This is a genomic window from Sphingobium sp. AntQ-1 (assembly GCF_028538045.1).
Lineage (GTDB): Bacteria > Pseudomonadota > Alphaproteobacteria > Sphingomonadales > Sphingomonadaceae > Sphingobium > Sphingobium cupriresistens.
Map to the genome: position 1 here is coordinate 256,541 of NZ_CP117159.1, position 56,601 is coordinate 313,141.

At 65.4% G+C, this 56,601-nt stretch carries 52 protein-coding genes and 1 riboswitch (1 of these 53 running past the window's edge); of the genes, 32 read left to right on the forward strand and 20 right to left on the reverse strand.

The window, feature by feature from the left end; genetic code table 11:
• Positions 1 to 160: 160 nt before the first annotated feature.
• The 10 genes from sphantq_RS20035 to sphantq_RS20080 all read right to left on the reverse strand — a co-directional run bounded on the left by sphantq_RS20035 (position 161) and on the right by sphantq_RS20080 (position 11,393).
• The gene (locus sphantq_RS20035; protein ID WP_272798613.1) at positions 161 to 1,204 is read right to left on the reverse strand and encodes an IS110 family transposase; all 1,044 of its coding nucleotides are present in this window, start codon (positions 1,202 to 1,204) and stop codon (positions 161 to 163) included.
• 33 nt (positions 1,205 to 1,237) lie between these two features.
• Positions 1,238 to 2,560, reverse strand: coding sequence for an NAD(P)/FAD-dependent oxidoreductase (locus tag sphantq_RS20040; protein WP_272800510.1), 1,323 nt, complete (start codon positions 2,558 to 2,560; stop codon positions 1,238 to 1,240).
• A 7-nt stretch (positions 2,561 to 2,567) separates the two neighbouring features.
• A complete protein-coding gene (locus sphantq_RS20045) occupies positions 2,568 to 3,236 on the reverse strand; it encodes a haloacid dehalogenase type II (RefSeq protein WP_272800511.1) in 669 nt (222 codons plus the stop codon).
• Between the two features lie 237 nt (positions 3,237 to 3,473).
• A complete protein-coding gene (locus sphantq_RS20050; protein ID WP_272800512.1) occupies positions 3,474 to 4,400 on the reverse strand; it encodes a 2-hydroxyacid dehydrogenase in 927 nt (308 codons plus the stop codon).
• Complete coding sequence (locus sphantq_RS20055) at positions 4,397 to 5,437, reverse strand: PepSY-associated TM helix domain-containing protein (protein WP_066609140.1); 1,041 nt, start codon at positions 5,435 to 5,437, stop codon at positions 4,397 to 4,399. The genes sphantq_RS20050 and sphantq_RS20055 overlap by 4 nt, the downstream gene beginning before the upstream one ends.
• 128 nt (positions 5,438 to 5,565) lie before the next feature.
• Complete coding sequence (locus sphantq_RS20060) at positions 5,566 to 7,716, reverse strand: TonB-dependent siderophore receptor (RefSeq protein WP_272800513.1); 2,151 nt, start codon at positions 7,714 to 7,716, stop codon at positions 5,566 to 5,568.
• Positions 7,717 to 7,874: 158 nt separating this feature from the next.
• Entirely contained in the window at positions 7,875 to 8,180 is a 306-nt protein-coding gene (locus sphantq_RS20065; protein WP_272800514.1) for a hypothetical protein, read from the reverse strand.
• Positions 8,181 to 8,224: 44 nt separating this feature from the next.
• Positions 8,225 to 8,968 carry a DUF4198 domain-containing protein gene (locus tag sphantq_RS20070; RefSeq protein ID WP_272800515.1) on the reverse strand — a complete coding sequence of 248 codons (744 nt, stop codon included), beginning with the start codon at positions 8,966 to 8,968 and terminating at the stop codon, positions 8,225 to 8,227.
• Between the two features lie 102 nt (positions 8,969 to 9,070).
• Positions 9,071 to 9,822, reverse strand: a protein-coding gene (locus tag sphantq_RS20075) for an IS5 family transposase (RefSeq protein ID WP_272798406.1) whose coding sequence is annotated in 2 segments (ribosomal slippage) — positions 9,071 to 9,501 and positions 9,501 to 9,822 — 753 coding nt in all. Because the reading frame shifts where the segments join, the coding sequence is not laid out codon by codon here.
• Between the two features lie 152 nt (positions 9,823 to 9,974).
• Positions 9,975 to 11,393: an aldehyde dehydrogenase family protein gene (locus tag sphantq_RS20080; RefSeq protein WP_272800516.1), complete on the reverse strand. Its 1,419-nt coding sequence runs from the start codon at positions 11,391 to 11,393 to the stop codon at positions 9,975 to 9,977.
• Positions 11,394 to 11,525: 132 nt separating this feature from the next.
• On the opposite strand from sphantq_RS20080, the gene sphantq_RS20085 reads away from it, so the two are divergent.
• Together sphantq_RS20085 and sphantq_RS20090 are read left to right on the forward strand one after the other, a co-directional pair.
• Positions 11,526 to 11,972 carry a MarR family winged helix-turn-helix transcriptional regulator gene (locus sphantq_RS20085; protein WP_066609221.1) on the forward strand — a complete coding sequence of 149 codons (447 nt, stop codon included), beginning with the start codon at positions 11,526 to 11,528 and terminating at the stop codon, positions 11,970 to 11,972.
• Between the two features lie 121 nt (positions 11,973 to 12,093).
• On the forward strand, positions 12,094 to 14,223 hold the full coding sequence (locus sphantq_RS20090) for an acetate--CoA ligase family protein (RefSeq protein WP_272800564.1): 2,130 nt from the start codon (positions 12,094 to 12,096) through the stop codon (positions 14,221 to 14,223).
• Positions 14,224 to 14,309: 86 nt separating this feature from the next.
• Here the strand turns inward: sphantq_RS20090 and sphantq_RS20095 are convergent, their stop codons facing one another.
• From sphantq_RS20095 to sphantq_RS20105, 3 genes are read right to left on the reverse strand one after another with little or no spacing between them, the layout of a single operon-like run.
• Positions 14,310 to 14,810: a DUF3237 domain-containing protein gene (locus sphantq_RS20095; RefSeq protein WP_272800517.1), complete on the reverse strand. Its 501-nt coding sequence runs from the start codon at positions 14,808 to 14,810 to the stop codon at positions 14,310 to 14,312.
• Between the two features lie 16 nt (positions 14,811 to 14,826).
• Complete coding sequence (locus sphantq_RS20100) at positions 14,827 to 15,576, reverse strand: SDR family oxidoreductase (protein ID WP_272800518.1); 750 nt, start codon at positions 15,574 to 15,576, stop codon at positions 14,827 to 14,829.
• 14 nt (positions 15,577 to 15,590) lie between these two features.
• Complete coding sequence (locus sphantq_RS20105) at positions 15,591 to 15,980, reverse strand: nuclear transport factor 2 family protein (protein WP_066609147.1); 390 nt, start codon at positions 15,978 to 15,980, stop codon at positions 15,591 to 15,593.
• Between the two features lie 122 nt (positions 15,981 to 16,102).
• Here sphantq_RS20105 and sphantq_RS20110 point away from each other — a divergent pair, with 122 nt between their 5' ends.
• Both sphantq_RS20110 and sphantq_RS20115 read left to right on the forward strand, forming a co-directional pair.
• Complete coding sequence (locus tag sphantq_RS20110; protein WP_066609148.1) at positions 16,103 to 16,498, forward strand: nuclear transport factor 2 family protein; 396 nt, start codon at positions 16,103 to 16,105, stop codon at positions 16,496 to 16,498.
• A gap of 61 nt (positions 16,499 to 16,559) precedes the next feature.
• The gene (locus tag sphantq_RS20115) at positions 16,560 to 17,120 is read left to right on the forward strand and encodes a MarR family winged helix-turn-helix transcriptional regulator (RefSeq protein ID WP_244884565.1); all 561 of its coding nucleotides are present in this window, start codon (positions 16,560 to 16,562) and stop codon (positions 17,118 to 17,120) included.
• 4 nt (positions 17,121 to 17,124) lie between these two features.
• Here the strand turns inward: sphantq_RS20115 and sphantq_RS20120 are convergent, their stop codons facing one another.
• Positions 17,125 to 18,012 carry a LysR family transcriptional regulator gene (locus tag sphantq_RS20120; protein ID WP_066609150.1) on the reverse strand — a complete coding sequence of 296 codons (888 nt, stop codon included), beginning with the start codon at positions 18,010 to 18,012 and terminating at the stop codon, positions 17,125 to 17,127.
• Between the two features lie 165 nt (positions 18,013 to 18,177).
• Here sphantq_RS20120 and sphantq_RS20125 point away from each other — a divergent pair, with 165 nt between their 5' ends.
• Both sphantq_RS20125 and fghA read left to right on the forward strand, forming a co-directional pair.
• Entirely contained in the window at positions 18,178 to 19,290 is a 1,113-nt protein-coding gene (locus sphantq_RS20125; protein WP_066609151.1) for an S-(hydroxymethyl)glutathione dehydrogenase/class III alcohol dehydrogenase, read from the forward strand.
• A complete protein-coding gene (fghA, locus tag sphantq_RS20130) occupies positions 19,290 to 20,138 on the forward strand; it encodes an S-formylglutathione hydrolase (protein WP_272800519.1) in 849 nt (282 codons plus the stop codon). The genes sphantq_RS20125 and fghA overlap by 1 nt, the downstream gene beginning before the upstream one ends.
• A 218-nt stretch (positions 20,139 to 20,356) precedes the next feature.
• On the opposite strand, the gene sphantq_RS20135 is transcribed toward fghA, so the two are convergent.
• Positions 20,357 to 21,568, reverse strand: a complete 1,212-nt coding sequence (locus sphantq_RS20135; RefSeq protein WP_272800520.1) for a multidrug effflux MFS transporter — start codon at positions 21,566 to 21,568, stop codon at positions 20,357 to 20,359.
• Positions 21,569 to 21,725: 157 nt separating this feature from the next.
• Between sphantq_RS20135 and sphantq_RS20140 the strand changes: the two genes are divergently transcribed.
• The 3 genes from sphantq_RS20140 (at position 21,726) to desA (ending at position 25,313) form a co-directional block, all read left to right on the forward strand.
• Positions 21,726 to 23,066: an MFS transporter gene (locus sphantq_RS20140; RefSeq protein WP_272800521.1), complete on the forward strand. Its 1,341-nt coding sequence runs from the start codon at positions 21,726 to 21,728 to the stop codon at positions 23,064 to 23,066.
• A gap of 75 nt (positions 23,067 to 23,141) precedes the next feature.
• A complete protein-coding gene (locus sphantq_RS20145) occupies positions 23,142 to 23,912 on the forward strand; it encodes an alpha/beta fold hydrolase (protein ID WP_066609155.1) in 771 nt (256 codons plus the stop codon).
• Positions 23,913 to 25,313 carry a syringate O-demethylase gene (desA, locus tag sphantq_RS20150; protein ID WP_066609156.1) on the forward strand — a complete coding sequence of 467 codons (1,401 nt, stop codon included), beginning with the start codon at positions 23,913 to 23,915 and terminating at the stop codon, positions 25,311 to 25,313. It abuts the gene before it with no gap.
• A gap of 87 nt (positions 25,314 to 25,400) precedes the next feature.
• Here the strand turns inward: desA and sphantq_RS20155 are convergent, their stop codons facing one another.
• Genes sphantq_RS20155 through sphantq_RS20165 form a run of 3 tightly spaced genes read right to left on the reverse strand, consistent with a single transcriptional unit; the run spans position 25,401 to position 27,703 of the window.
• A complete protein-coding gene (locus sphantq_RS20155; protein ID WP_129926871.1) occupies positions 25,401 to 26,162 on the reverse strand; it encodes an IclR family transcriptional regulator in 762 nt (253 codons plus the stop codon).
• Between the two features lie 18 nt (positions 26,163 to 26,180).
• On the reverse strand, positions 26,181 to 26,570 hold the full coding sequence (locus sphantq_RS20160) for a nuclear transport factor 2 family protein (protein ID WP_272800522.1): 390 nt from the start codon (positions 26,568 to 26,570) through the stop codon (positions 26,181 to 26,183).
• 8 nt (positions 26,571 to 26,578) lie between these two features.
• Positions 26,579 to 27,703 (reverse strand): cobalamin-independent methionine synthase II family protein, encoded by a 1,125-nt coding sequence (locus sphantq_RS20165; protein WP_272800523.1) that lies wholly within the window; start codon positions 27,701 to 27,703, stop codon positions 26,579 to 26,581.
• A gap of 135 nt (positions 27,704 to 27,838) precedes the next feature.
• Between sphantq_RS20165 and sphantq_RS20170 the strand changes: the two genes are divergently transcribed.
• The 5 genes from sphantq_RS20170 to sphantq_RS20190 all read left to right on the forward strand — a co-directional run bounded on the left by sphantq_RS20170 (position 27,839) and on the right by sphantq_RS20190 (position 35,164).
• Positions 27,839 to 28,450 carry a TetR/AcrR family transcriptional regulator gene (locus tag sphantq_RS20170; protein ID WP_129926870.1) on the forward strand — a complete coding sequence of 204 codons (612 nt, stop codon included), beginning with the start codon at positions 27,839 to 27,841 and terminating at the stop codon, positions 28,448 to 28,450.
• A gap of 350 nt (positions 28,451 to 28,800) precedes the next feature.
• Complete coding sequence (locus sphantq_RS20175) at positions 28,801 to 29,202, forward strand: hypothetical protein (protein WP_066609160.1); 402 nt, start codon at positions 28,801 to 28,803, stop codon at positions 29,200 to 29,202.
• The gene (locus sphantq_RS20180) at positions 29,199 to 30,467 is read left to right on the forward strand and encodes an efflux RND transporter periplasmic adaptor subunit (RefSeq protein ID WP_129926869.1); all 1,269 of its coding nucleotides are present in this window, start codon (positions 29,199 to 29,201) and stop codon (positions 30,465 to 30,467) included. The genes sphantq_RS20175 and sphantq_RS20180 overlap by 4 nt, the downstream gene beginning before the upstream one ends.
• A 90-nt stretch (positions 30,468 to 30,557) precedes the next feature.
• Positions 30,558 to 33,740: an efflux RND transporter permease subunit gene (locus sphantq_RS20185; protein WP_272800524.1), complete on the forward strand. Its 3,183-nt coding sequence runs from the start codon at positions 30,558 to 30,560 to the stop codon at positions 33,738 to 33,740.
• 11 nt (positions 33,741 to 33,751) lie between these two features.
• Positions 33,752 to 35,164 (forward strand): efflux transporter outer membrane subunit, encoded by a 1,413-nt coding sequence (locus sphantq_RS20190; RefSeq protein WP_272800525.1) that lies wholly within the window; start codon positions 33,752 to 33,754, stop codon positions 35,162 to 35,164.
• Between the two features lie 11 nt (positions 35,165 to 35,175).
• Here sphantq_RS20190 and sphantq_RS20195 read toward each other — a convergent pair whose 3' ends face one another.
• Positions 35,176 to 36,012, reverse strand: a complete 837-nt coding sequence (locus sphantq_RS20195) for a p-hydroxycinnamoyl CoA hydratase/lyase (protein ID WP_129926866.1) — start codon at positions 36,010 to 36,012, stop codon at positions 35,176 to 35,178.
• A gap of 170 nt (positions 36,013 to 36,182) precedes the next feature.
• Between sphantq_RS20195 and sphantq_RS20200 the strand changes: the two genes are divergently transcribed.
• From sphantq_RS20200 to sphantq_RS20210, 3 genes are read left to right on the forward strand one after another with little or no spacing between them, the layout of a single operon-like run.
• Positions 36,183 to 37,727: an FAD-binding oxidoreductase gene (locus sphantq_RS20200; protein ID WP_242496051.1), complete on the forward strand. Its 1,545-nt coding sequence runs from the start codon at positions 36,183 to 36,185 to the stop codon at positions 37,725 to 37,727.
• Positions 37,727 to 38,122: a c-type cytochrome gene (locus sphantq_RS20205; RefSeq protein WP_272800526.1), complete on the forward strand. Its 396-nt coding sequence runs from the start codon at positions 37,727 to 37,729 to the stop codon at positions 38,120 to 38,122. The genes sphantq_RS20200 and sphantq_RS20205 overlap by 1 nt, the downstream gene beginning before the upstream one ends.
• Positions 38,119 to 38,628, forward strand: a complete 510-nt coding sequence (locus tag sphantq_RS20210) for a hypothetical protein (RefSeq protein WP_272800527.1) — start codon at positions 38,119 to 38,121, stop codon at positions 38,626 to 38,628. The genes sphantq_RS20205 and sphantq_RS20210 overlap by 4 nt, the downstream gene beginning before the upstream one ends.
• Positions 38,629 to 38,758: 130 nt before the next feature.
• On the opposite strand, the gene sphantq_RS20215 is transcribed toward sphantq_RS20210, so the two are convergent.
• Positions 38,759 to 39,256, reverse strand: coding sequence for a nuclear transport factor 2 family protein (locus sphantq_RS20215; protein WP_066609168.1), 498 nt, complete (start codon positions 39,254 to 39,256; stop codon positions 38,759 to 38,761).
• Positions 39,257 to 39,352: 96 nt separating this feature from the next.
• Between sphantq_RS20215 and sphantq_RS20220 the strand changes: the two genes are divergently transcribed.
• The 15 genes from sphantq_RS20220 to sphantq_RS20290 form a co-directional block, all read left to right on the forward strand.
• Positions 39,353 to 40,267, forward strand: a complete 915-nt coding sequence (locus tag sphantq_RS20220; protein ID WP_066609169.1) for an NAD(P)H-binding protein — start codon at positions 39,353 to 39,355, stop codon at positions 40,265 to 40,267.
• Complete coding sequence (locus tag sphantq_RS20225; protein ID WP_272800528.1) at positions 40,264 to 42,453, forward strand: PQQ-dependent dehydrogenase, methanol/ethanol family; 2,190 nt, start codon at positions 40,264 to 40,266, stop codon at positions 42,451 to 42,453. The genes sphantq_RS20220 and sphantq_RS20225 overlap by 4 nt, the downstream gene beginning before the upstream one ends.
• Positions 42,454 to 42,461: 8 nt before the next feature.
• Positions 42,462 to 44,069, forward strand: a complete 1,608-nt coding sequence (locus tag sphantq_RS20230; RefSeq protein WP_272800529.1) for a GMC family oxidoreductase — start codon at positions 42,462 to 42,464, stop codon at positions 44,067 to 44,069.
• Positions 44,070 to 44,174: 105 nt separating this feature from the next.
• Complete coding sequence (locus sphantq_RS20235; protein WP_336314457.1) at positions 44,175 to 45,482, forward strand: cobyrinate a,c-diamide synthase; 1,308 nt, start codon at positions 44,175 to 44,177, stop codon at positions 45,480 to 45,482.
• A gap of 11 nt (positions 45,483 to 45,493) precedes the next feature.
• A riboswitch (cobalamin riboswitch) is annotated at positions 45,494 to 45,684 on the forward strand.
• A 148-nt stretch (positions 45,685 to 45,832) separates the two neighbouring features.
• Positions 45,833 to 47,773, forward strand: a complete 1,941-nt coding sequence (locus tag sphantq_RS20240) for a TonB-dependent receptor plug domain-containing protein (protein ID WP_272800530.1) — start codon at positions 45,833 to 45,835, stop codon at positions 47,771 to 47,773.
• Positions 47,774 to 47,799: 26 nt separating this feature from the next.
• A complete protein-coding gene (locus tag sphantq_RS20245; protein ID WP_272800531.1) occupies positions 47,800 to 48,336 on the forward strand; it encodes a hypothetical protein in 537 nt (178 codons plus the stop codon).
• A complete protein-coding gene (locus sphantq_RS20250) occupies positions 48,336 to 48,743 on the forward strand; it encodes a DUF1636 domain-containing protein (protein ID WP_066609172.1) in 408 nt (135 codons plus the stop codon). Before sphantq_RS20245 ends, sphantq_RS20250 begins: the two co-directional genes overlap by 1 nt.
• A complete protein-coding gene (gene cobT, locus sphantq_RS20255; protein WP_272800532.1) occupies positions 48,740 to 49,756 on the forward strand; it encodes a nicotinate-nucleotide--dimethylbenzimidazole phosphoribosyltransferase in 1,017 nt (338 codons plus the stop codon). Before sphantq_RS20250 ends, cobT begins: the two co-directional genes overlap by 4 nt.
• Complete coding sequence (locus tag sphantq_RS20260) at positions 49,753 to 50,322, forward strand: histidine phosphatase family protein (protein ID WP_272800533.1); 570 nt, start codon at positions 49,753 to 49,755, stop codon at positions 50,320 to 50,322. The genes cobT and sphantq_RS20260 overlap by 4 nt, the downstream gene beginning before the upstream one ends.
• Positions 50,319 to 51,038, forward strand: coding sequence for an adenosylcobinamide-GDP ribazoletransferase (locus tag sphantq_RS20265; RefSeq protein WP_272800534.1), 720 nt, complete (start codon positions 50,319 to 50,321; stop codon positions 51,036 to 51,038). Before sphantq_RS20260 ends, sphantq_RS20265 begins: the two co-directional genes overlap by 4 nt.
• On the forward strand, positions 51,035 to 52,024 hold the full coding sequence (locus sphantq_RS20270) for a threonine-phosphate decarboxylase (RefSeq protein ID WP_272800535.1): 990 nt from the start codon (positions 51,035 to 51,037) through the stop codon (positions 52,022 to 52,024). The genes sphantq_RS20265 and sphantq_RS20270 overlap by 4 nt, the downstream gene beginning before the upstream one ends.
• Positions 52,017 to 52,958 carry an adenosylcobinamide-phosphate synthase CbiB gene (gene cbiB, locus sphantq_RS20275; RefSeq protein WP_129926852.1) on the forward strand — a complete coding sequence of 314 codons (942 nt, stop codon included), beginning with the start codon at positions 52,017 to 52,019 and terminating at the stop codon, positions 52,956 to 52,958. Before sphantq_RS20270 ends, cbiB begins: the two co-directional genes overlap by 8 nt.
• Positions 52,955 to 53,461 carry a bifunctional adenosylcobinamide kinase/adenosylcobinamide-phosphate guanylyltransferase gene (gene cobU / locus sphantq_RS20280; protein WP_066609177.1) on the forward strand — a complete coding sequence of 169 codons (507 nt, stop codon included), beginning with the start codon at positions 52,955 to 52,957 and terminating at the stop codon, positions 53,459 to 53,461. The genes cbiB and cobU overlap by 4 nt, the downstream gene beginning before the upstream one ends.
• 79 nt (positions 53,462 to 53,540) lie before the next feature.
• Positions 53,541 to 55,016: a carotenoid oxygenase family protein gene (locus sphantq_RS20285; protein WP_066609178.1), complete on the forward strand. Its 1,476-nt coding sequence runs from the start codon at positions 53,541 to 53,543 to the stop codon at positions 55,014 to 55,016.
• Between the two features lie 201 nt (positions 55,017 to 55,217).
• Positions 55,218 to 56,601 carry the 5' portion of a TonB-dependent receptor gene (locus tag sphantq_RS20290; RefSeq protein WP_272800536.1) on the forward strand. Its footprint extends 1,004 nt past the window's final position, so 1,384 of the gene's 2,388 nt are visible here — the first part of the coding sequence; it begins with the start codon at positions 55,218 to 55,220; its stop codon lies off the right edge, out of view.

Here is a 56,601-nt window from a genome sequence, read left to right on the forward strand (position 1 = left end):
GCGAGTTCCAAACACAATCGCGACCTGTGAAGGCCAGTGATTCATGCGGAGTGTCACGCGTTTCGGATCGATCGATCACACCATCTGCTCGTTCTCTTGCAAGTTCCAGCCCCAACTCAGCACGGTAGCGTTAGCTGTACTCCCCGTGCAGCGATGAGCTCTATGCCGCGACCCCTAGTGCAGGCACTGCAGATCGGGATTTGTAGGGTTCGCCTGTCATCATCATTTTCCAGGCAATACGGGCGACCTTGTTCGCCAGCGCCACAGCGACAAGCTTGGGCGGCTTGCGCTTGAGCAACTCCATGAGCCAGGAAGATGCATTTTTACTTCGCCCCATCCGCACCTGTCGGAGGAGAGCGGTTGCACCCTGTATCAAGGTACTTCGCAAGGCCTCGTCACCGGCGCGGGTGATGACGCCAAGTCTGGTCTTCCCGGCTGTCGAATGATCTCTGGGTGTCAGGCCAAGCCACGCGGCAAAATCGCGGCCAGATCCAAACAGTTCAGGCGCCGGCGTCTTCATCATCAAAAGCGAAGCTCCGATTGGACCAACGCCCGGTATTTGCGCAAGGCGACGACTGCATTCGTCAGCACGGTGCCATGTCATCAGCCGGCTCTCAACCCTTTCGATTTCCTTCTGTAACTGCGCATATTCGTGGGCGTGAAGTGCGAACAGATCGCGCGCCATTTCCGGCAGCGTCTCATCCGTCGCGATCCGGTCGAGCAATGGCGTGATATGCCGCATCCCTTTGGCAGCCGTCAGTCCCAATTCGGCCGCGTAACCACGGATCGCATTGGTCAGCTGCGTGCGATTGCGAACCAAGCGGTCCCGCGTACCGACCAACATCAGTGCCGCTTGCTGCTCGGCAGTCTTCACCGGCACGCAGCGCATCGTCGGGCGGCTCATCGCTTCGCACAACGCCTCGGCATCGGCGGCGTCATTCTTGCCACGCTTTACATATGGTTTCACATATTGCGGCGGCAGCATCTTCACCTCATGCCCCAACGATTGCAGCTCCCGCGCCCAGTGATGCGAGCCGCCGCACGCTTCGATTGCCACTACCGTCGGCGGCAGTTTACCGAAAAACTCGACCATCTCTTTGCGCCGAAGCTTCTTGCGCAATACCGGCTCCTCGGCCGCATTCACGCCATGCAGCTGAAAGACATGCTTTGACGTATCCATTCCAACTCGGATAAACTGTTCCACGGACGGCCTCCTCGGTTGAGATCTACAACGACCTCATTCTGGCACACTTTGATGCCGTTCGGGGGTCGTCCACCCCAACACATCCTGCCATTTGTACCACAGGCCCACCAGCGGCAGGAACCAGGGCTTGCCGAAATGGCCCGGTACGCTCGGCCAATCCAGCCCGGTCCAGGGATTGGCGTCCGGCTCGCCGCTCATCACGCGCGCCATCTGTTGCCCCATATGGGTCGCCATCTGCGCGCCATGGCCGCTATAGCCCATCGAATAATAGAGCCCGTCCGTCTCGCCCGCGCGGGGCAGGCGGTCGGCGGTCAGGTCGACCATTCCGCCCCATATATGGTCGATGCCCACGCCCTTGAGCGCCGGGAACATCTCCCCCATCGCCTGCTCCAGGATCAGCCCGCTTTTCGCGTCCGACCGGGGATCGCTGATCGCAAAGCGCGCCCGCCCGCCGAAGATCAGGCGGTTGTCGGGCGCCAGCCGAAAATAATTGCCGATAGCCTTGCTGGTCACATAGTTGCGTCGTCCCGGCAGCAGCCGGCCGACCAGCGCGTTGTCCAGCGGCTGTGTCGCGATGATGAAACTGCCCACCGACACGATCCGCCGACGGAAGAAGCCGAAAGGACCAACAGAAGGCGCGCCGCCGGTGGCGACCAGTAGCTGCTTCGCCGTTACCGTCCCGCGCGAAGACGTCACGCGCCAGCCTTGCGGTACGCGCAGGAAATCACTGACGTCGGCACCTTCGTAAATCCGCGCCCCGGCCCGCGCCGCCGCTTCCGCCAGCCCAACGCCAAACCGCCCCGGATGCACCTGCGCACTGGTCGTCTGGACCAGCGCGCCGTGGAAAGCGTCCGACCCCACTTCCTCGCGGATGCGGTCGGGCGGCACCAGCCGGACATGCTCGTCCACCTCGGCGGCCAGCAAATCATGCGCCCGCACCAGCTTGTCATAATGCGCGGGCTTCGCCGCCAGCTTCACCCGGCCGCAGCGGGTGAAGTTGCAGTCGATGTCTTCTTCGCGCGCCAGCCGCTCGACCGTATCGACGGCGTCGCAATGGGCACGATAATAGGCTTTGGCGATCTCCTTCCCGAACCGGGCGGACAGCGCGCCATAGTCATGGGCCGTGCCATTATTGCACTGGCCCCCGTTGCGACCCGAAGCCTCTCCGACGACGCGCCCCTTCTCCAGCAGCACGACGCTGGCCCCGCGCTTGCCCAGCGCCAGCGCCGCCGACAGGCCGGTAAAGCCGCCGCCGATGATGGCGACGTCCGCCATGCCTTCGACTCCGCCCTCCGCCCCGCCGGTGAAGGCCGGGGCGCTGGCGAGCCAGTAGGAGAGGGGGGAGGGCGCAGTCATGATCGGATCAGAGGCCCACGACCGCGGGCAGACAACCGATATGGGGAATTTCGACGTCGCGATAGAAGGGGTTGGACGGCTCATGCCCACGCCCCACGAACACGCGGCAGCCGAAATGCAAATCGGTCGCCGTATTCTGGTCGTAGCGGAAGCTGGAGGAGACGTGCATCATATCCTCCGGGTTCGCGCCGAGCTGATCGAACATATATTCGAACGCCTGCATCCGCGGCTTGTACGCCTGCGCCATTTGCGCGGTATAGACTGCGTGGAACGGCGCGCAGAGCATCGCGACGTTATGATGGATCTGCTCGTTCATCGCGTTGGACAGGATGACCAGCGGAATCTTGTCGCCGATCTGGCTCAGGCCACCGGCGACATCATCATGCGGCCCCCATGTCGGCACGGCGGCATAGACCGCATCGGCGTCCGTCTCGTTATAGGCCACGCCCCATTTCTCGCACGTCCGGCGCAACGAATTGCGGATGATCTCCTGATAGGGTTCCCAGTCGCCCATCACCTGGTCGAAGCGGTACGCGCCCCAATCCTTGCAGAAAGCGGGCAGTTTTTCCGCATCGATGCGATCGGCCATGAAGGTGGTCGCCATATCCGTCATGCGGAAACGGGTCAGCGTCCCATAGCAATCGAAGCTGATATATTTGGGCCGGAAATTGGGCATCGGCGGAGCGTCCTTTGCGAGTTCTACAGGTGGCCCGTGGGGCCGTGTGACAGGAGCATTACGACATGGCAGGGCCGGAACATGCACCCGATTGGATCGGGTCGGGACGCAGATTTCAGGCTTTATAGCATGGGTTTCGGCATCATTTGCCGTGCGCCTTTCAAGCGCGCGATCAAGGACCGATCATAGCCGAAAAGCCATATGGCGCACAGATGCGCGGCATGGAATGTCGCACGCTCAATAGCCCCGGTCGCGCGCGACTTCGCCGTCCATCGGCCGGCCCTCGGCAAAGCGCCGGATATTGGCGATCAGCGCGCGCGCCGCGCCATCCGGGCGGGTCATGCTGGCGACATGCGGCGTCAGCATTATGCGCGGATGCGTCCAAAAAGGATGGCCGGCCGGCAGCGGCTCCGGCTCTGTCACATCCAGCACAGCGCCCGAAAGATGCCCCTCATCCAGCAGCGACAGCAGATCATGCTTCACCAGATGCGCGCCCCGCCCGACATTGATGATCGCCGCGCCGCGCGGCAGTTGAGACAATGTATTCCGGCACAAAATGCCGCGCGTCTCGTCGGTCAGCGGCAGCAGGCAGATGAGGATATCGCAGCCTGGCAGAAACGCCGTCAGCCCATCTTCGCCAGCATGACAATCGACCCCGTTGATCGCGTGGGCCGACCGGCTCCATCCCGACAGGGCAAAACCGAACGGCTGCAACGTCTGCAACACCGCCCGGCCCAGATTGCCCAGCCCCATCACGCCGATCCGCCGCTCGCCCGCAGGTGTCAGCTTGATCGGCGCCCACCGCGCTTCTTTCTGCGCCTCGCGATAATCAATCAGGTTTCGGTGCAGCGCCAGCACCGCCATCGTCGCATATTCGACCATGCCGGCCGCGATCCCCGGCTCGATCATCCGCACGACCCGGACATGGGGCGGCAGCGCGTCCATGTCGAACTGGTCGATCCCCGCGCCGATCGAAAAAAGCACGTCCAGATTGGGCAGGCTGGCGATTAACTCTGCCGACGGCGCCCAGGCTGCGAGATAGCGGATCGCGGCTGGATCATAGGATTGGGAAGGATCGACGAAGCCGATGTCCGCCGCGTCCTCCGCGAAAATCGCGCGCCAGATACGGCCGCGCGCGGGATCGGACGTGTAGAGCAGGGTCATGACATGGTCTTTCGAACGGGGCGGCGGCGCTGGGCGGCAGCCTGCCACCACAGGATGGGGCCGGAAAGGGCGAGCGCCGCCAACGCCAGCGCGATGAACAGGATCAGCGCCGGACCGGCCGGCCCCGCCACTTCGCCACTATGGATCGGCAGCACCGTCATCCACAGCGCGCCATTCTGCTGGGCGCGGGTCGCGCCGACGATATGGGGCCGGGACAGGGTGACGATGACGCGATGCACCGCACGCGCATTGCGTTCGGGCGCGCGGAAATTGACGATCATACGGTCGCCATCGATCCGCAGGTCGCGCAGCGCGCTGTCGGGAAAGGCGCTCTGCGCCAGCGTCAGGCTGCGGTCGACCGCGGCCGCGGGGACGGCGACCGCACTCGGTGCCGCGCTGGCGTCGGCCAGTTCGGGCAGGATCAGCAGCAGGCCGCTTCCGGCGAGCATGACCAGGAAAGCGGCGGCGACCACGCCGACCGTGCGATGCGCCTGCCGCAGCACCTGCCGCGGGGCCAGCGACCAGCGGATCGTCAGCGCCTTGGCGATGTTGCGCTTGGGCCACCAGAAAGCGAGGCCGCTCGCCGCCATGGTCAGCAGCGCCAGCGCGTTGATCGCGACCATCGCCATGCCGGCCTTGCCCGCCATCAGCCGATAATGGATTTGCAGCGCGGCCTCGACCGGGAAGGCGAACAGGCCGCCCGCGCGCAACACGGCGCCACCGGCCGGATCGATCGAGGCATAGCCGGTGCGACCCTCCTCGTTGGCGAGTTGCGCGAACCAGGTCGCGCCGTCGCTGTCTGGCGCGAACAGGCGGACGACATGGCGGCCCGGCATGACCCGGTTCGCCCGCGCCACTGCATCACCGGGCGACAGGGCCGCCCCGGTCGCCTGGCTCGTCATGCCCACCGGGTCGATCGCCCGCGCCGCCGGACCGCGATACAGCAGCATCGCGCCGGTCAGCGCCTGCGCCAGCAGGAACGGCGCGATAACCAGGCCGATAATGCGGTGGGTGCGGAGCCATTGTGCGCGGGTCATGATGCGCCTCTTGCTGTCGAAAAAAAGAACAAGGCCGCCGACGTCCTCAAGGCTTGGAGGGAGGCCCAAGCCTTGGAATGAGGAAAGTCGGCGGCCGATCGGAGCCTTGCGGCTCCGATGTCAGCGCATCAGAAGTTAAACGTCGCCCGCAGCGTGAACGAGCGCGGCATACCCGGCTGCACCCACAGCGCCGCATAGGAACTGGCATAATATTTTTTGTCGAACAGGTTATCGACATTGGCCGACAGCTTGATCTGGTCGTTGATCGTCACTGACCCCAATATCTTCGCGATGGTGTAGCTGGGCAGGAAGAAGGTCGTCGCGGTTTCCCCCAGACGCTTGCCGACATGGCTCACGCCGCCGCCCAACATCGCCTCATGCTCGCCGATCGAAAAATTCTTGAACAGCAGCGCATTGCCCTGATGCTTGGGAATGTTGATCAGCGGGTCGCCCTTCAGGATCGGTTGGCCGAAATTGGGATCGGTGACATTGGTCGCCCATCCTGCGGCGGTATAGGCATAGGTCAGGAACAGTTCGAACCCGGCCGGCAACTTGGCGTTGAGGTCAAATTCCACGCCCTTGCTGTCGGCGGCGCCCACCGGCTTGGAAAAACCGGGATTGGCCGGATCGGTGGACAGGACGTTGGTCTTCTTCATCTTGTACAATGACAGGGTGCTGGTGATGCGGCCGTCCGGCGTCACGAACTTGCCGCCGACTTCGTAGGATTCGCTGATTTCCGGTTCGAAAGGCTGGCCATCGGCGCCCACGCCGCTATTTGGCCGGAATCCCTTTCCATAGCTGGCGTAGACGGACAAGCTATTGGTCGGTTCGAACACCATTCCGGCCATTGGACTGAATTTGGTGTAGGATTTTCTGGGATTGGTGCCGTTCAGGCGCAGGTCGATGTCCTGGCTGAAATCATCATATCGTCCACCAAAGCGGACCTTGAACTGCTCGGTGATCTCGACCGGATCCTGGGCGTAGACGCCCCATGCCTTTTGAATTTCGGTCGCGTTCTGGATCACCGCCGTGGGGGTTGGGGCGGGGATGGCGTAATCGGGGTTGAAGATGTCGATCGAATAGCTTTGGTCGGTGGCGGTGGGCCGATAGCGGGTCTGGAAATAGTCGATCTTGAACCGGTCATAATCCGCGCCGACGCGGATATTATGGACGATCGATCCGGTTTCCAGCTTGCCGCTGATTTCGCCGCGGAACACCATATATTTGGTGCTATAGTCGCGGTAACGGCGCTGGCGCGACAGGGTCCGTCCGTCATCGTCCAGCATCTGGCGGCCCAGCACCAATTCGGGGTCGCTCGAATAGCCCTTGAAGCTGGTATCCTTGTAACCCGCGCCCAGCATCAGCGTCCAATCGCTGCTGAAATCATGCTGATATTGCGCCTGGTGGCCCAGCACCTCGACCTCGGTCGGGCCATCATTGGGGTTGCTGAGATAGCGGGAATTGGGAATCGCGCCCAGATCATAGCTGATCGCGCCATTCGCATTGATCGTTGGGATCGCGACCACGCCGCGCTCGAACGGCACTTCCTGGTTCACATATTCCAGTTCGTAGGTGAAGATGTCCTTGTCCGACAACTTGGCCAGGAAAGTCGGGTTCACCGTATATTTGCGTGTTTCAACAGTATCGCGGAAGCTTTCGGCATCTTCGACAGACCCGTTGATGCGGATCGCCACGCTGTCGCTCAGGGGCAGGTTATAATCGCCCTCCACCCGGTAATTGTCCCATTTGCCTGCTGCGACGGAAAAGCTGCCGCCTTCCTTGAAGGTTGGCTTCTTGGTGACGATGTTGATCGTGCCGCCCGGCTCGCCGCGCCCGAATAACGCCGAATTCGGTCCCTTGAGCACTTCGATCCGTTCGACATTGGATGCATCGCGCGGGCCGCCATAGCCGCGGCCGCCGTTGAATCCGTTGACCAGGAAGCCGCTGGGGAAATTCTCGTCGCCGGCAAAGCCGCGGATCGCGAAACTGTCCCACAGGCCGCCGAAATTATTCTGCTTCGACACGCCGCTCGCCAATTCCAGCGCGGTGTCGAGCCGGGTTATGTTCAGGCTGTCGAGCAGCTTGCCTTCCAGAAACTGGACGGCCTGCGGGATTTCCTTGACCGGCGTGTCGCCGAAATATTGCCGCTTCAGGCCGGTGACGACAATCTCGCCGTCCGCGGCAGCGGCAGCGGGTTGCTGCGCCTGTGCGGCGGAAGACAGGGCGATGGCGGCGGTGCTGGCGATAAAGGCCAGGCGAAGGGTCGATGATGTGCGCATGATGTTATCCCCTTATGAAGTCGCTGTTCCCGAATGTCCTGCGAAACGGGGACCGGCTGGTTTTCTTCTTGTTTCCCGCGCGGATGTTGCATCCTGTCGTCGGGGCCGGGCCACGGGGTGTTTTCGATCACCTCTTCTAAGGACGAGGCTAGGTTGAGTTACGGATATATTACGTCAAACTTGGCGCATGGGACGGTGCAAAATTGTGAATCGCGGGGCGCGACGGCATGAAAATGCGGCGTTCGATTGCGGCCCCGACCCATGCGAAAATCCCGAAAAAGGACCGCTTCCAGGGCGAAGCGGCCCTGCGACCATCTAGAGATGTTTGAGCCACCAGATATCCTTGCGGCGGACGTGAAATAGCCGGTCAGTTGATAGTCGATGAGGACGAAGCCGGCGGTCATCAGCGCGGCATTGGCCAGGATGCCGCTGCGGTTGAAACTGGGTCGCCAGACCGACACCATGGAAAAAGCCGAAGATCAGCGCAAGTCTCATCAAAAAATGCGGATTATTCCGGCAGGTGTGGGAGGACGAAGGACAGCGAGGCGCGATATTCCTCATGATCGACCTTCTTGTCGGTCGTCTGGCCGACATAGATCGCCATCAGCACATTGATGCCCTGATTGCGCAGCTTGATCGTGGCGGTGCCATCAGCGCCGGTCTTGGCCGGGGCGACTTCGTCGGGATCGTTGACATAATCCTGCATGACGGTGGCGCCGGCGACAGGCTTGCCCTTGTAATAGACGCGCACCTTCATCCGCTCGCCCATCTTCTGGGGGATGGCAAGGTCGGCGGGGATGAGTTGAAGCATGTGCCCCTCGAACAGCGGCACCGGCTTGGTCGGCACCTGCGTCAGATGGACCGCATATTTGAAATTATGCTCGGCCAGCGTGGCGGTGGGCACCTCGTCGCGGCCCTTATTGTGCCATTCGCCGTCCGGCGTCTTGCTCCAATAGCCATAGTCCATGATCGCGGCAACGGCCGCGACCGGCTCGTCGCTGTCCACCACCGGGATTGCCCCGGCGGCGCGAAGAGAGGTGGCCACCGGCGCCCAGTCGCTGTCATAGCCGGTGACGGTCTTGACCAGCGGCAGCCGCTTGACCGCGTCCAGATCGTCCGCGCCCACGCCATAGATCAGCGCCAACTGGCGCGCCCGCTGCGCGAACCAGATGCCATGGGCGCTGGCGGGCATGGCCATGGCGGCGAGGGTGACGGCGCCGACGGCCGCGGTGGCGAAGCGGGAAAAGGCCAAGTGCGAACTCCTCGATCGGGGGGTGGTCCCTTGGGATAGAGGCTATGATGACCGCACGATGGAATGTTCCGAATATGCCGAATGACTAAGTCCTGTGGACATTTATCGCATGGCGATCTTCAAAGCTGCGAGGTTGATCATAGCTCGGTAGCTTTGATCGGTTTTCTCGTATCGGGTGGCGATCCGCCGGAATGTTTTGAGGCTGCAGAAGAAGTTCTCGACGAGGTGCCTCCAGCGATAAGCGTGAAAGTCGCATTCGATCTTTTGCTTTCGGTTCGATTTGGGAGGGATCACCGCTACAGCGCCTCGTTCGTTCAACTCGGTTCGCAACCAGTCTGCGTCGAAAGCCTTGTCTCCGAGGAACATATCGAATTCGACGTCCTGGATTAGCGGTTTCACTCCGACGAGGTCGTGGCTCTGGCCAGGCACCAGTACGAAACGGGCTAGGTTTCCCAGCGCATCTACCAACGCCACGATCTTTGTGGTCAGCCCTCCGCGCGACCGTCCGATCGCCTGACGATGAGTCCCCCCCTTGCGCCGGTGCCCTGCTGATGGACCCGGACGATCGTGCCGTCGATCATGGCATATTCAAAGTCGCGGTCGCCGGATAGCTGCTCAAATAGAAGGTCGAAGATCCCTTTCACCGCCCATCTGCGGAAGCGACGGAAATTGGAGTTCCAGTTGCCGAAGCTCTCCGGCAAGTCCCGCCACGGCGCTCCTGTCGCAGCGATCCATAAGACCGCATCGACAAATCTCCGATTGTCTGCGGCAGAACGGCCTCGGTCCCCGATTTTACCGGGAAGCGCAGGACGAACCCGTTCCCACTGCTCGTCGCTTATTCCGTGTCGATCCAAAATGACGCTCCCTTCGCCAGTCTTGAATCCGATCCACGCGAAAAAGGGAATCCCCTAAATGTCCACAGGCCTTAGGTGGAAAATCTCAAAAAGAGAGGGTCGAAGACGCATTATGCGTCGTCGACCCTCTTCGGGTTACAATGGGATGACGGTCAGGCGTCCTCCAATTCCACGATGTTGACGATATGCGCCTGGGTATATTCCAGCAGCCCCGCTTCGCCCAGCTCGCCGCCCAGCCCGGACTGCTTCACCCCGCGGAAGGGGATGTTGGCGTCGATCGCCAGATGCTGGTTCACCCACACCGTGCCGGTGTCGATCTGCATCGCGATCGCCGTCGCGCGCGCCACATCCTTGCCCCACACCGTGCCTGCCAGGCCATAATCGCTGTCGTTGGCGCGGGCGATGACATCGGCGATATCGTCATATTTCATGACCGGCAGCACCGGGCCGAACTGCTCTTCCTGCACCAGCGGCGCGTCTTCGGGCAGGTCGCGCACGATGGTGGGCGCGATGAAATAGCCCGGCCGGTCCATCGGCTCGCCGCCCGCCAGCACGGTGCCGCGCATCTTGGCGTCGGCAATCAGGGCGCTGACCTTGTCATATTGCATCTTGTTCTGCACCGGGCCGATGGTCGTGCCCTGCTTGGCGCCATCGTCGACGATCGCCTCGTTCGCCAGCTTCGCCAGCTCGTCGCAGAAATCGTCATACAGCGCGCTGGGGACATAGGCGCGCTTCACTGCGACGCAAATCTGCCCGGCATTGGTCATCGCGCCCTGATAGACCTTCTTGGCCACCTGCCGCGCGTCGACATCGTCCAGCACGATCGCCGCATCATTGCCGCCCAGTTCCAGCGTCACCCGCTTCACGGTTCCGGCGGAGGAGGCCATCACCTTCTTGCCGGTCGCGGTCGATCCGGTGAAGGCGACCTTGGCGATATCCTTGTGCCCGGTCATCAGCGGCCCCAGTTCATTCTGGTCGCAGACGATGTTCAGCACGCCCGCCGGCAGGATCGCCTGCGCCAGCTCGCCGAACAACAGGGTGGTCAGCGGCGTCGTCGGCGCGGGCTTGGCGACCATCGTGTTGCCGGTGACCAATGCCGGCCCCAGCTTGTTCATCAGCAGGATCAGCGGAAAATTCCACGGCGTGATGGACGCGACCACGCCCAGCGGCGTGCGATGCTCGATCACCTTGTTGCCGCCCTCGTCCTTCAATGTCTTGGGTTCCACCCGCATCGCGGCGAAGGCGCGCAGGGTGAAGACGCTGCCCATGATCTCGTAACCGGCCTGGTCCAGCGGCTTGCCCTGTTCGGCGGTCAGCAGGCTGGCGAATTCGCCGATCCGCGCTTCCAGCGCATCGGCCAGTTTCAGGACCAGCGCGGCGCGCTCCTCCACCGGCGTTGCCGCCCAGCGGGGCTGCGCGCGCTTGGCCGCCGCGATCGCGCGTTCCAGCAGCGCCTCGTCGGCATTGGGACAGGCGGCGAACGATTCTGCCGTCGCCGGGTTCACCACGTCGAACGTGCTGGCGCCCGGCGTCAGTTCGCCGTCGATCAGCATCCGAAATTCACGATCCATGAGTCGCTCTCCTTATATAGGCTGTCGCAGGCCGATCCGGACGGACACTTGGCTATCGCTTTCCGCAGCGGCTGGCTATATCCTGTATATGTGCGCCTGGGATACAATTTTGGCAAGAGGGTATCGAAACAGATGAAACAGGGGGCCGATCTCCAGACGCTCGTCGGCTATCGCGTGCAGCGTGCCAATTTGCTGATGGAAACCGACGCGCGCGCCGCGCTGTCGGATTTCGACCTGTCGCCGGCGAAGATGACTGCGCTCATCCTGATCCGCGACAATCCCGGCTGCGATCAGACCGCGCTGGGTCGCGCGCTCAGCATCAATCGGTCGAGCGCGATGAAGCTGGTCAACATCCTGGCCGACAAGGGCTTCGTGGAGCGGCGGCCGGGCCGCGACTTGCGCACCAACGCCCTGGCCCTGCTGCCCGAAGGCGCGCGCCAGCTCGAAAAGATGGTGGCTGCGGTCCGCCGGTCCGACGCGCGGATGACGCAGCGGCTGAGCGCTGATGAACTGGCGACGCTGCACGACCTGCTGGCCCGGATCGGGCCTGCGACGGGCCTATCGGATGACGAGGGCTGAACAACATGGGCTTGCGCAAAATGTATCATAGGCGCACAATCTGCGCGAACGAGGCGGCCGATTCGACCCGATAGCGCCGCGCGAAACGGGGAGATGGATGCGCGTGACCGAAGCTGTTTGCATGGATGAAACGGAAATCCTGGGTCACGGCCTGCTCTCCGCTTCGCTGGATTGCCTGCTGCGTCCCCGCTCGGTCGCGATCGTCGGCGCCTCGGACAAGCCCGGCGCGCTGGGCGCATCGGTATTGGCCAACCTCGTGCGGCAGGGTTTTGACGGAGACATCCATCTGGTCAATCCCAAGCGCACGGAGATTGGCGGGCGACCCTGCGTCGCGTCGGTCGATGACCTGCCGGAAGGTGTCCATGTCGCTGTTCTCGCCATCCCGCGCGCCGGCGTACTGGACGCCATTCGCGGCCTTGCGCGCAAGGGCGTCGGCGCCGCCGTCATCTTCTCCGCCGGCTTTGCCGAAGATGGTCCGCAAGGGCTGGCCGACCAACAGGAAATCGCCCGCATCGCCCGCGAAAGCGGCATGGTGGTGGAGGGGCCGAATTGCCTCGGCCTCGTCAATTTCCGGGACAATGTCTCGCTGACCTTCATCGAAATGCCGGAGGCGAAGGCGCAGGGCGATCGCCGTGTCGGCATCGTGTCGCAATCGGGCGCGATGGCGGCCGTGCTGGCGACGACCATGATCCATCGCGACGTGCCCTTGAACTGCTACATCTCCACCGGCAATGAAGCGGCGAGCGGGATCGAGGATTATCTCGCCTATCTGGTCGACCAGCGCGACACCGCCGTCATTGCGCTCATCGCCGAACATGTGCGCGACCCGGCCCGCTTCCTCGCCGCCGCCCGCGCGGCGCGCGACGCGGGCAAATCGGTCGTGCTGCTTCATCCTGGCCGCAGCGCGGCAGGGGCGGAAAGCGCCGCCACCCACACCGGCGCGATGGCGGGCGACCATGCGGTCATGACCGTCCATGTCCAGCGCGCGGGCGTGATTCTCGCGGACTCGCTGGAGGAACTGGGCGACATCGTCGAAATCCTCGCCCGCTCGCCCGACGCCGGGATCGGCGGGACCGGCGTCATCGCCGAATCCGGCGCGTTCAAGGCGATGATGCTCGACCTTGCCGAAGCGGTCGGCCTCGACCTGCCGAAACTCACCGACGCCGACAGCCCGGCGCTGCGCGCGGCGCTGCCCGATTTCGTCCCCGTCACCAACCCGATGGACATCACCGCCCAGGGGCTGGTCGATCCCGGCCTCTACGGCCTCACGCTCGCCGCGCTGGCGCAGGACGACCGGATCGGCACGATCCTCCTCACCCTGATCCAGACCGACACCGGCACCTCGCACATCAAGTTCAAGGCGGTGCTCGACGCGCTTGAAGCGATCGGCGAAACCAAGCCGGTCATCGTCGGCGGCGTCGATGAAGGCGGCGGCGTCTTCGCCGACGATCTCGCCGCGCTGCGGGCGGCCGGCGTCACCTATCTGCCCACCGCCGAACGCACGCTGCGCGCGCTTGCCCGCATCGCCGCCCATCGTCAGCGCGACGAGCAGGTGGCCCCGCTCGCCGCCGATCCGATCGCCGATCTGGCGCAGGTCGGCAGCACCATCCCCGAACATCGGTCGAAGGCCATCATGGGCGCGCAGGGCATCGCCTTCCCCGCCTTCGAATTGGCCCAGAGCGCGGCCGAAGCCGTCGCCGCCGCCGATCGCCTCGGCTATCCGGTGGTCTTGAAGGCCCAGTCCCCCGAACTGCCGCACAAGAGCGATGCGGGCGGCGTCATCATCAACCTGGCCGACCCGCAAGCCGTGGCGGCCGGCTGGGACCGGCTGATGGCCAATCTCGCCGCCTCGCGCCCCGGCCTCGAACTCGACGGCGTGCTGGTGGAGGGGATGGCGGCCAAGGGCGTCGAACTGATCGTGGGCGCGCGCAACGATCCGCATTGGGGGCCGACCATCCTCGTCGGCTTCGGCGGCGTCGCGGCCGAATTGCTGCACGATGTCTGCCTGCTCCCGCCCGACCTGACCCGCGACGCGATCATCGCGCAGATCCGCACGCTGCGCATGGCGCCCTTGCTCGACGGCTTCCGCGGCGCCCCGGCGATGGACATCGGCGCGGTCGCCGATATCGTCCAGCGCCTGGGCCAGATGGTCGCCGCCACGCCGGCCATCCGCGAAGTCGATCTCAACCCGGTGATCGTCTATCCGGAGGGGCAGGGCGCCATCGCCCTGGACGCGCTGATTTCCCTATAATCCCCTCCGTTCGTTTCGAGCGAAGTCGAGAAACGAGAAGCGCCACGTCAGCCGCTTCTCGACACGCGCGAAGCGAACGGGGTTTGTTACGTCAGCGCATAATAGCGCAGCACATTCCCGTCCGCGCGCCGCTCGCCCACGCCAATGAACACATGCTTGGTCAGCCAGTCATGCTTGCCGACCGGGCATTCGAAACTGGGATTGCCGCGCAGATAATAATCCTGCTGCTCCACCGGCTCGCCGTCACCGAACGCCCAGTCGCGCAACCGCGCCATCGTGTCGGGCTTGCGCCCCCAAAGGAAACCCCGATTGTTGAGCAGGATCAACGTGCCATCCTCCTCCTCCAGCATATAGCGCGCATCGAACACCGCGACATCGTCGGGCCGGAAATAGGCATAGTCGCCGCCCGACCCCGGCACCGCCTTGCCCTTGATCCTTGGCCCCTCGAACGTCCCGCCATCGACGTAGACGGCGCTGCGATTGCCGCCCATCGGCGTGTTGACGATGGTCTGCACCCGCGGGAATTGCAGCCGTACCTCCATCGCAAATTCCAGCCGCGGATTGTCCAGCGTCGAAAACATATCCATTATCCAAGCTCCCCAATCACCCTAATTCCAGCGTTCCGCCATCCACGAACAAATTGGCGGCGGTGATAAAACTGGCTTCCTCCGAAGCCAGGAACAGAACGGCACGCGCGACTTCCTCCGCCCGGCCCATGCGCTGCATCGGCACCGCCGCGATCATCGCCTCGCGCATGGCCTCCACATCGGCCTCGCTCATGCCCGCATTGCGGTGCAGCAGCGGCGTTTCGATCGGACCGGGGCTGACCAGGTTGACGCGAATGCCTTCACCCACCAGTTCGCCCGCAATGACCTTGAGCGCCGCATACAGCCCGCCCTTGGCTGCTGCATAGGCGGTATTGCCCGGCACGAAGGCATGGCCGCCGATCGATCCCGTCGCCACGACCGACCCGCCCCGGTTCATCAGCCGCAACGCCTTCTGGATGGCGAACACGCAGCCGCGCAGGTTGACGCCATGGACATGGTCCCAATCGTCGGGCGTCAGGTCGCGGAAAGGCGCGAAGCCGCCCACGCCGGCATTGACGAACAGCGTATCGATCCGCCCGTCCTGCGCCGCGATGTCGCCGATCACCGCCTCCATCGCGTCCAGATCGGCGATGTCCGCGCGATACCCCCTTGCGCCGGCGATCCCGGCCACCGCCGCATCGATCGTCGCCTGGTCGCGCCCGCTGATCCGCACCGTCGCGCCTTCCGCCGCGAAGGCCTGCGCGCTCGCCAGGCCGATGCCGCTATTGCCGCCCACGACCAGCACGATCTTGTCCTTGAATCGCATCGCTGCCTCCCGGCTCAAAAGGGGGAATGGGGATTGGGGCTGTCGGCCGGCACATCCTGCACCACGTCCCAATGCTCGACGATCCTGTCGCCTTCGATGCGGAAGATATCCATCACTGCAAAGCCGGTATCGCCTGCCCACCGCCGCACATGATAATGAACGACCACATGGTCGCCATCGGCAAAGCGCCGTTTGATATCATGCACCGCATCGGGATTCTCCGCGCGCACCTTGCGCAGAAAGGCTTTCAGCGGTTCCAGCCCGGTATCGACCCACTGGTTATGCTGGATATAGTCCGCCGCGATGAAGCGGTCGGCGGCGTCGCCGTCCATTGGGATCAGCACATGGTCGAACATAGCCTGCACCAGATCCAGGTTGCGCTGTTCCTGCGCACTATAGCTCATCACCCTCTCCCTGCATTTTTCGCTGGCGTCGATCCGCCCTTTGCCCTTACGATAACGATCGTTATTAAAAGGACAAGCGGGCAGGGGAAAAATCCCGCCCCTTCGGACAAGGGGAGAGGGCGATGGAACGCGCCGATTACGATCGCTATGCGCAGGCGTTCAACGACCGGGACTATGACACGGTGTTCGATTTCTACGCGCCGGGCGCCAGCATCCGCTTCTTCGGGGTGGACCTCGGCACCCGCGAAGCGTTCAAGCGCTTCTACGGTTTCCTCCACGCCCATGTCATCGAAACGCTCACGATCGAGCGTTTCGCGTCCAGCGCCGACCTGGTTGCGCTCGAAGGGATCATCCGGGTCGAAGGCGTCAAGGATCTCGACGCCGCTGCGCTGGCGGCGCAGGGGCTCGACCAGTTCGCCCCGATCGCGAAGGGCCAGGTCCAGGAAATGCGCCAATATATCCATTATCGTGTCGCCGACGGCAAATTCACCAGCGTCGGCTGCGCGATTGTCGGCTGAGTGACCTGCCGCACCACGCATGGCTTGACTTCACCACCGCCAGATGTCCTATCGGAAGACCATGTCGAACAGCAGCCCGCTCCGGAAACCGTCCGCGTCCTCCAAGTCGCCGCGGCCGCGCGCGGCCGAAGCCAGCCCGGCCGATACGCTGCATCGCGTCCTGCGGCTGGCGAACAAGCTGATGGCGCCTTTCTCCACTTATCTGGAACATCGCTACAAGATCAGCCTCAATGAATTTCGCCTGCTGATGCTGATCGGGCGCCACCCCAATTCGGCGAGCCATGAGCTGGCCGAAATGACCGGCGTCAATCCGATGAGCGTCTCCCGCGCGGTCGCCGCGCTGCAAAAGCATGGCCGCATCGCGGTCGAGCGCGATCCTGGCAACAAGCGGCGCAAGACGCTCATCCTGACCGACGAGGGGCAGCGCCTCTACGGCCTGATGCGCCCGCAGACGGACAAGGTGGCGACCTATCTCGTCTCTGCCCTGGCAGGGCAGGAGGTCGACATGCTCAACCAGTATCTCGACACGCTGGTCGACACGCTCGAAGCCACCGACGACAGCGGCAACAGCCGGTTCCTCGAATTCACCCGGCCCGACGGCGACGACGAGCCGACGGCCTGAGCGTTCAGGCCTGCCGCGCCAGCGCGGCGGGCAGCTCGGCCCGCAACAGGTCCAGCAGCCCGCTGATCTTGGGCAGCAGATGGCGACGCTGCGGATAGACCGCCCAGATCGGTTCGTCATCGGGCCGGAAATCGTCCAGCACTTCCTCCAGCGCGCCCGATGCGATGTGGGGCAGCAGGTAGAATTCGGGCAACTGGCATACCCCCATGCCCGCAATCGCGGCCTCCGCCACCGCGCCGCCGCTGTTGCAGCGCCACCGCCCTTTGGGCCGGATGCTCTCCGCCCGCCCGCCCCGCTGGAACCGCCACAGCGGCGACGTGCCGATCAGGCATTCGTGCCGCGACAGGTCGCCGGGCTTGGCGGGACGTCCATGCCGGTCGAGATAGGCGGGCGCGGCGCAGGTATGGAGCCGCCGCGAGGCGATCCGGGTGCCGATCAGCCGCGATTCCGCCAGCTGCCCGGTGCGGATGGCCAGGTCATAGCCTTCGCCGACCAGGTCGACCAGCCGGTTGGTCAGGTCGATGCTGATCCGCAACTTGGCATGGCTGGACGCATAGCGCCGCACGATCGGCGCGATGAAGCGCTCGCCCATGGCGGTGGAGCAGGTGATGCGGATGTCCCCCTGCGGCTCGCCGCCCTCGCTGATCATCGCGATCGCCTCGTCCCGCTCGGCGACGATCCGGCTGCAATGGTCGAAGAAGACCCGGCCCGTATCGGTCAGCCGCACCGTCCGGGTTGTGCGGTGGAACAAAGGCGCCTGCACCCGCGCCTCCAGCGCGGCAATGGCGCGGCTCATATGGGTGGTCGACAGGCCCAGCGCCTCGGCGCCCGCCTTGAAACTGCCTGCGGCTGCGATCGCGACGAACTCGTCTATGCCTTCCCAGCGGTGCATATTGTCCCACTTCAGAAATAATGAATCCCGCAAATGCTTTCTTATCGCGCAGACGGGATATTGCTAGAGCGGGCGACACCACCGCCGCGCGGCGCGGGCTTGCACATGCCCCCGCCGATCCGGCACAGGATTTTCCGATTATCGGACCAATTCGGGAGTAGACCCATGAAGACCCGCGCCGCCGTCGCCTTCGAAGCCAGGAAACCGCTGGAGATCGTCGAACTCGACCTGGAAGGCCCCAAGGCGGGCGAGGTTCTGGTGGAGATCATGGCGACGGGCATCTGCCATACCGACGCCTATACGCTCGACGGGCTGGACAGCGAGGGCATCTTCCCCTCGGTCCTGGGCCATGAGGGCGCGGGCATCGTGCGCGAAGTCGGCCCCGGCGTCACCTCGGTCAAGCCGGGCGACCATGTCATCCCGCTCTACACCCCCGAATGCCGCCAATGCAAAAGCTGCCTGTCGGGCAAGACGAACCTGTGCACCGCGATCCGCGCGACCCAGGGCAAGGGGCTTATGCCCGACGGCACGACCCGCTTTTCCTACAAGGGCCAGCCGATATTCCATTATATGGGCTGCTCGACCTTCTCCAATTTCACCGTCCTGCCTGAAATCGCGGTGGCGAAGATTCGCGAGGACGCGCCCTTCCAGTCGAGCTGCTATATCGGCTGCGGCGTGACCACGGGCGTGGGCGCGGTCATCAATACGGCCAAGGTGCAGGTGGGCGACAATGTCGTCATCTTCGGCCTGGGCGGCATCGGCCTCAACGTGATCCAGGGCGCACGCCTGGCTGGCGCGAACAGGATCATCGGCGTCGATATCAACCCCGACCGGGAGGAATGGGGTCGCAAGTTCGGCATGACCGACTTCCTCAACTCCAGGGGCCTGTCGCGCGAGGACACGGTGGCGAAGATCGTCGAGATGACCGACGGCGGCGCCGATTATACGTTCGACGCGACCGGCAATACCGATGTGATGCGCACCGCGCTGGAAGCCTGCCATCGCGGCTGGGGCACGTCGATCATCATCGGCGTGGCCGAAGCGGGCAAGGAGATCGCGACCCGTCCCTTCCAGCTCGTCACCGGCCGCAACTGGCGCGGCACGGCCTTCGGCGGCGCCAAGGGCCGGACCGACGTGCCCAAGATCGTCGACATGTACATGACCGGCAAGATCGAGATCGACCCGATGATCACCCACGTCATGGGCCTGGAGGAAATCAACACCGCCTTCGACCTGATGCACGCGGGCAAGAGCATCCGTTCGGTCGTCGTCTACTGATGGAGACGGTCAGCACCAATCGCGCCTTTGGCGGCGTGCAGGGCGTGTATAGGCACGCCTCCACGGCCACAGGCACGGACATGACCTTCTCGGTCTATGTGCCCCCGCATGAGCCGGGCGCGACGCTGCCGGTCGTCTGGTATCTGTCGGGGCTGACCTGCACCCACGCCAATGTCACGGACAAGGGCGAATATCGCCGCCTGTGCGCCGAACTGGGGCTGATCTTCGTCGCACCCGACACCTCGCCCCGCGGTGAGCGCGTGCCCGACGATCCCGATGGCGCTTATGATTTCGGCCTGGGCGCGGGCTTCTATGTCGATGCGACGCAGCAGCCCTTCGCGCAGCATTACCGCATGTGGTCCTATGTGACGGAGGAATTGCCTGCGCTGATCGCCGCTGAATTTCCCGCCGCCGACATGGCTCGCCAGTCGATCATGGGCCATTCGATGGGCGGCCATGGGGCGCTCACCATCGGCCTCACCTTCCCCGATCGGTACAAGGCCGTCTCTGCCTTCGCGCCGATCGTCGCGCCCTCACAGGTGCCCTGGGGGCACAAGGCGCTGGGCGGCTATCTGGGAGACGATCGCGCTGCCTGGCGCAAACATGACGCCGTCGCCCTGATCGAGGATGGCGCGCGTGTCGCCGACCTGCTGGTGGATCAGGGCGACGCCGACACTTTCCTCGCCGAACAGCTCAAGCCACATCTGCTCGAACGGGCCTGCGCGGCGGCCGGCATCCCGCTGACGCTGCGCCTGCAACCGGGCTATGACCATAGCTATTATACCATCTCGACCTTCATGGGCGATCACCTGCGCTGGCACGCCGAGCGGCTGATGCGGAACGGATAGACACTAGCATTACGTGTTCCCGCCTGTGTGAGAACACGCCATGGACTATTGGAGCCTGATGACTGAGGGTCTAACCAAACCCGTTCGTGCTGAGTAGAGACTGAGCTTGTCGAAGGCTCGTATCGAAGCATCGGCCCCCGGCGCGCATCCTTCGATACGCCACTTCGACTTCGTTCAGTGGCTACTCAGGACGAACGGATTGCGGTAAAGCGAGCGCCCTAAATGCCCCGCCGCTCACCCAGCGCCAGCATCACCACCGCCATCAGCGTGAAGCTGCCGCCCAGCAAGCCAGCCAGCGGCAGTACGGTCATCGACGGCAGCAGCGACACTGCGCCGCTCGCCAGCGCGGTGATCGCCAGTTGCAGCGTGCCGAGCAGCCCGGTTGCTGCGCCCGCTCCGCCGCCTGCGGCGTCCAGCGCCGAAATGGCGGCCGGGGTCAGGATCAGCCCGGCCAGCGCGAAAAGCAGCATCGCATAGATCTGGAACGCGCCGATCGAGACAGCGAGCGCGACAGTTGTAAGCGCCAGCAGCGCCGTCGCCACGATCGCGATCGCCGCCGCGATCGACACCAGTCGCCGCCCGCCCAGCCGCCGCATCAGCGCCGGCGCGAATTGGGTCGCGATGATCGACGTCGCGGCATTGAGCGCCAGCAACAGGCTGTAATGATGCGCGGTGAGGCCGAAGCCCTGCGTATAGAGAAAAGGGGCGGCGGTGACGAAGGCGAAGGGAATGGTGGTCGCCAGCCCCGCCACCATCGTCCAGCCGAGAAAGGCCGGCGCGGTCAACAACCGGCGATAGCTTTCCAGCATCGGCAATTGATGCAACCGCCGTTCGGGTGGCAGCGATTCCGGCAGGAAGAGGAGGACGGCGACCAGCGCGATCACCCCGCCGCCCGCCAGCAACGCGAACAGCCCGCGCCACGCCATGATCTGCAACAGGTAACTGCCCGCCAGCGGCGCCAGCACCGGCGATATGCCGATGATCAGGAAAGTGAAGGCCATGAGTTGCGCGGCGCGATGCCCGCTATGCCGGTCGCGGATCATTGCGCGCACGCTCGCCGTGCCCGCACATGCGCCCATCCCCTGCAGGAAACGGCAGGCGACCAACATGGGCAGGCTGGTCGCCAGCGCGCAGGCGATGGATGCGATCGCAAACAGTGCCAGCCCGCCGATCAACGGCCGCCGCCGCCCGAACCTGTCGCCCAATGTGCCGAGCGGTATCTGCGCCAGCGCCAGCCCCAGGAAGAAAGCGGACAGCGTGCGCTGCACCGCGCCGCTGTCCGCCGCCATCGCGCGCGCCATCCCCGGCATGGCGGGAAGGTACAGGTCGATGGCGAAGGGGCCGAGCGAAGACAGGAAGCCGAAGGCGATGCCCAGCAACAGACTCGGCTCACTGTCTGTCCGGCCGGCCGGGGTGGTGGCGTGCGGCATCGTCTGGTCTGTCCTCTCCGTAATTAATAACGATCGTTATATTTGTTTGCGGCTTTCCACAAGCATTTGCGTCGCCGCGGGCCAGGCGCCTTTCGGTTTGCATAATGTGTCATCAGCATACAATGTGCGCGGCATAAGATAGAGAGGAACGCCACCCATGGCCGTCACATCGACTATAGCCCTGCCTGCCGATGATCCGCGCAGCATCCTGGCGGTCCAGCCGATGCGCCTGCCGCAGGTCGTAGCGATCGCCATCTGCTTCCTGCTCAATGCGCTCGACGGTTTCGACATATTGGCGGTCACCTTCGCCGCGCCCGGCATCGCGCGGCAATGGAGCATCGGTCCCGGCGCGATCGGCTTGGTCGTGTCGGCCGGGCTGGCCGGCATGGTCTTGGGTTCGCTGACGCTGGGCCAACTCGCCGATCGCATTGGCCGACGGCCGCAAATTCTCCTGTGCCTCGTCATCATGGTCAGCGGCATGTTCGCCTCGGCCTTCGCCCCCAATGTCGTGGTGCTATGCCTGCTGCGCGCTTTCACGGGCCTCGGCCTCGGCGCGGTGCTGGCGGCGGTCAACGCCGCATCGGCGGAATTCGCCAACCGCCGCCGCCGCGACCTGGCGGTCAGCATCATGGCGGCGGGCTATCCGGTCGGCGGCATCGTCGGCGGGTGGGGCGCGGCGCAATTATTGCAAAACCACGGCTGGGAATCGATCTTTTTCGCCGGCGCGGGCGCCACCGCGCTGATGGTGCCGCTCGTGCTGCTGTGCCTGCCCGAATCGGTCAGTTGGCTCGCCACCCGCCATGGCCCCGCCGCCCTGCCGCGCATCAACGCCATCCTGCGCCGCCTCGGCCAGCCACAGGCCGGGCAGGTCAGAATCGTGGACGAACCCAAGGCATCGATGGGCCAGCTCTTCGCCGACCGTTACCGCGCCACCACCATCGCGCTCATCCTCATGTACGGCCTGCACATGATGACCTTCTATTATGCGCTGGGCTGGGCGCCATCGCTGGTCGTGGCGCTGGGTTTCGATCCGTCGCGGGCGACGATCGTGTCGGTGTTCATGAACATGGGCGGCGCGATTGGCGGGTTGACGCTCGGCTTCCTCTCCCCGCGCCTGGGCCTGCGCCCGCTGGTGATCGTGGGACTGGCCGGCGCGGCGGTCGCGGTCGCCGCCTTCGGCGCGGTCCCCGCCGCCATGCTGTGGCTCCAGGTGGCGGCCTTCATCCTGGGCTTCCTCGCCAACGGATCGGTGGTCGGCCTCTATGCGCTCATCGCCAATATCTATCCCACCACCTTGCGCGCGACCGGCACCGGCGCGGTGATCGGCTTTGGCCGCATGGGCGCCGCGCTCGGTCCGTTTATCGCCGGGCAATTGCTGGCCTTGGGGGCGGGCAGGGGCGCGACGTCGCTGCTGCTCGCGCTCGGCTCCGCCATCGCCGCGCTGGTCTTGCTGCTCTCCCGCCTCCGCCCGGCGGATGAGGAAACGCACCTGCCATAATAAGGATCATCGGCCTGTCCGCCGATGCATTTTCTCTCTGGTCCGCCCCAAGTTATTCGTGTAGATGAAATATTCATGGATGCGAAATCATCAGATCGCGATGTCGGCGCCCCCCTCCTGATCCTGCCTGGATTGCTGTGCGATTCCCGCATGTTTGGCGAAACGCTGGCTGTCTTCCCTGGCAGCGTCGTGGTCGATGGTTTTTACGCTGGTCGCAACCGAATCGAGGCGATGGCCGATTATGCGATCGCCCATATGCCCGACCGCTGCGCCTTGCTGGGCCATTCAATGGGCGCGCGGATAGCATTGGAAGTGGTGCGCAAGGCGCCGCATCGCGTGGAACGGCTGGCGCTGGTCGACACTGGCGTCCATCCGGTCAGGCCCGGCGAGCGCGAAAGCCGCTACCGGCTGCGCGACATCGGCCGCGCGCAAGGGATGAGCGCCTTGGTCGGCGAATGGCTACCCCCAATGATGGGCTTCGCCGCCCTGCGCAACGAAGCCCTGATGGACGCGCTTTACGCCATGGCCGTCGCCGCCGGCCTGCCCACCTTCGAAGCGCAGATCGAAGCGCTGCTGCATCGCCCCTCGGTCGATGCGCTGCTGCCGACGATCACCTGCCCGACCGTCGCCATGGTCGGCCGCCAGGACCAATGGTCCCCGGTCGCCCAGCATATATCCATCGCCGCCGCTATCCCCCACGCGCAACTGCGCGTGGTCGAAGGGGCGGGCCATATGATGCCTGCCGAAGCGCCGCGGGCGTTCAACAGACAAGTGCGGGAATGGCTCGCCAAGCCGCCCGCGCCAGATTTTCGCACACTTCCAGATCAAGTCGAAGGAGAGGTTTGAATGACTGACAAGACCCTGCAACAGCTGCTCGATGAAAAGGGCGACATCGTCGAATTCCTGCGTAACCAGCAGGTTGGTCCCAACGTCTATCCGGGCGTTCCGGGCGAATATAGCAATTGGCGCGACGAACAGCGCAGTTGGGCGGAAAGCTCGGTTCTGTTCAACCAGAGCTTCCACATGGTCGACCTGCTCGTCACCGGCCCCGGCGCGTTCGACATGCTGTCCTACCTCGCCCCCAACAGCTTCAAGGGCTTCGTGCCGAACCGCGCCAAGCAGTTCGCCCCGGTCACGCCCGAAGGCTATGTGATCGGCGACGTCATCCTCTTCTATCTGGAAGAAGAAAAGTTCGAACTGGTCGGCCGCGCCCCCTCGATCGAGTGGGTCGAATATTGGGCGTCGACCGGCAAGTGGGACGTCAAGGTGGAACGCGACGAGCGCACCGCTGCCCGCCCGCTCGACAGTCAAGGCTATCGCCGCAACTATCGCTTCCAGTTGCAGGGGCCGAACGCCATGCCGGTGCTGGAAAAGGCGATGGGCCAGACCCCGCCGGACCTCAAATTCTTCCATATGGCGCCGATCAACATCGCCGGCGTTGAAGTGCGCGCGCTACGCCACGGCATGGCCGGCCAGCCGGGCTACGAGCTGTTTGGTCCCTGGAAGGATTATGACACTGTCCGCAACGCCCTGATCGAAGCGGGCAAGGATTATGGCCTGACGCTCTGCGGTGGACGCACCTATTCGTCCAACACGCTGGAATCGGGCTGGATTCCCTCGCCGCTGCCCGCCACCTACACCGGCGAAGGCTCGAAGGGCTTCCGCGAATGGATCGGCGAAAACAGCTATGAGGGCAAATGCTCGCTCGGCGGCAGCTTCGTCTCGGACAAGATCGAGGATTATTACCTCAATCCGTGGGAGCTGGGCTATGGCATCATGGTCAAGTTCGACCATGATTTCGTCGGCCGCGAAGCGTTGGAGAAGATCAAGGATCAGCCGCATCGTCAAAAGGTGACGCTGGCTCTGGACAATGAGGATATCGTCCGCGTCATGAGCTCGATGCTCCAGACCGGCGACAAGGCGAAGTTCCTCGAATTCCCCAGCGCCGTCTATTGTATGCACCCCTATGATGCGGTGCTCAAGGACGGGAAGACCGTCGGCCTGTCGACCTGGATCGGCTACACCATCAACGCCGGCCGCTTCCTGGCGCTGGCGATGGTCGATGCGGAATTCGCCGCACCCGGCACCGAGGTGACTTTGCTGTGGGGCGAACCCAATGGCGGCACGAGCAAGCCGACCGTCGAGCCGCACGTCCAGACCGAAATCAAGGCGATCGTCTCCTCGGTCCCTTATTCGGAAGCCGCCCGCGACAACTACGCCGACGGCTGGCGCACCAAGGCCGCCTGATAAGCTCATCTCCTGAGCGGGAGGGGACGGGGGATGCCGAAAGGCGTCCCCCTTCACCACCCTGTCGCGATCATGACGCGCCGTTGCTCAAACCGCCGGCATCTCCGCAGCGGTGAACAGGCTCACGGCCTGCTCCAGCTTGGCGATGGTCCGTCCTTCGACTTCGGCGGTGAAGCGCGGCACGGGGATCGCCAGGGCAAAGGCGCCGACCGCCACATCGTCCACCATCACCGCCATGCCCAGGCCGCAGATGCCCGGCGTATATTCCTCGCGGGTGCGGCCGATGCCGGTGGCGCGGATCTCCGCCAGTTCCGCCCGCAACTGGGCTTCATCGGTAATGCTGCTGGGGGTGAAGCTTTCCAGCCGCGCCTGCGCGAAATAACCGTCCAGCTCGGCATCGGCCATGGTGGCGAGCAGCGCCTTGCCCGCGGCCAGGCAATGGAGCGGGCTGCGCGTGCCCACGCTGATCGAATAGCGGAGCGACTGTTCCGCCGTCTCGGTCACGATCGCCTCCAGATGCCAGCCGTCGCGGATGAAGAAGGACGCCGTCTCGTTCATCTGCAACCGCAGCGACTTGACCAGCGGCCGGACCTTGTCGGCCAGCGACATGGCGATGCGCGGCGACGCCAGCCGTTCCAGCGCTGGCCCCGGCAGATAGCGCCGCCCTTCGCGGGTCAGATAGTGGCGCTCCGCCAGCGTCGCGAGCAGGTAGGACAAGCTGCTGACCGGGATCGCCAGGCCGGCGGCGATCTCCTGCGCTACCACCCCTGCCGGGCGCGCCACGACATATTCGATGATGTCGATGGTGCGCATCGCCGATTTGACGGTGGACGGCGTGGTGCCATTCATGAGCCAGCGAACCCCTGTTTAAAACGTAAGACTGCCCCGCCTTTCGGCAAAGCGCCAGCCCGCCTCTATGCGCACGAAACGGTCGTGAAAGGAACCGACTTTCGGCGCGCCCTCGCCTGTGAACAACAGCATTGCGCTTTCCCCCGTCGCTTCGCTGTCGCTCAGGACGTCGATGACGACATTGGAGCAGACATGCCGCGTCGTCCGCGCCGGCCGGGCGAGGAAAGCGGCGAGGATCGCGTCGCGCCCCTCCGTCCACTCGTCTGGCGCAGTCGGGCGCGCCATGCGGCCATCGGGCGCATAGAGCGCCGCGACATCCGCCCAGCGCCCCGCGTCATTCAGATTGGCGTAGAGCGCAACCAGACGGGCGCAATCCTGTTCGATTCCGCGGCGCTGCTCTCCTGTCACAGCCGACCTCACAGGCGCGCGTCCGCCAGGTCCGCGCCGGCGCGTAGCGACCGCAGCTTCTTCCAGGTCACCGCCGGGTCGATCTTGCCATATCCGGCGAAGGTGCCGAAGCCGCAATCGGTGCTGGCGATCACCCGGTCCTTGCCGACGATCCCGGCGAAACGCGCGATCCGCTGGGCGATCAGTTCGGGATGCTCGACATAGTTGGAACAGGTGTCGATCAGACCGGGGGCAAGGATTTTGTCGCCCGGCACTTTGGCGTCGCGCCACACCGTCCATTCATGTTCGTGGCACGGATTGGCCCCTTCGAACAAGACGGTCGCCGGGCGGGCGGCCAATATGATGTCGATCACCTTCTCCAGCGGAATGTCGTGATCGTGCGGCCCTTCATAATTGCCCCAGCAGATATGCATCCGCATCCGGTCCGCGGGGATATTGGCGGTCGCGGCATTCAGTGCTTCGACATTGGCGGCGGCGATCCTGATGAACTCCTCGTCGCTCGCATCCTGATAACCGGTGTGGCGCGACATGGCGAGGTCGGGGCAATCGAGCTGCAGGTCGAATCCCGCCGCGACGATCGTCTCATATTCCTCCCGCATCGCATCGACCAGATCGGCCAGATAGGCTTCGTGGCTAGGATAATGGCGGTTGACCTGGAAAGCGGTGATGAGGCCGGGGGACGCGGCGTTCATGAAGGCGCGGGCGCCGGCATGACCGGCCAGCGCCGCCTTGAAACGGCGAATGTCGTCGTGCAGCGGCGCCAGCGTCACCAGCTTTACCGGGCCGATGCAGGATGCGCGGGTGAATTCCTGGCTCCCCATGATCGCCGCCAGCTTCTGCCGCAGTTCGGGCAGCGGAGCGAGGTCGGCCGCGACCTTGCGATCGATATGCCCGCCAAATCCCGACAGACGCTCGATCATATAGGTGGAATAGCCGACCTTCCCCAACTCGCCGTCGCTGACGATCGACACGCCCGCGTCGATCTGCGCCGCGACCGCGTCCGTCACCGCCTGCTGAACGGCCGTGTCGAACGCGGCGGCGTCATAGGGTTCGCCCTTGTCGCGGGCCAGCAGCAGCGGGGTCAGCGCGTCGCCGCGCGGCAGGCTGCCGACATGGGTGGTGGCTATGGACATGCATCTCTCTCCCTTGAACGAGAGACAAGTGCCATAAATTCACGAATATGGGTATATCATAAACGTGAATCGATCCCCCGTCGGGGGAGCGCAGCATCTGGACAATCGCGCCGCCATGCCTATATACCGATCGGTATGAAAATGGCAGCCGAACCCGTAACGAGAGGACGCCCCAGGGAATTCGATCCTGAGGAAGCCCTGTCGGCCGCGCTCCAGGTCTTTTGGACCCGCGGCTATGAGGGCGCGTCGCTGGCCGAACTGACCGAGGCGATGGGCATCACCAAGCCCAGCCTCTACGCCTGTTTCGGCAACAAGGAAGCTTTGTTTCACAAGGCGCTGGATCTGTATGAGCGCGACAAGCTCTGTTATATGCGCTCCGCCCTTGATGCGCCCACCGCGCGGGGTGTGGCTGAACGGTTGCTGCGCGGCACGCTGCAAATCCAGACCGGCGGCAGCGATCCGCGCGCCTGTCTGGGCGTCATCAGCATGGTCGCCTGCACCACCCAGGCCGACTCGATCAAGACCGACGTGATCGCGCGTCGCGCCTCTTCTGACAAGGCGCTGGTTGAACGGCTGGAGCGCGCCAAGGCCGAAGGCGACCTGCCTGCCGGTGTCGAACCGGCCGCGATCGCGACCTATCTGACCGCGGTCATTCAGGGCATGGGCGTGCAAGCCAGCGGCGGGGCGACGCCCGCGCAACTGGAACAATTGGTCGAAACCACCATGGCGATGTGGCCCACCGTCTGAGCCGTTCCGCGTCGTTCAGTGCCAATTCATAAATTTTTACCAATCGGTACAGAAAGCGGTTGACGATATGCTGCATCGCATTATATACCGATAAGTATGAAATCCGGTTGAGGCGCAGCCTCGAAGGAGGTTCCATGTCCAATATTTGTTTATCTATTAGGCGAGTGACATCGACTTAACGGCAGCTTCGGCGCGCCGCATCTGCATCAATATCTGGTCATGCCGGACGGGGCGAACGCCCTGTTCCGTATGGCGCTGCGCATTCCGATCCCACCGCGGTTCGGGAGACGGTCCCGCTCATCCCAAACGGATGGCGCGGCCATCAAGCGCGCAATCAGGGGACGAATATCATGGCCTATATCGATTTTGCCCAACCGCTGCTCGCGGTGGGGGACGGCATCGCCTTGTCTGTCGTGCGCGACCGTATCAAGGCGACCGCCACCGGCTTTTCGCCGACCGAATGGCAAATCGTGCAACTGGCGCGCGGCGATGGCCTGGCATCGCTGCGCGAACCGGGCCTTTGGGGGCGGATCAAGACCATGGTCTTCGGGCCGCAACCGCATTTCCGGCTCGCCAGCACGCGGTTGGAAGCGCTGCGCCGGCTCGCCGTGGAAGGCTGGCATAATGGCTTTGCCGTTCGCCCGTCCGCCATCACCGATTTCCGCGACGCGGGTTTCAGCGAAGGGCAGCTTGAACTGCTCCTTTCCGCGATCACCGCCGCGCGCCACAGCATCAAGGGGACTGTCGCATGAACATGATCACAAAGATCGACGCGGACGCGCCGGCCGGTGAAATCCGTGCGGAAAAGGCGGGCAAGCGCTGGAGCGGCCGGCATGTCGCCTGGGCCGCGCTGGCGCTGGCGATCGTTGTTGGCGTAAGCTGGAAATATGCGGGACAGCCGCAGGCGCAGGCGGCCGCGCCGGTGGTGACCGTGGGGGTCGCCGCGCCGCTGATGCGGCAGGTGGTCCAGTGGGACGATTATGTCGGTCGCTTCGCCCCCAGCCAGACGGTCGATGTCCGGCCGCGCGTGTCGGGTCCGGTGACGGCGATCCACTTCCGAGACGGCGATATCGTGCGCCAGGGCCAGTTGCTCTTCACCCTCGACCAGCGGCCTTTCCTCGCGGCGCTGGCCGAAGCCCGCGCCAACGTCGCCAGCGCGCGCAGCGGGCTGCGGCTGGCGCAGGCCGATTATGCCCGCGTCCAGCGCCTGAACGGCGATGAAGCGGTATCGGCCAGCGAGATCGATACGCTGCGCGCCCGCCTGCAAGCGGCGCAGGCGGCACTGGCCGCGGCCGACGCCCGCGCCCGGACCCGCGCGCTGGACGTGGAATTCACCCTGATCCGCGCCCCGATTTCGGGCCGTGTGTCCGACCGGAAGGTCGATATCGGCAATCTGGTGTCGGGAGCCGAAGGAGCGGGCGCCAGCCTGCTCACCACCATCAATGCGCTCGATCCCATCTATTTCAGCTTCGACGCATCCGAAGCGCTGTTCCTGAAGTCGCAGCGGGATCATGCGGATGGCCATGGCGGCGAAGTCGAAATCCGCCTGCAGGACGAATCCGATTATCGCTGGAAGGGGCGCCTCGACTTCACCGATAATGGGTTGGACCCGCGGTCGGGCACCATTCGCGGACGCGCCGTGCTCAGCAATCCCGACCTGTTCCTGACGCCCGGTCTGTTCGGCAATATGCGCCTGTCCAGCGGCGGGAAGGTCAACGCCCTGCTCGTCCCGGACGAGGCGATCCAGTCCGACCAGGCGCTCAAGACGGTGCTGGTGGTCGGCCGCGACGATGTCGTCGCCGCCAAGCCGGTGCAGCTTGGGCCGCTGGTCGACGGGCTGCGGATCATTCGTTCGGGCCTGTCGCCACAGGACAAGGTGGTCGTGGCCAATGTCCAGGCGGCCATGCCCGGTGCGAAGGTCGCGACCCGTGGGGCGTCGATCAGGGCCGTCGCCGCGCCGATCACGCCGACCGACGGGGCCGTGCCGGTCGCGTCGCAGGCGACCTTCGAGCGGTAACAACCGCCTCTTTCGGCGAACATTCCTGCCCACGATCCGACCCGTTGGATCGTGCGGCCTCCCTTTTGCTTTTCGCAAAGGACTTGCCCGATGCGTTTCTCGCGCTTTTTCATCGACCGGCCGATCTTCGCCGCTGTTATCGCGGTGGTCATCACCGTCATTGGTGCGCTGGCCTTTATCGGCCTGCCGGTCAGCCAATATCCCGACATCGTGCCCCCTACGGTCACGGTTTCCGCCCAATATCCCGGCGCATCCGCCGAAACGGTCGCGTCGACCGTGGCCGCGCCGATCGAGCAGGAAATCAACGGCGTCGACGATATGCTTTATCAAAGCAGCCAGTCGACCGGCGATGGCAAGGTGACGATCACCGTCACCTTCAAGATCGGCACCGACCTCGACGCCGCGCAGGTGCTGGTCCAGAACCGCGTCGCCGTCGCCGTGCCCCGCCTGCCCGAAGAGGTGCAGCGGCTGGGTGTGGTGACGCGCAAGACGACGCCCGAATTCCTGATGGTGGTCAATCTCCAGTCGCCCGACGGCACGTTCGACCGCAATTACCTGTCCAACTATGCGCTGACGCAGGTGCGCGACCGGCTGGCCCGCCTCGACGGCGTCGGCGATGTGCAACTGTTCGGGTCGCGCGACTATGCGATGCGCGTCTGGATCGATCCCGGCCGCGCCGCCGCGATGGACCTGACCGCGGGCGAGATCGTGTCGGCGCTGCGCGCGCAGAACGTCCAGGTATCGGCTGGTGCGATCGGCCAGCCCCCTTACGACCGGGGCGAAGCCTTCCAGCTCGGCGTCGAGATGCAGGGCCGCCTGACATCGCCCGACCAGTTCGCCAATATCGTGATCCGCAGCGATGCCGACGGGCGCCAGGTGCGCGTCCGCGACGTCGCGCGTGTCGAGCTGGGCGCGCAGGATTATGCGATCAACACCTATCTGTCGGGCAAGCCCACCGTCGTCATCGCGGTGATGCAGCGCCCCGGCTCCAACGCGCTCGACGCGGCCGAGCATGTGAAGGCGGAGATGGACCAACTTTCCCAGCGCTTCCCCAAGGGGCTGGAATATAGCGTCATTTACAACCCGACCGAATTCATCAGCCAGTCGATCGACGCGGTCTATCACACGCTGCTGGAAGCGGTGCTGCTGGTGGTGCTCGTCATCCTCGTCTTCCTCCAGAACTGGCGCGCGGCGATCATCCCGATCATCGCCATCCCGGTATCGCTGATCGGCACGGCGACGATCCTGGCGGGCCTGGGCTATTCGCTCAACAACCTGTCCCTGTTCGGGCTGGTGCTGGCGATCGGCATCGTCGTCGATGACGCGATCGTCGTGGTCGAGAATGTCGAGCGCAATATCGGTCGGGGCATGACGCCGCTGGAGGCCGCGCGCACGTCGATGGACGAAGTGTCGGGCGCGCTGGTGGCGATCGTGCTGGTGCTGTGCGCCGTGTTCGTGCCGACGCTCTTCATCACCGGCATTTCCGGGGCCTTCTACCAGCAGTTCGCGGTCACCATTTCGACCGCGACGATCATCTCGCTGATCCTCTCGCTCACCCTGTCGCCCGCCGCAGCCGCTTTGCTGCTGCATGCCAAACATGGCCCGCGCGACCGCAGCAACGACCCGCTCTGGCGGCAGAAGCTGGGCGTGGTGGTGGATGGCTTCAACACTGGTTTCGACCGGATGAGCGAGCGCTATGCGCGCCTCACCCGCTGGCTGGTTGCTCGCCCCAAAAAGATGCTGGCGACCTATGCCGGGCTGATCGTGGCGACGGCGGGCCTGTTCTGGGTGACGCCCGCAGGCTTCATCCCGTCCCAGGACCAGGGCTATTTCCTGGCCGTGGTGCAACTGCCTTCGGGCGCGTCGCTCCAACGCACCGACAAGGTGACGCGCGAGGTCGCGGACAAGATCCTGCCGATCAAGGGGCTGCGCGGCGCGGTGATGTTCGCCGGCTTCCATGGCCCGTCGCAGACCGCGGCGCCCAATTCGGCGGCGATCTACTTCCCCTTCAAGAGCTTTGCCGAACGCAAGGCGGAGGGTGTCACCTATGCCGGGATCATGGAGCAGGCGAACAAGGCGATGGCCGGCTATGACAAGGCGCGCATCCTGCTGGTGCCGCCGCCCGTCATCCAGGGCATCGGATCGGCCGGCGGCTATCGCATCATGCTGGAGGACCGGCAGGATCGTGGCTATGCCGAACTGAACAAGGTCGCGCAGGACTTCATCGCCAAGGCGAACCAGACTCCCGGCCTGTCGATGATCTACACGCTGTTCGACGTCAGCACGCCGCGCATCTACGCCGATGTCGACCGCGCCAAGGCCGACCTGCTCGGCGTCCCGCCGGAGCGCGTGTTCGAAGCGATGCAGGTCTATCTGGGGTCCGCTTTCGTCAACGACTTCAACCTGCTCGGCCGCACCTATCGCGTCACCGCGCAGGCGGATGCGCAGCATCGCGGCACCGTGGCGGATATCGCCAACCTCAAGACCCGGTCGAACGCCGGGGGCATGGTGCCGATCGGGTCCGTCGCCACCTTCCGCGACAAGACCGGCCCCTATCGCGTGGTGCGCTATAATCTGATGCCCGCGGCGGAGGTCGATGGCGACACGGCGCCCGGCTATTCGTCCGGCCAGTCGCTCACGACCATCGACAAGATGAGCGCGGCGCTGCCCGAAGGCTATGCCAGCGAATGGACCGGCATCGCCTATCAACAGAAGAGCGCGGGCAACACCGCCGGCATCGTCTTCGGCATGGCCGTCTTCTTCGTCTTCCTGGTGCTGGCGGCGCAATATGAAAGCCTGACCTTGCCGCTGGCGATCATCCTGATCGTGCCGATGTGCCTGTTCGCCGCGATGCTGGGCATCAACCTGCGGGGCATGGACAATAATATCCTGACGCAGATCGGCCTGGTCGTGTTGATCGCCCTTGCCGCCAAGAACGCCATTCTTGTGGTGGAATTCGCCAAGCAGGCGGAGGAGGAACAGGGACTGTCGCCGGTGGAGGCCGCGGTACAGGCGGCGCAGACCCGCTTGCGCCCGATCCTGATGACCAGCTTCGCCTTCATCCTCGGCGCGGTGCCGCTGGTGATCGCGACCGGCGCGGGCGCCGAGCTGCGGCAGGCGCTGGGGACGGCGGTGTTCTTCGGCATGGCCGGTGTGACCGCCTTCGGCTTGCTCTTCACCCCCACCTTCTATGTCGTGTGCCGCGCGCTGGGCGATCGTTTCGCCCGCCGCCGGCGTCCAGAGGCCGACGCTGCCTTGCAACCGGCCGAATGAGGAACAGAGATATGACCCGGACCTTCATCGCTCTCCTGCTCGGCGCGAGTGCGCTCACCGCCTGCGCCGCCGGGCCGGACTATCAGCCGCCCGCTACCCCGACAACGGCGGCCGCGCCCTTCATCGGCGCGACCGGCGCGGCGGTCAGCACGGCCGCCGTGCAGGATCGCTGGTGGACGCTCTATGGCGATCCGCTGCTCGACACGCTCGTCGGGGACGCGCTGGCCGCCAACACCGACATCCGCGTTGCGGTGGCGCGGATCGAGCGGGCGCGGGCGTCGCTGCGCGGCGCGAAGTCGGATCGTCTGCCGCAGACCAGCCTCGGCGCGTCCGGCACCTATAACCGGACGTCGGCGGCGCAGTCGCTGCCGGGCATAGACCGGGAAAATTGGGTGCTCGATGGCGGGCTCGACGTCTCCTATGAAGTCGATCTGTTCGGCCGGGTGAAGCGCGGCGTCGAAGCGGCGCGCGGCGACCTGGCGGCGGTGCAGGCGGATGCCGACGGCGTGCGCGTCGCGGTGATCGCCGACACGGTGCGCGCCTATCTCGACGTCACCGCCACGGCCGAACGGCTGGCCGTGGCGCAACGGACGGTGGCGCTGCTCGACCAGTCGATCCGCATCACCGGCGCGCGATTCGAAGTCGGTCGGTCTGATCGGCTGGACGTGATCCGTGTGACCGCGCTGCGCGAACAGCAAAAGGCGACGATCCCGGCGCTGGCCGCGGATCGGGATGCGGCGCTGTTCCGGCTGGCGACGCTGACCGGGCGGACGCCGCAGCAATTGCCCGACAGCCTACGCGCGGCGACCCGCACGCCGCAACTGGCCCAGCCGATCCCGGTCGGCGACGGCCAGGCGCTGCTGGCGCGGCGGCCGGATGTGCGCGCGGCCGAACGGCGGCTGGCGGCGGACACGGCGCGGATCGGCGTAGCGACGGCGGACCTCTATCCCCGCATAACGCTGGGCGGATCGGTCGGCACCACGGCGCTGGGTGGCGGCAACCTGCTGGGCGGCGGGCCGTTGAACTGGGTGCTGGGACCGCTCATCAGCTGGGCCTTCCCCAACACGGAAGCGATCCGGGCGCGGATCGGCGCGGCGAAGGCCGACGGCGCGGCCTCGCTGGCGACCTTCGATGGTACGGTGCTACAGGCGCTGGAGGAAAGCGAACGCGCCTTGTCGGCCTACGCCCATGCGATCGAGCGGGCGCGGACGCTGGGTCTGGCGCGGGACGAAGCGGCGCGCGCCGCCCGGATCAGCCTGGCGCGGCAGCGCGAGGGGCAGATCGATTTCCTGACGGTGCTGGACGCGCAACGCACGCTGGCGAGCGCCGAGGCCGATCTGGCGACCGCGACCCGCGCCCTGTCCTTTGCGCAGGTCGACCTGTTCCGGGCGCTGGGCGGGAGATGGGGTCAGGCCGCGGCCTGATCCCACCGGCTTCAGGCCTCGGTCTTCGCCTTGCTCAGATCATAGGCGCCCAGACCCGGCTTGTAGCTCTTCTCGTCGATGAACTGCCGGATGCCTTCCTTGCGGCCTTCGCTCTTGTCGTGGAAGTTGGCGGCTTCCTGCATCCGGACCAGATAATCTTCCGCCTCGTCATAGGTCATGGTGCCCACGCGGCGGACGGCATCCTTGGCGAATTTCAGCGCCACCGGATTCTTGCTCAGCAGCATTTCGGCGACCTGCGTCGTGCGCGCCTTGAGCTGCTCCAGCGGGACGCTCTCATTGACCAGCCGCATGGTGGACGCGGCCTTGCCGTCGATCAGGTCGCCGGTCAGCGTCAGCCACATGGCGTCGCGCATCGGCAGCAGGTCGACCACCACCTTGGTCACGCCGCCGCCGGGCAGGATGCCCCAGTTGATCTCCGACAGGCCGAACTGGGCCTCGTCCGCGCAGATGGCGAGGTCGCAGGCGAAGAGCGGGCCGAAGCCGCCGCCAAAACACCAGCCATTGACCATGGCGATGGTCGGCTTGTGAAACCAGCGCAGGCGGCGGAACCAGCCATAGCTTTCCGCCTGCGACTTGCGCACGCCACGCAGGCCCTTGGCTTCGGTTTCGCGGAAATATTCCTTCAGGTCCATGCCCGCCGACCAGGCGGCGCCTTCGCCGCCCAGCACCAGCACGCCGACATCGTCGCGATATTCCAGTTCGTCCAGCACCTCCATCATGCGCCGGTTGAGCGTCGGGCTCATCGCGTTGCGCTTGGCCGGCCGCGCGAAATTCACCCAGGCGATCCGGTTTTCGACATGTACGGAAACGACGTCCTGCTCTTCCATCTTCCTGCTCCTGCGCAATATGTATCATAGGCATACAATCTGAGGATCAGGATAGGCAAGCGCTTTTTGCACATGGCTCTGGCAGTCCGCTTGACTCGTCTGGCATATCTTTTAACGATAACGATCGTTATTAATAAGCTGGCATGACTGGCGAGTGAGGTGAGATGGATGTGAAGGGCAAGACAGCGGCGGCGATAGCGCCCGCCATCATCGCCGCCTTTGGGGCGATCGTCGGCAAGGATCATGTCTTTTTCGATGAGGTCGATCAGGCCAGCTATCAGGACAAGTTCGCGATCGACGACGCGCGCCACCACCCCGCCGGTGCGGTCGCTCCGGCCACGGTCGAGGAAATCCAGGCGATCGTCCGCATCGCCGCTGACCGCGGCATCGCGCTCTGGCCGATCAGCCGGGGCAAAAATCTGGGCTATGGCGGTTCCGCGCCGTTGTCGGCGGGATCTGTGGTGCTGGACCTCAGCCGGATGAAAAAGATCGACTATGACGAGGCGAACGGCACGGTGCTGCTGGAGCCGGGCGTTGGCTTCTACGACCTCTACGATTTCCTGAAGTCGAGGGGCATGAAACATTGGCTTTCGGTGCCCGGCAACAGCTGGGGATCGGTGGTCGGCAATGCGCTGGACCGGGGCATGGGCTATACCCCCTATGGCGAACATGCGACGCGCATCTGCGGCGTGGAAGCCGTGATGGCCGATGGCCTGGTCGTGCGCACCGGCATGGGCGCACTGGACGGCGCGCCGACCTGGCAACTCTATCGCTTCGGCTTCGGCCCCGGCTGGGACCAGATGTTCGTCCAGTCCAATTTCGGCATCGTCACCAAAATGGGTCTGTGGCTGATGCCCGCGCCGGAATCGCTGATGGGCATGGATCTGGAATTCGACCGGCCGGAGGATTTGGGGCCGTTGATCGACGCGATCGCGCCGCTGCGCCGCGAAGGACTGTTGCAGCAGTCGCCCACCATCGGCAACTGGTTGCGCGCCGCCGCCGTGGTGACGACCCGCGACCAGTGGACCGACAAGCCCGGCGCGCTGCCCGACGATGTGATCGCGGCGATTCGCAAGAAATTCAACGTCGGCTGGTGGGGGGTGAGCCTGCGGCTTTACGGCCGGGAGTCGGTCAACAAGGCGGCCTATGCGATTCTTGAGCACGAACTGGGCAAGCTCAAACCCATGTCCCTACGCCCGACCGTGTGGAAGACGGGCGAACCGCTGGAGGCGACCGGATGGACCGGCACGCCGCTCACCATGCCGATGCAGAACGCCAACTGGCATGGCGGGCGCGGCGGGCATATCGGCTTCTCGCCGATCCTGCCGCAATCGGGCGCCGCGGCGCAGGCCCAGTTTCAGCGCACCTACGCCCGCTACAAGGAATATGGCATGGATTATCAGGCCAGCTTCGCCTTTGGCGAACGCCACCTCATCAATGTGAACGCGGTGCTGATCAACAAGGATGATGCGGACCTGATGGGCCGGGTCGATCCCTTTCTCAAACATCTGATCTCTGACGCCAAGCGCCAAGGCTATGGCGAATATCGGACCCATCTCGACTATATGGACGCGGTCGCAGGCACCTATGATTTCAACAAGAACGCGCTGGGGCAGCTCAACCGCAAGGTGAAGGATGCGCTCGATCCCAGGGGCGTGATCGCGCCGGGGAAGAGCGGCATCTGGCCCAGCAGCCAGTCGGGAGGACAGGGCTGATGCGCCGGGGGATGATCGCGCTGGTGGGCGCTGCATTGATGTTGGCGGGCGCGGCTTGCGGCCGGGCGAGCGAAACGCCGACGCAGGCGCCCAAGGGGCCGCCGCCTTTGCCCGCGCCCGAAACGCTCTCGTCACGACCACAAGCCACGCCGGGCGAGCAACTCTATCTGACGAAATGCGCCATGTGCCATGCGCCGGGCGGCATGGGTACGGGCCTGCTGGCGCGACGCACCGACCAGCCCTTGCTGGAAAAGCGTACCGACCTGACCGCCGACTATGTCGTGCAGGCCGCCCGCATGGGGCTCGGGAACATGCCCGCCATCCCGCGGGGCGAGGCGAGCGACGCCGAGTTGCGGCAGATCGCCGAGCATCTGGCCAAGGGGGCGAAGCCATGAACGGCGTATCACGAAGGGTCTTTCTCGCGAGCGCGGCCGTGGCGTCGGCGGCGCTGGCTGGCGGACGGGCGGAGGCGGCTACGCTGCCGCTCCTGCTGCACGATGCCCAATTGGCGGCCGGGCGCCGCTTCGCTGCGCGGGCGCAACTGCTGGGCGGAAAGGCGGTGGCGCTGGAGGGCGACCGGGTGCGCCAGATGCGCGATTTGCTGGCGGCCGCCCCGACGGCGATCTTCGCCGTGACGCGGCGGAGTGACGAACTGCTGGTCGGCGAGATCGCGGCCGAAGCGGGCTATCTCCGCGTGGCGCTGGTGCGGCATGGCAGGGGTGGGCTTATAACTGCGAACTGCGCACCGGACGGCGTCACTATCGGCGCGCTGGCGCAATTCTCCGATGCGGCATGGCCCGAAGCCTTTGCCGAACTGGCGCTGGACAAGATCGGCCAGTGCGCCGTCGCGCCCGCTAGCCCGGCTCTGCCCGCGCTCAGTTGGATGATGACCCGCCGTTGACCTAAGTTCGTTCGGGCTGCGCGAAATCGAAGCCGGTCATTGAGCGCAGCGAAATGTCTTCGCTCCGCTCTGACGAGCCCTCCGCCTTCGCTCAGGGCGAACGGTTCTCATGTGAAGTGTGGTACGTCAATTACCGCCGGATAATCAGCGAATCCGGCCGCTTGCGGGGCGCCCACTTCCCCCGACCGGGGAAATTCTTCAACACTTCGCCATCCCACAATCGCACGGTGCGGCGTAGGAAGCGCCACTGGCCGTCCGCGCCCTTCACCGCATGATCGTCATACCAGCCGGCAAAGCGCAGCAGATAGGGCGGCTCGCCCTCGCATTCGGTGACGAAGGCGAAGCCGCGCATCTTGCAACTGCCGTCCGCCTGAGCCGTATATTGAACCTGCGTCACATGATGCTGGCGACCCGGAAAGCCCGGCGCATTGCGATAATGTTCGGCGATGCCGCGAATTCCCTCATGCCCTTCCCAGATGTCGGGATCGTCGAACACCTCCTCCACCATGCGCGCATCGTGCGTGAAGCAGGCGACCAGCCCGTCGACATCGCCGGTATCGAGCGCCCAGCTATAGGCGGCGATCAGGTCTTGCAATGCAATCCTGTCCTCGATCGGAAGGGAAGGCATGATAGTCACTCTCCTTGGTTCTTCGGCTTGACGTAATGATAACATTCGTTACGATTATCTGCAACAAGACGACAGATCATGCAAGCGAGAGGACGCATGGGGAAGATCATCATTTCAGGCGCTTCGGGCGCCTTCGGCCACGCGGCGGCGCAATGGCTGCTGGAAAAAATCACGCCGCAGGACGCGATATTGCTGACCCGCACACCGGCGAAGCTGGCCGATCTGGCCGCCCGCGGCGCGGACGTGCGCTTCGCCGATTTCGACGATCCCGCGAGCCTGCCCGCCGCGATGGCGGGGGGCGAGAAGATGCTGCTCATCAGCACCGCGCGCGTTGGCACCCGCGTCGGCCAGCACCGCCATGCGGTGGAGGCCGCGGTCGCGGCGGGCGTGCGGCATATCGTCTATACCTCGATCATTGCCGCCGATCAGCCCGGCAATCCCGCGATCGTCAAGAACGACCATCGCGCGACCGAGGAGATCATCGAAGCCTCCGGCGCCGCCTGGACCCATTTGCGCGACAGCCAATATGCCGAGGCGATCGCCGGGCCGATGACCATTCCCGCGCTGATGATGGGCGGCAAGCCCGACAATTGCGGTGACGGCCCGGTGGCCTTCGTCAGCCGCGACGATTGCGTGGCGACCGCGGTCGGCGTGCTGACCCAGCCGGGTCATGAAAATCAGGCCTATGTGCTGACCGGCCCCGACCTCATCACCATTCCGCAGGCGATGGCGATGGCCAGCGAAATCGCCGGCAAGCCGATCGTGGTCGATCCGGTCGATGACGACGCGATGTTCGCCTATTTCGATGCGCTGGGCGCGCCGCGCCATGCCTCCGATATCGCGCCCGACGGGCCGATCCCCTGGTCGAGCGACGACATGGTGACATTCGGCCAGTCGATCCGCGAGGGCTATTTTGCGGAAAAGACCGACTGGGTCGAGAAGATCACCGGCCGCAAGCCCAAAAGCCTGCGCGATGTGATGCTGGCGCACAAGGAAGGCTGGCCGCTGTGAAGAAATCGTTATTGGCGATTGCAGGCCTGCTGGCGCTGGCGAGTTGTGCGGGTAGCGGGCCGGGTGGCGACAGCGGCGCGGGCGACGACTGGCCCTATACCGGCGGCGACGTCTGGGGCAGCCACCATTCGCGCCTGACCGACATCGACAAGGGCAATGCCGGACGGCTGGGCCTCGCCTGGTCCTATGACCTCAATACCAACCGCGTGCAGGAAGCGACGCCCGTGGTGGTCGACGGCGTCATGTATAGCAGCGGCAATCTTGGCCGCGTCTATGCGCTCGACGCCGCGAGCGGCCAGCCGCTCTGGACCTTCGAGCCGGAGGTGGACATGCAGGCGAACCGCTCCACCTGCTGCGACCAGGCCAATCGCGGCGTCGCGCTCGCGAATGGCAAGGTCATGGTCGGCGCGCTTGACGGGATGCTCTACGCGCTCGACGCGAAGACCGGCAAGATCCTCTGGAAGACTGACACGGTCGTCGATCACAGCCGGGGCTATACCAGCACCGGCGCGCCCGAAGTGGCAGGCGATCTGGTCATCATCGGCAATGCCGGCGCGGAATATGACGTGCGCGGCTATGTGACCGCCTATCGTATCGCCGACGGCACGCAGGCCTGGCGCTTCTTCACCGTGCCCCATGATCCGGCCAAGGGGCCGCAGGAGGACAAGGCGCTCGATGTCGCGCTCAAGACCTGGGACGCCAATAGCCGCTGGGATATTGGCGGTGGCGGCACCGTGTGGGACGCGATCAGCTATGATCCCAAGTTCGGCACCGTCTATATCGGCGTCGGCAATGGCGGCCCCTATTCGATCGCGACCCGATCGCCCAAGGGCGGCGCGAACCTCTATCTCTCCTCGATCGTCGCGCTGGATGCCAAGAGCGGGGCGGTGAAATGGCATTATCAGGAAACGCCCGGCGACAGCTGGGACTTTACCGCCACCCAGCCGATGGTGCTGACCGACATGGAGGTGGACGGCAAGGTCCGCCCGGTCATCCTCCATTCGCCCAAAAACGGCTATCTGTTCGTGCTGGATCGCGAAACCGGCAAGCCGCTGCGCGTCAATCCGCTGGTGCGCACCAACTGGACCAAAGGGTTCGACAAGGATGGCGTGCCGCAGATGACGCCGGACCGCACCGACTTCTGGAACGGTCCGCGCATCATCTTCCCGGCCTCGGCGGGCGCGCGCAACTGGTATCCGGCGGCCTACGACGCCAAGCGGAAGAGCTATTACGCCTCCGTGTTGGACATGGGGAACCTCATGTTCACTGTCCCGCCCGGCACCCCGGCGGCGGCGCGGCGGCCCAAGGCGCTCAACGTCCAGACGACCCTCATCTTCACGCCGCAACTGGAGGCGGTGCTTCCCACCCTGCCGCCCGCGATCCGCGAGCAGGTTGAAAAGCTGCCCGAAATGCAGTGGGTGAAGGACAAGCCCTATAGCAGCGAGTTGCGCGCCATCGATCCGCTGACCGGCAAGGCGCGCTGGGCGGTCCCGACCGAGGGCTGGCAGGACCGGATGGGGATGCTGTCCACTGCGTCGGGCCTCATCGTCCATGGCACGATCGGCGGCAAGCTGATCGTCCGCGACGCCGACACTGGCAAGCTGATCAAGGAAATCGATACCGGCACGTCCATCATGGCCGCGCCCATGACCTATCGCGTGAAGGGCGTGCAATATGTCGCGGTCGCGGCCGGTTTCGGCGGGGGCGGCTGGGGCTATGTCCCGCGTTATTCGGCGGCCTATCGCAACGGCAACGCCAACCGCATCCTGGTTTTCAAGCTGGATGGCGGCCCGGTGCCGCCGCCGACGGCGTTGCCGCCTGCGGAGGTCGCTTCTGCGCCGCCCGCGCAGAAGGCTGGCGTGACGCCTGCGATGATCGCCAAGGGGCAGGGGCTGTTCTTCCAGAACTGCGCCATCTGCCACAGCAACCAATTGCGCTCCACGGCGCCCGATCTGCGCCGGATGCTGCCGGGGACGCATGACGTGTTCAACCAGATCGTCCGCGACGGCCTGCTGCTGCCGGGCGGGATGCCGCGCTGGGACGACTTGCTGAGCGCCGAAGATGCCGACGCCATCCACGCCTGGCTGATCGCCGAGCAGGGGCCGTTGCGGGAGCGGGAACTGAAATTGAAGGCGGCGGGCAAGCCGCTTGACGCGCCCAGCGCCGCCATCATGTCCAATTTCTAGGAACGACCATGGAAGATACCGACATCATCGTCGTGGGCGGCGGTTCGGCCGGGTCCGCGATGACCGGGCGGCTGGCCGATGCGGGCCTGTTCGTCACCCTGGTCGAAGCGGGCAAGACCGATCGGCATATGCGATCGCGCGTCCCGGCGCTGACCAGCGCGATCGTGCAGAATCCGGCTTATGACTGGTGCCATCAGGTCGAGCCGGACCCGTCGCTGGGTGGCCGGGCCGACATCTGGCCGGCGGGCAAGATGCTGGGCGGCGGCAGCGCGCTCAATGGCATGATGTTCATCCGCGGCCATCGCTGGGACTATGACGAATGGGCACGGCAGGGTGCGGCGGGATGGGATTATGAGTCGGTCCTGCCCTATTTCCGGCGCATGGAGGATAATGAGCGCGGCGCCGACCAGTGGCGCGGCACCGGCGGTCCGATCGCGGTGTCCGAAGGGCGCGCGCGCTATCCGATCACCGACCAGTGGATTGCGGCGGCGCAGGCGGCGGGCATCCCCCGATCAGCGGACCTGAATGGCGAACATGCCGAGGGCGTCGATTATGTGCAGGTATCGCAGCGAGGCGGCACGCGCTGTTCGGCGGCGCGCGGCTATCTGCACGAGCGGCGCGGCGGCAAGGCGCCGACCATAATGTTGGACGCGCAATTGCTGCGCATCCTGATCCAGGCAGGACGCGCAGTCGGTATCGTCTATTGGCAGGACGGCGTCGAAAAGACGCTGCGCGCCCGTCATGGCGTGGTGCTGAGCGCGGGCGCGATGAACACGCCGCGCCTGCTGATGCTGTCCGGTATCGGCCCGGCCGATCATCTGCGCGCCCATGGGATAGAATTGGTGTGCGATCGCCCCGGCGTTGGTGGCAACCTTCAGGATCATGTCGGCACCCATGTCGTCAACGAAGTCGATGCGCGAACGCTCAACAGCGACGCGCGGGGCTTGCGCGGGGCATGGCAGCTGCTGCGCTATGCGCTGTCGCGGCGTGGCACGCTGACAACTGCGATCGGCCATGCGCAGGCTTTCGTGAAGAGCCGGCCGGAATTGCCCGCGCCCAATCTCCAGATCAGCTTCGCCGCCTTCGCATTCGATTTCGATGAACAGGGCCGGTTGATGCTGCGCAAGACGCCGTCCGTATCCACCCTGGTCGGGCTGATGCGGCCCAGCCATCGGGGGCGGATCAGTCTCCGCTCCGCCGATCCCTTCGCGCCGCCGAAAATCGAGCATCGGCAACTGGGCAGCGACGATGATGTCGACCAGATCGTCGAGGGCATCGGCATCGCCCGCGGCATCCTGCATGAGACACCGATTGCGACACATATAAGGGGGGAGCTACGCCCCGGCGCGGCACTGACCGATCCCGATCAGTTGCGGGACTATGTGCGGATGGCGTCGATCCCGCTCTATCATCCGGTCGGCACGGCCAGGATGGGCGTGCGCGACGATGCGTTGGCGGTGGTCGATGCCGATCTGGCCGTCATCGGCGTCGAGGGGCTGTGGGTCGCCGACGCCTCGGTCATGCCCAGCCTTCCCGCTGGCAATACCAACGCCACCGCGATCATGATCGGCGACAAGGGTGCGGATCATCTGCTGAGGCGCCTCCGCCGCCATTGAGGCGCTGGCGGCGCGGGGCCTGCTTTGCCACAAGGCGGGCATGACACCGAATCGCGCCGCCCTCCTCGTGGATGCCATCGCCCCCTTGCCGGTATGGCGCACGTCGTGACGCCGCGACTGGGCGCGGGATTGGTGATCGGCGCCCCGGCGTCGGGCGCGGGCAAGACGATGGTGACGATCGGCCTGCAACGCGCCTTCACCGATCGCGGCCTGAGCGTGCAGGGCGCCAAATGCGGACCCGACTATATCGACCCGGCCTTTCACGAAGCCGCGACTGGCCGGCCCTCGGTCAATCTGGACGGCTTCGCCATGGCGCCGACCATGCTGCAGGGGCTGGCGGCGCACGTCGCTACAACTGTCCAACTCGTCGTCGCGGAAGGCGCGATGGGCCTTTATGACGGCGCACGGTCGCCGGGTCGTTCGGGCGCGTCGGCCGATGTGGCGCGGCTGTTGGGCTGGCCGATGCTGCTGGTCGTCGATGCCCGCGCAGCGGCGCAGACGGTGGCGGCGGTGGCGCATGGCTGCGCGACTTTTCCCGGCGCGCCGGCCATCGCCGGAGTGATCGCCAACAAGGTGGCCAGCACGCGCCATGTCCGCATGATCGAGGATGGGTTCGCGCGTATCGGCCTGCCGCTGCTGGGTGCGATGGCCACGGACGAGGGATTGGCCATGCCGTCCCGCCATCTGGGACTGGTGCAGGCTGGCGAAACGGAGGAACTGGAACGGCGAATCGACGCGATCGCAGCGCGGGTGACGGCGCAATGCGATCTGGATGCGATCCAGGCGGCGGCCGGCGCTACGACAGACGTGCCGGCGCAACCGCCCGGCATCCGGCCACCGGGGCAGCGGATCGCCGTCGCCAGGGACGCCGCCTTCAGCTTCTTCTATCCCCATATCGTACATTGGTGGCGGTCGGCCGGCGCGGAGCTGCGATTCTTTTCTCCGCTGGCGGACGAATCGCCGCCCGCCGATTGCGATGCCTGCTGGCTGCCCGGCGGCTATCCCGAACTCCATGCTGCGCGGATCGCGGCCAATGGCCAGTTCCTGAGCGGCCTGCGCGCCTTTGCGCAGAGCCGGCCGGTGCATGGCGAATGCGGCGGCTATATGGTGCTGGGCCGCACGCTGGAGGATGGCGACGGCGTCGTCCACCCGATGGCGGGCCTGTTGCCGATGGATACCAGTTTTGCGCGCAGGCGCCGAACATTGGGCTATCGCAGCGCGCGGCTGCGGCAGGGCGCCAGCTTCGCCTCTGTCGGGCAGCTATTGCTGGGTCATGAGTTCCACTATGCCAGCATCACCGCCAGCGAGGGCGAGCCGCTGGCCGACATGGCCGATGCGGAGGGGCAGGCCCTTCCTCCGGCGGGCCACCGCGCGGGCCAGGTGACCGGTGGCTTCTTCCACTTGATCGCCTGATCCAAGTCGATTAGGGCGGCTGCGCGTCAGGTTCCCCGCAAGGGGATCAAAAGGGAACGGGGTTAAAGACCCCGGCTGCCCCTGCAACTGTGAGCGGCGAGCCATCGAGGCACAAGCCATTGGAATCGATGATCCCGAGAAGGCGCTTCGAATACGGCATTGACCCGCAAGCCAGGAGACCTGCCTGTCGCGGTCGTTCTTCGTCCGGACAGGGTGTGCCGGTCGAACGAGGATATCCTCGCGCAACGACAAGCTGACCGTGCGGGTTCGCACGGTGGCGATGTCGTGCGCGTGCGCCCTGCATCGCCACCGCGTCGCGTCCGCCCGGTCCTGTCAACGACTGGGGGATTATGATGCATTGGATTTCAAAGAGCGGCCTTTTCATTCTAGCGGGCCTGTCCACGCCGGCCTGGGCCGATGATGCGGGCGATGTGATCGTGACCGCGCTGCGCCAGCCGCAGGCGATTGAACAGGTGGCGTCGAGCATCACCATCATCGACAAGCCGGCGATCGACGCCGCACAGGCGCTGGTGGTGTCCGACCTGCTGATCCGCACGCCGGGCGTCAGCTTCACCCGCAATGGCGGCTATGGCACGGCGACCTCGATCCGCATTCGCGGCGCGGAGGCCGACCAGACCGTGCTGGTCATCGACGGCGTGAAGTTGGCCGATCCGTCCTCGACCGGCGGCGGCTATAATTTCGCGACGCTGATGACCGGCGATACCGACCGGATCGAGATATTGCGCGGTCCACAGTCGATCCTCTGGGGCAGCCAGGCGATTGGTGGCGTGGTGAACATCGTCACCGCACGGGCCGAACGCCCGATCGAAGGCAGCTTCGATATCGAGGCGGGATCGCGCGATACCGTCAGCGCCCGCGCTGCGCTGGGCGGACGACAGGGCGCGATCGACTGGCAGGTCGCGGGCAGCCGCTTCACGACGGAGGGCATCTCGGCGATCAGCCCGCGCTTTGGCGCCAAGGAGAAGGACGGCTACACCAACGGCACGCTCAACGGGCGTCTGGGCGTCGCGCTGGCGCCGGGCGTGTCGATCGATATGCGCGGCTATTATGCCAAGGGGCGCACGGATATCGACAGCGCCGGCGCCATTCCCGACAGCCCCGAATATTCGGAAGTCGAGGAATGGATCGGCTACGCCGGCCTCAACGCCGATCTGTTCGGCGGTGCGCTGCGCAATCGCCTGTCCTTCAGCCGCAGCGAGACGCTGCGCGACAACGTCAATCCCGCCCGCAAACTGCGTCAGACCAGTTTCACCGCCAGAGGCGAGACGAAGCGCTACGAATATCAGGGCGTGCTCACCATCGCGCAGGGCTGGACCGCGACCTTCGGCGCGGAGCGCGAGGAGCAGCGGATGCGCACGGCTTCGCCTTCCGATAGTTTGGCTGCCTACGCCACGACCCGCGGGTCTGCCGATATCGACAGCCTCTATGCCCAACTGAGCGTCGAGCCGCTGGCCGGCCTGACCGTCAATGGCGGAGTGCGCTACGATCATCATTCGACCTTTGGCGGCAACACGGTCTTCGGTGCGGGCGCGGCCTGGGCGCTGGTCAAGGACCGCACGATCCTGCGGGCGAGCTATGGCGAGGGCTTCAAGGCGCCGACGCTCTACCAGCTCTACAGCGATTATGGGAACACCGCCCTGGTCCCCGAAAAGGCCCATGGCTGGGACGCCGGCATCGAACAGCATCTGTTCGACCATGCGCTGATCCTGTCGGCGACCTGGTTCGATCGCAGCACCGACAATCTCATCACCTATAATGGCTGTCCGACGACCAACCGGCCGCCGCTCTGCTATGCGCCGGGCACGACGACGCCGCGCTTTGGCTATTATGCCAATGTCCAGCGCAGCGAGGCGCACGGGCTGGAACTGGCCGGCGTCGCCCATGTCGGTCGGCTGACGATCGACGGCAATTATAGCTGGGTGTCCGCGGAGGATCGGTCGCCGGGCCTGAACTATGGCAACCAACTGGCGCGGCGACCGCGCCATGCGGCCAATGCGACAGCGCGGTACGACTGGGCGTTCGGTCTGAGTACCGCCGTGGCGGTGCGCTGGTCGGGCAAGGCGCTCGACACCGCGCGCACCAGCGCCACGGTCGCGCCACTGGTCAACGCGGCCTACACGCTGGTGGATTTGCGTGCCGAAATGCCGGTCATGGGCAAGCTGACGCTATTCGGCCGGGTCGAAAATCTGTTCGACGAATATTATGAAACCGCGCGGCGCTACGGTCAATTGGGCCGCAGCATTCATGCTGGCCTGCGGGCGCGGTTCTGATCCCCCCTGACAAGGAGCGTATGACCATGGACAGCCTGCCCCCTGCCGCCGCCCGCCATCTCTGGATCGGATTGATGACGCTGGCCAGCACCATAACCACTCTGGCGCTGGCCTGCGCCACGCCTTTCCCCGCCCTGGCCGCCCTGGCCGCGTTGCATGTCCGCCGGCAGGACGGCATCATCCTGATGCTCGCGGCCTGGGCGGTGTCGCAGGGGGTGGGCTATTGCCTGCTGGGCTATGAAACGACTGTGGAGAATGGCGTCTGGGCCGGGACCATGGCGCTGGCGGCGATCGCGTCGCTGCTCGGCGCGGATGGTGCGGCGCGCCTGTTGCCGCACGCGCATCCGGCGGTGCGGCTGGTCGTGGCCTATGGGGCAGCGTTCGCTACGTTCAAGATGGCCGTCCTGGCGGGCGCGTGGGCGCTCGATTCCGGCTGGGCGGCCTTCGCGCCGGATGTAATGGCGCGGCAGTTCGGGCGCTACGCCATGATCCTGGCCGGCCTGCCGGCCTTGCAGCATCTGGCCGACCGCAGCGGCCGGCTGCGCCGTGCGGCGACCGCCTGATGTTGCGCGCGGTCGAGGATGGTCCGGCGGTGGTGGTGTGCAGCAGTTGCCGCCACTCGCCGGGGCAGCGGGAAGATGCCGATGGCGTGCGCGGCGGTGCGCGGCTGGCGGAGGCGCTGCGCCGGGTGAAGGCCGGGTCGGACCGCTATGACGGGGTGGCGGTGCAGGACATGCCCTGCCTCTTCGCCTGTTCCGACCATTGCGCCGTCCATCTGCGGGCGCCGGGGAAGATCGGTTATGTGCTGGGGCGCTTTACGCCTGACGAGGATGCCGCGCGCGCGATCCTCGACTATGCGGCGCATCATGCCGCGAGCGCCCATGGCCAGGTGCCTTATGCCGACTGGCCGCAAGGGGTGAAGGGCCACTTCATCGTGCGTCTGCCGCCTGCCGGGTTCGTCGCCACATGAGCCTGTTTCCCACCGAGGCGGCGTTCGACGACGCGCTGGCGTCCCTGCCGCGGGCCGACCTGGCCTGCCGCGCCGCTGCCGCAGCGCGTCAGGGGCAATTGACAAAACCGGCCGGATCTTTGGGTCGGCTGGAGGAGATCGCCATCTTCCTGGCCGGCTGGCAACGGCGCGCGCGCCCGCATATCGATCGCGGCCGGGCAGCGGTCTTTGCGGGCAATCATGGCGCGACGCGGCATGGCGTCAGCGCCTTTCCGCCCATAGTGACGGCGCAGATGGTCGCGAATTTCGCCGCAGGGGGGGCCGCCATCAACGCGCTGGCGGGCGCAGCCGGGCTGGATCTGCATGTCGTGCCGATCGACCTCGACCGCCCGACCGAGGATTTCACCGTCGCTGCGGCGATGAGCCAGGCGGATTGTCTGGCGGCGCTCAATTGCGGCGCGGACATGGTCGATCCGGGCCTGGACCTGCTGCTGCTGGGCGAGATGGGCATCGGCAACAGCACCGCCGCTGCGGCTTTGTGCCAGCGCAGCTTTGGCGGCAGCGCGAGGGAATGGGTCGGCGCGGGGACCGGTGTCGATGCGCATGGCCTGGCGATGAAGCGACAGGTGGTCGAACTCGCCATGGCCTATCACGCAGACGCCCCGATGACGCCGTTCGAGACGTTGCGCCGGGTTGGCGGGCGGGAGATCGTCGCCATTGCCGGTGCCATGTTGGCGGCGCGGCATCGTCATGTGCCGGTGGTGCTCGACGGGTTCATCTGTGCGGCGGCGCTGGCGCCGCTGGCGGTGGCCATGCCTACGATCACCGATCATATTATTGCCGGACATCGATCCGCCGAGGCGGGTCACGGGCGGCTGCTCGACCGGCTGGGGCTGAGGCCATTGCTCGACCTCGACATGCGGTTGGGCGAGGGTAGCGGCGGCGCAGTGGCGGTGGCGGTGATCCGCACCGCGCTGGCGGCGCATGACCAGATGGCGACCTTCGCCGATGCGGGCGTGTCGGCGGGCGGATGAGCGGCACGCTGCTCCATCTGATGCGACATGGGGCGCCCGAATTGACCGGGCGATTGCTGGGACATGCCGACTGGCCCGCCACCGATGCAGGCATCGCCGCCTGCGTGGCGCGCGCCCATACGCTGGAGGTGGAAGTCATATCATCGTCCGATCTGACGCGCGCGCGCCAGGCGGCGACCGCCATCGCTGCGCAGCGCGGCATCGCGTCGCGGACCGACCCGCGCTGGCGGGAGCTGGATTTCGGGGCATGGGATGGCGCCGATCCGGCGATGCTGGACCAGGCGGCCCTGACGCATTTCTACGCGGACCCCGATGCCTGTCCGCCCCCCGGAGGCGAGCGCTGGTCTGCGCTGGTAGCGCGGGTCGGTGAGGCGATCGCCGCTCTTCCGCGCCGACCGACGCTGGTCGTGACCCATGGCGGCGCGATGCGCGCGGCGCTGGCGGCATTGTGCGGCTTCGACCAGCGTCAGATCTGGACAGTCGATCTGCCCTATGCCGCCTGCCTCACGCTGCGCCTCTGGCCGGGCGACCGGCCCTGGGCGCAGCTTGTGGGGTTGGTGACATGAAGGGCTTGATCCTTGCGCTGCAATTTCTGACGCGATTGCCCCTGCCGAGGGTGGAAGCGGACGGGCCGGCGTTCGCCGCCGCGATGCGCTGGTTCCCGGCGGCGGGCCTGATGATCGGCGGGCTGGTGGCCGGCGCGGCATGGGCCGGCGCCCGGATCGATGCATGGACCGGCGCGCTGCTCGCGCTGCTGGCGTGGGTCTGGGTGACCGGTGCGCTGCATCTGGATGGACTGGCCGACCTCGCCGACGCAAAGGGCGCCGCCCACCGGGATCGCGAACGCTTGCTGGCCGTGCTGGCCGATCCGCATGTCGGGGCCATGGGCGCAACGGCGGTGGCGCTGCAACTGATCGCAAAGCTGGTGCTGCTCCATGGCCTTGTGCAGGCCGCGGCATTTGGCCCGCTGCTGTTGATCCCCTTCGCCGCACGGATTGGGCCGCTGCTCTGGAGCCGCTGGCTGCCGCCTCTGCATGACGGCCTTGGCGCGCAATTCCGCGCGGTCATCCGCCCCGCCGATCTGGCGCTGTGGGGCGTCATGCTCCTCGCCGCCGCCTTCTGGATGCCGGCGCTGCTGGCTATGGCGCCGCTGGCCGGATTATGGGGCTGGTGGATTTTCACGCGCATCGGCGGCATTTCCGGCGACAGCCATGGCGCGGGTATCGAATTGCTGGAAAGCGGCCTTCTGCTCGCAGTTATCGTGTGGGCGCGAGCGTCATGACGCGCTGGACCCATCATGGCGGGAAGCTGGACGACGCGCGGCGGTGGTTCGGCGAGGGGCAGGCATCTTGGATCGACCTGTCGACCGGGATCAATCCCAATGGCTGGCCGGTCGAACAGGCGCCCGCGATCGACTGGCGCGCCTTGCCCGGTGACGCACAACTGGCCGCGCTGGAGCAGAACGCGGCGCGGCATTTCGGCGTCGATCCCGCTTATCTGTGCGCGCTGCCGGGAAGCGAGGCGGGCTTGCGCTCACTGAGCGGCATCATATCCGGCGCTATCGTGCACGGCGCAGCCTGTTACCGCACCCATCGCGACATCCATCCGGACAGTATCGCCTTCACCCCCGGCGTCGATGATTCCGCCTTGCCGGACGGCAAGATACTGCTGCTCGCCAATCCCAACAATCCCGACGGGCGCCTGCTGGACAGGGCGGCGCTGGACGGGCTGCTGGAGCGGCAGGAGGCAAGTGACGGCTGGCTGGTGCTGGACGAAGCCTTTGCCGACAGCCTGCCGGCTATCAGCATGGCGGATCGTGTCGCGGACGACCGGCGGCTCATCATCTTTCGTTCTTTCGGCAAATTTTTCGGCTTGGCGGGCGTGCGACTGGGCTTTGTAATCGGGCCGCGCGCGATCATCGCACGGTTTCGCGAACGGCTGGGCAGTTGGCCCCTATCAACCGCAGCGCTGGTCATCGGCGCGAGTGCCTATGCGGATCGCGACTGGATCACCACCACGCGGGCGCAGCTGATCGAACAGGGGGCGGCGCTGGACCAGCTCTTGCGCGCGCGCGGCCTGAGTCCGCAAGGCGCTTGTCCGCTGTTTCGCCTGATCGTTGCCGAGGATGCCGCGGCATTGTTCGATCATTTGGCCCGGTGCGCGATCCTGACCCGGCCGTTCGACGAAAATCCGCGCTGGCTGAGGATCGGGCTGCCCCGCGACGCCGCTGCGCTGGCGCGGCTGGATCGGGCGCTGACCGATGGCTGAACCTGTGGCTTTGCTGGCGTTGGCGATTGAGGGGGCGATCGGCTGGCCCGATGCGCTGAATCGGCGCATCGGCCATCCGGTGGGCATTTTCGCGGCGATCATCGTCTGGTGCGATCGGCGCTGGAATCGACCGGAATTGGCCGATTGGACGCGATATGTGGCGGGCATCGGCTGCGTGCTTCTGTTGCTTGTCGTCGCGACCGTGGCGGGGCTTTTGCTGCAATGGGGCCTGCATCGCATTGCGGGACGCTGGGCCTGGATTTTCATCATGCTGTGCGCCGTGCCGGGTATGGCGGCGGGCAGTCTCTACCGGCATGTGCGCGCGGTGGCGGCGCCCTTGCAGGCGGGCGATCTTGGTGCGGCGCGTATGGCCGTCGCCATGATCGTGGGCCGCGATACCGATCGGCTCGATAGCGCGGGCATCGCGCGCGCCGCGATCGAGAGCCTGGCCGAAAGCTTCTGCGATGGCGTGATGGCGCCGCTCTTCTGGCTGGCCATGGGTGGCTTGCCCGGCCTGTGGGCCTATAAGGCGATCAATACCGCCGACAGCTTGATCGGCCATCGCGAGGAACGGTGGCGCGCCTTTGGTTGGGCGGCGGCGCGGCTCGACGATTTGCTCAATCTGATCCCCGCGCGTCTGTCCGGCTCGTTGCTGTGCCTGAGTGCCGGACGGGGCTTGCGCATCATGTTGCGCGACGCGCATCGCCACGCATCCCCCAATGCGGGTTGGCCGGAGGCGGCGATGGCGGGTGCGCTTGACGTTCGGCTGGCGGGGCCGATAGCCTATGATGGCGTGTCGCAGGACAAGCCGTGGATCGGATCGGGCCGATTACATCTCGCCGCCGCCGATCTCCATGCGGCCTTGCGCATCTATCTGCGCGCCTGTCTGCTCCTTGGGCTGGCGGCCGCCCCCTTCGCATGGTGTGACTTATGACGATTTTGTTGGTGCTAGGTGGCGCACGATCAGGCAAAAGCCGCTATGCGCTCGCCCGCGCCGAAGCCATGTCGGGCGATTGCCTGTTCGTCGCGACCGCTCAGGCGCTGGACAGCGAAATGGACAGCCGTATCACGCGCCACAGGGCGGAGCGCGGCGACCGCTGGCGCACGATCGAGGAACCGATCGCGCTTGCGGCGATCGTGCAGAGGGAATCACGCCCGGAGCGCATATTGCTGATCGACTGTCTCACCCTTTGGGCATCCAACCTGATGATGGCGGAGCGGGACATCGATGAAGCGGTGGCTGCTTTCGTTGCGGCGCTTCGACAGGCGCGGGGGCAGGTGATCCTGGTCGCGAACGAGGTGGGGTTGGGTATAGTCCCGGACAATGTGCTCGCGCGACGGTTCCGGGATGTCGCGGGCACCATCAACCAGGCGGTGGCGGCCTGTTCCGACGAAGCGATGTTCCTGGCCGCCGGCTTGCCGATGCGGCTGCGCTGACGGCGTCTTATACTCTCCGCTTGGCAACAACAGTAACGATTGTTACTATGAGTCGAGATAAGAGAGGAACATCGAGGCCATGCCAGCCTATCCCCAGACCATTCATTTTGTCGGATTGAACACACCCGTCGGCATCGAATGGGCCGCCCGCAATCTGGACGTCATCGGCGCAATCCCCGCAGAGATAGACGGCGCCTTTTTCCGCGCTGTCCCGGACCCCGCCCATGCCCCGATGTTCGATGACGATATAGTGCTGTCGGGCGACGGCATGGTCGCGAAATTCACCATCCAGGGGGGCAAGGTGGATTATGCCATCCGCTATGTCGAAACCGAGCGCCACGCGCTGGAAAAGGACGCCCGGCGCGCTCTGTTCGGTCGCTATCGCAACCCCTTCACCGACGATCCCGCCGTGGCCGGCCGCGACCGCACCGTCGCGAACACCACGCCGGTCTGGCATGGCGGGCGACTGTTGATGACCAAGGAGGATGGCCTTGGCTATGAGGTCGATCCCGACACGCTGGAGACGATCGGCCGGTGGAATTATCATGGCGCCTTCACGTCGCAGACCTTCACCGCGCATCCGCGCGTCGACCCGCACACCGGGGAGATGTTCTTCTTCGGCTATGAAGCGGACGGGCTGTGTTCGACCAAGGTGGCCTATGGTGTGGCCGACCGGGACGGCAATCTGGTGTCGGAACACTGGTTTGATCAGCCCTATTGCTCGACCATCCATGATTTCGCAATCACGCAGCAATATGCCATCTTCCCGATTTTTCCGACCACGGCCGATCTCGACCGGTTGAAGTCGGGCGGCGCGCATTGGGCGCATCAGCAAGATCTGGACAGTTGGGTCGGCATCATGCCACGCGACGGCAAGGTGGCGGAGATGCGCTGGTTCCGCGGGCGGCCGGGCGTGTCTGCCTTTCACATTGTCAACGCCTTTGACGATGGCGATCTCGTTCATCTCGACCTCTGCCTGTCGGACACCAATGCGTTCGGTTTCATGCGCGAAGCGGGCGGCATCCAGCGCGACCAGCGCGAGATAAGCGGCGGCCTGACCCGCTGGACCTTTGATCTGTCGAAGGCGGGAGACGGGTTCGAGGAGCGGCTGATCGGCCCGCCGGGCGACATGCCGCGGCTGCGCGATGCGGACCAGGGGCGGCCCTATCGATCGGCCTGGTATCTGTCGATGAACCCGCAGGGCGGTCCGCCGCTGCCGGGCGGCCCGGTCGGTTTCGCCTTCAACGCGCTGTTGCAGATCGAACCGGGCAATGGCCGCATCGACATGATGGGGCTGGAATTCGGCATGGCGATCAGTGAGCCGGTCCATGTTCCATCGGCACAGGCGGGGCATGACGGCTGGCTGCTGATGGTGGTCGATCGCCAGGCGGGGGAGGCGGATTTTAAGTCCGAACTCTGGGTGGTGGACGCAAACGCCATCGCCGCCGGGCCGGTCGCGCGCGTGCCGATGCCCCTGCCGATGCGCGCGCAGGTCCATGGCGCCTGGGTGTCGGCGGCGCAATTGGCGAGCGCGAAGGCGCACCAAGCCGCTTGACAACATACTAACGATCGTTACTTAACAACGGCGAGGCAAAGACCTCTCCGTCCTGAACGGAACAGACGCAAGGCCCTGGCCGGGCAAAGAGGATGGCAAGGCAGGCAGGCGCACAGCGCCGCCCCCACCGGAACCGGTAATGGCTGGTCCGGCGCTTCCTCCCCTGCGCCTGGCGGCCATCATATGAGGGAGGAAAAGATAATGGCGACAATCTGGAAGAGCCGGTTTCACGGGCGTGTAGCGGGTTTGGCGTTGGCGGCGGCGATGATCGCCGCGCCCGCACTGGCGCAGGAGGCGGCGACGCCCGACCAGCCCGCCGATCAGGCCGGCGCAGCCGACATCATCGTCACCGCCCAGTTCCGCGCGCAGAATTTGCAGGATACGCCGATCGCGATCACCGCGGTGTCGGCCGATACGCTGGCGGCGCGCAGCCAGACTAGCGTGACGGACCTGGGTCAATTCGCGCCCAACGTGGCGCTGGCCCCCGCGACCAGCATTCAGGGCAATGCCGTGGCCGCCTTCATCCGCGGCGTGGGCCAGCTCGACGCCAGTTTCGCGCTGGAGCCGGGCGTCGGCATCTATATCGACGATATCTATTATGGCACCACCTTCGGCGCGGTCATGGACCTGACCGACCTGGAGCGGGTCGAGGTGCTGCGCGGGCCGCAGGGCACGCTGGCCGGCAAGAACAGCGTCGGTGGCGCGGTGAAGCTGTTCAGCAAGAAGCCGGATTCCACGGCGGGCGGTTTTGGCGAGGCGACCTATGGCCGGTTCGACCGGCTGGAACTGCGCGGCAGCGCGAATATTCCGCTGACCGACGACCTGTTCCTGCGCGTGTCGGGCGTGTCGAAAAATGTCGATGGCTATATGAAGCTGCTCGACTATGGCTGCGTCAACCCGACGTCGGGCATCCCGGCCAGCAGCGGCAACAAAAATTGCCGGATCGGCACCGAAGGCGGGATCGACGTGATGGCCTTGCGTGCCGCGCTGCGCTACGCGCCGGCCGGATCGCCGCTGGAAATCAACATCGTCGCCGACGTGTCGAAGGACAAGAGCGAGACGGTGGCGACCAAATTGCTCTACGCTGACAATCCGTCGGTGCGCAGCTATGTCGCGGGTGATCCGACCGCAGGCATCCCGTTCGACAGCCGTTTCATGACCGGGGCGAAGAGCTATAGTTCCTACGCGACCTATGCGACCGGCGGCAATTATACGACCGTGTTCGGCATCCCGACCCAGATCGCGCCGGGCGGCTTCACCGCCAGCCCGACCAGCACGGTCAAGGCCTGGGGCCTGTCGGGCACGATCGACTATGACCTGTCCGACAGCCTGAAGCTGAAATCGATCACCGGCTATCGCAGCGCCGACGGCACCAGCGCGATCGACGTCGACGGATCGCCGCTGGCCATCCTGTTGCAGCAATTCACCTATGGCCATGAGCAGTTCACGCAGGAACTGCGCCTGAGCGCCAATTTCAACGATCTGGTCGACCTGACCGTCGGCGGCTTCTATTATAACGCCACCGACACGATTCAGGGCCGCAGCCAGATCCCGACCTTGTTGTTCGATTTCCTGTCGGACGACG

Excerpts from the sequence above, each read along its gene's own strand:
- sphantq_RS20165 (WP_272800523.1), bottom strand. The coding sequence starts at position 27,703 with ATGTCCATAGCCACCACCCATGTCGGCAGCCTGCCGCGCGGCGACGCG.
- sphantq_RS20215 (WP_066609168.1), bottom strand. The coding sequence starts at position 39,256 with ATGCCTTCCCTTCCGATCGAGGACAGGATTGCATTGCAAGACCTGATC.
- sphantq_RS20040 (WP_272800510.1), bottom strand. The coding sequence starts at position 2,560 with ATGACTGCGCCCTCCCCCCTCTCCTACTGGCTCGCCAGCGCCCCGGCC.
- sphantq_RS20270 (WP_272800535.1), top strand. The coding sequence starts at position 51,035 with ATGACGCGCTGGACCCATCATGGCGGGAAGCTGGACGACGCGCGGCGG.
- sphantq_RS20170 (WP_129926870.1), top strand. The coding sequence starts at position 27,839 with ATGAAAATGGCAGCCGAACCCGTAACGAGAGGACGCCCCAGGGAATTC.
- sphantq_RS20085 (WP_066609221.1), top strand. The coding sequence starts at position 11,526 with ATGAAACAGGGGGCCGATCTCCAGACGCTCGTCGGCTATCGCGTGCAG.
- sphantq_RS20060 (WP_272800513.1), bottom strand. The coding sequence starts at position 7,716 with ATGCGCACATCATCGACCCTTCGCCTGGCCTTTATCGCCAGCACCGCC.
- sphantq_RS20190 (WP_272800525.1), top strand. The coding sequence starts at position 33,752 with ATGACCCGGACCTTCATCGCTCTCCTGCTCGGCGCGAGTGCGCTCACC.
- sphantq_RS20180 (WP_129926869.1), top strand. The coding sequence starts at position 29,199 with ATGAACATGATCACAAAGATCGACGCGGACGCGCCGGCCGGTGAAATC.
- sphantq_RS20045 (WP_272800511.1), bottom strand. The coding sequence starts at position 3,236 with ATGCCCAATTTCCGGCCCAAATATATCAGCTTCGATTGCTATGGGACG.
- sphantq_RS20100 (WP_272800518.1), bottom strand. The coding sequence starts at position 15,576 with ATGCGATTCAAGGACAAGATCGTGCTGGTCGTGGGCGGCAATAGCGGC.
- cobU (WP_066609177.1), top strand. The coding sequence starts at position 52,955 with ATGACGATTTTGTTGGTGCTAGGTGGCGCACGATCAGGCAAAAGCCGC.
- sphantq_RS20095 (WP_272800517.1), bottom strand. The coding sequence starts at position 14,810 with ATGGATATGTTTTCGACGCTGGACAATCCGCGGCTGGAATTTGCGATG.
- sphantq_RS20155 (WP_129926871.1), bottom strand. The coding sequence starts at position 26,162 with ATGAATGGCACCACGCCGTCCACCGTCAAATCGGCGATGCGCACCATC.
- sphantq_RS20050 (WP_272800512.1), bottom strand. The coding sequence starts at position 4,400 with ATGACCCTGCTCTACACGTCCGATCCCGCGCGCGGCCGTATCTGGCGC.
- sphantq_RS20240 (WP_272800530.1), top strand. The coding sequence starts at position 45,833 with ATGATGCATTGGATTTCAAAGAGCGGCCTTTTCATTCTAGCGGGCCTG.
- sphantq_RS20140 (WP_272800521.1), top strand. The coding sequence starts at position 21,726 with ATGGCCGTCACATCGACTATAGCCCTGCCTGCCGATGATCCGCGCAGC.
- sphantq_RS20120 (WP_066609150.1), bottom strand. The coding sequence starts at position 18,012 with ATGCACCGCTGGGAAGGCATAGACGAGTTCGTCGCGATCGCAGCCGCA.
- sphantq_RS20285 (WP_066609178.1), top strand. The coding sequence starts at position 53,541 with ATGCCAGCCTATCCCCAGACCATTCATTTTGTCGGATTGAACACACCC.
- sphantq_RS20125 (WP_066609151.1), top strand. The coding sequence starts at position 18,178 with ATGAAGACCCGCGCCGCCGTCGCCTTCGAAGCCAGGAAACCGCTGGAG.
- sphantq_RS20210 (WP_272800527.1), top strand. The coding sequence starts at position 38,119 with ATGAACGGCGTATCACGAAGGGTCTTTCTCGCGAGCGCGGCCGTGGCG.
- sphantq_RS20245 (WP_272800531.1), top strand. The coding sequence starts at position 47,800 with ATGGACAGCCTGCCCCCTGCCGCCGCCCGCCATCTCTGGATCGGATTG.
- sphantq_RS20065 (WP_272800514.1), bottom strand. The coding sequence starts at position 8,180 with ATGGTGTCGGTCTGGCGACCCAGTTTCAACCGCAGCGGCATCCTGGCC.
- sphantq_RS20105 (WP_066609147.1), bottom strand. The coding sequence starts at position 15,980 with ATGAGCTATAGTGCGCAGGAACAGCGCAACCTGGATCTGGTGCAGGCT.
- sphantq_RS20220 (WP_066609169.1), top strand. The coding sequence starts at position 39,353 with ATGGGGAAGATCATCATTTCAGGCGCTTCGGGCGCCTTCGGCCACGCG.
- sphantq_RS20205 (WP_272800526.1), top strand. The coding sequence starts at position 37,727 with ATGCGCCGGGGGATGATCGCGCTGGTGGGCGCTGCATTGATGTTGGCG.
- cbiB (WP_129926852.1), top strand. The coding sequence starts at position 52,017 with ATGGCTGAACCTGTGGCTTTGCTGGCGTTGGCGATTGAGGGGGCGATC.
- sphantq_RS20230 (WP_272800529.1), top strand. The coding sequence starts at position 42,462 with ATGGAAGATACCGACATCATCGTCGTGGGCGGCGGTTCGGCCGGGTCC.
- sphantq_RS20250 (WP_066609172.1), top strand. The coding sequence starts at position 48,336 with ATGTTGCGCGCGGTCGAGGATGGTCCGGCGGTGGTGGTGTGCAGCAGT.
- fghA (WP_272800519.1), top strand. The coding sequence starts at position 19,290 with ATGGAGACGGTCAGCACCAATCGCGCCTTTGGCGGCGTGCAGGGCGTG.
- cobT (WP_272800532.1), top strand. The coding sequence starts at position 48,740 with ATGAGCCTGTTTCCCACCGAGGCGGCGTTCGACGACGCGCTGGCGTCC.
- sphantq_RS20185 (WP_272800524.1), top strand. The coding sequence starts at position 30,558 with ATGCGTTTCTCGCGCTTTTTCATCGACCGGCCGATCTTCGCCGCTGTT.
- sphantq_RS20055 (WP_066609140.1), bottom strand. The coding sequence starts at position 5,437 with ATGACCCGCGCACAATGGCTCCGCACCCACCGCATTATCGGCCTGGTT.
- desA (WP_066609156.1), top strand. The coding sequence starts at position 23,913 with ATGACTGACAAGACCCTGCAACAGCTGCTCGATGAAAAGGGCGACATC.
- sphantq_RS20145 (WP_066609155.1), top strand. The coding sequence starts at position 23,142 with ATGGATGCGAAATCATCAGATCGCGATGTCGGCGCCCCCCTCCTGATC.
- sphantq_RS20090 (WP_272800564.1), top strand. The coding sequence starts at position 12,094 with ATGGATGAAACGGAAATCCTGGGTCACGGCCTGCTCTCCGCTTCGCTG.
- sphantq_RS20110 (WP_066609148.1), top strand. The coding sequence starts at position 16,103 with ATGGAACGCGCCGATTACGATCGCTATGCGCAGGCGTTCAACGACCGG.
- sphantq_RS20265 (WP_272800534.1), top strand. The coding sequence starts at position 50,319 with ATGAAGGGCTTGATCCTTGCGCTGCAATTTCTGACGCGATTGCCCCTG.
- sphantq_RS20195 (WP_129926866.1), bottom strand. The coding sequence starts at position 36,012 with ATGGAAGAGCAGGACGTCGTTTCCGTACATGTCGAAAACCGGATCGCC.
- sphantq_RS20175 (WP_066609160.1), top strand. The coding sequence starts at position 28,801 with ATGGCCTATATCGATTTTGCCCAACCGCTGCTCGCGGTGGGGGACGGC.
- sphantq_RS20135 (WP_272800520.1), bottom strand. The coding sequence starts at position 21,568 with ATGCCGCACGCCACCACCCCGGCCGGCCGGACAGACAGTGAGCCGAGT.
- sphantq_RS20080 (WP_272800516.1), bottom strand. The coding sequence starts at position 11,393 with ATGGATCGTGAATTTCGGATGCTGATCGACGGCGAACTGACGCCGGGC.
- sphantq_RS20260 (WP_272800533.1), top strand. The coding sequence starts at position 49,753 with ATGAGCGGCACGCTGCTCCATCTGATGCGACATGGGGCGCCCGAATTG.
- sphantq_RS20115 (WP_244884565.1), top strand. The coding sequence starts at position 16,560 with ATGTCGAACAGCAGCCCGCTCCGGAAACCGTCCGCGTCCTCCAAGTCG.